The organism is Streptomyces sp. NPDC101227 (assembly GCF_044767545.1).
GTDB lineage: Bacteria > Actinomycetota > Actinomycetes > Streptomycetales > Streptomycetaceae > Streptomyces.
In genome coordinates this window covers 1-56250 of sequence record NZ_JBIWOD010000003.1, presented here as the reverse complement: position 1 = coordinate 56250, position 56250 = coordinate 1, and the positions used below count along the sequence as shown (strand labels likewise).

The 56250-nt window shown below is 72.3% G+C and carries 49 protein-coding genes and 3 tRNA genes (1 of these 52 only partly in view); 22 read left to right on the top strand and 30 right to left on the bottom strand.

The annotated features are described in order from the left end of the window. The 4 genes from ACIRPT_RS07155 to ACIRPT_RS07140 all read right to left on the bottom strand — a co-directional run. Positions 1-584: the 5' portion of an SRPBCC family protein gene (locus tag ACIRPT_RS07155; RefSeq protein WP_403823549.1), read on the bottom strand. Its footprint begins 10 nt before the window's first position; the window shows 584 of its 594 coding nt (coding positions 1-584); the start codon lies at positions 582-584; its stop codon lies off the left edge, out of view. A 53-nt stretch (positions 585-637) separates the two neighbouring features. Beyond that, the gene (locus ACIRPT_RS07150) at positions 638-1255 is read right to left on the bottom strand and encodes a TetR/AcrR family transcriptional regulator (protein ID WP_403823546.1); all 618 of its coding nucleotides are present in this window, start codon (positions 1253-1255) and stop codon (positions 638-640) included. 162 nt (positions 1256-1417) lie between these two features. Then, a complete protein-coding gene (locus ACIRPT_RS07145) occupies positions 1418-2278 on the bottom strand; it encodes a spermidine synthase (RefSeq protein ID WP_403823543.1) in 861 nt (286 codons plus the stop codon). A gap of 155 nt (positions 2279-2433) precedes the next feature. Beyond that, complete coding sequence (locus ACIRPT_RS07140) at positions 2434-2805, bottom strand: chaplin (RefSeq protein ID WP_403506122.1); 372 nt, start codon at positions 2803-2805, stop codon at positions 2434-2436. 265 nt (positions 2806-3070) lie between these two features. Between ACIRPT_RS07140 and ACIRPT_RS07135 the strand changes: the two genes are divergently transcribed. Continuing rightward, positions 3071-4174, top strand: a complete 1104-nt coding sequence (locus ACIRPT_RS07135) for a hypothetical protein (RefSeq protein WP_403823540.1) — start codon at positions 3071-3073, stop codon at positions 4172-4174. Positions 4175-4236: 62 nt separating this feature from the next. Beyond that, positions 4237-5565: a glycosyltransferase gene (locus tag ACIRPT_RS07130; RefSeq protein ID WP_403823537.1), complete on the top strand. Its 1329-nt coding sequence runs from the start codon at positions 4237-4239 to the stop codon at positions 5563-5565. A gap of 22 nt (positions 5566-5587) precedes the next feature. Here ACIRPT_RS07130 and ACIRPT_RS07125 read toward each other — a convergent pair whose 3' ends face one another. Then, the gene (locus ACIRPT_RS07125) at positions 5588-6019 is read right to left on the bottom strand and encodes a hypothetical protein (protein ID WP_403506115.1); all 432 of its coding nucleotides are present in this window, start codon (positions 6017-6019) and stop codon (positions 5588-5590) included. Between the two features lie 246 nt (positions 6020-6265). Here ACIRPT_RS07125 and ACIRPT_RS07120 point away from each other — a divergent pair, with 246 nt between their 5' ends. Beyond that, on the top strand, positions 6266-7672 hold the full coding sequence (locus tag ACIRPT_RS07120) for a tetratricopeptide repeat protein (protein WP_403823534.1): 1407 nt from the start codon (positions 6266-6268) through the stop codon (positions 7670-7672). 190 nt (positions 7673-7862) lie between these two features. Here ACIRPT_RS07120 and ACIRPT_RS07115 read toward each other — a convergent pair whose 3' ends face one another. Next, positions 7863-8456 (bottom strand): histidine phosphatase family protein, encoded by a 594-nt coding sequence (locus ACIRPT_RS07115; protein WP_403823532.1) that lies wholly within the window; start codon positions 8454-8456, stop codon positions 7863-7865. 286 nt (positions 8457-8742) lie between these two features. Between ACIRPT_RS07115 and ACIRPT_RS07110 the strand changes: the two genes are divergently transcribed. From ACIRPT_RS07110 to ACIRPT_RS07085, 6 genes are all read left to right on the top strand, one after another. Next, complete coding sequence (locus ACIRPT_RS07110; protein ID WP_403823529.1) at positions 8743-10047, top strand: hypothetical protein; 1305 nt, start codon at positions 8743-8745, stop codon at positions 10045-10047. Further along, positions 10038-11591, top strand: coding sequence for a hypothetical protein (locus ACIRPT_RS07105; protein ID WP_403823526.1), 1554 nt, complete (start codon positions 10038-10040; stop codon positions 11589-11591). Before ACIRPT_RS07110 ends, ACIRPT_RS07105 begins: the two co-directional genes overlap by 10 nt. Continuing rightward, positions 11588-12967, top strand: coding sequence for an AAA domain-containing protein (locus tag ACIRPT_RS07100; RefSeq protein WP_403823524.1), 1380 nt, complete (start codon positions 11588-11590; stop codon positions 12965-12967). Before ACIRPT_RS07105 ends, ACIRPT_RS07100 begins: the two co-directional genes overlap by 4 nt. A gap of 251 nt (positions 12968-13218) precedes the next feature. Further along, on the top strand, positions 13219-13602 hold the full coding sequence (locus ACIRPT_RS07095; RefSeq protein ID WP_403823521.1) for a hypothetical protein: 384 nt from the start codon (positions 13219-13221) through the stop codon (positions 13600-13602). 257 nt (positions 13603-13859) lie between these two features. Next, positions 13860-14462 carry a bifunctional DNA primase/polymerase gene (locus ACIRPT_RS07090; protein ID WP_403823518.1) on the top strand — a complete coding sequence of 201 codons (603 nt, stop codon included), beginning with the start codon at positions 13860-13862 and terminating at the stop codon, positions 14460-14462. Between the two features lie 56 nt (positions 14463-14518). Beyond that, a tRNA-Lys gene (locus ACIRPT_RS07085) sits at positions 14519-14592 on the top strand. A gap of 74 nt (positions 14593-14666) precedes the next feature. Here the strand turns inward: ACIRPT_RS07085 and ACIRPT_RS07080 are convergent. Next, the gene (locus tag ACIRPT_RS07080) at positions 14667-15911 is read right to left on the bottom strand and encodes a M6 family metalloprotease domain-containing protein (RefSeq protein ID WP_403823516.1); all 1245 of its coding nucleotides are present in this window, start codon (positions 15909-15911) and stop codon (positions 14667-14669) included. Between the two features lie 362 nt (positions 15912-16273). On the opposite strand from ACIRPT_RS07080, the gene ACIRPT_RS07075 reads away from it, so the two are divergent. After that, positions 16274-18076: a putative bifunctional diguanylate cyclase/phosphodiesterase gene (locus ACIRPT_RS07075; RefSeq protein WP_403823513.1), complete on the top strand. Its 1803-nt coding sequence runs from the start codon at positions 16274-16276 to the stop codon at positions 18074-18076. Positions 18077-18095: 19 nt separating this feature from the next. Here ACIRPT_RS07075 and ACIRPT_RS07070 read toward each other — a convergent pair whose 3' ends face one another. The 3 genes from ACIRPT_RS07070 to ACIRPT_RS07060 form a co-directional block, all read right to left on the bottom strand. Further along, a complete protein-coding gene (locus tag ACIRPT_RS07070; RefSeq protein WP_403823510.1) occupies positions 18096-19211 on the bottom strand; it encodes an LLM class flavin-dependent oxidoreductase in 1116 nt (371 codons plus the stop codon). A gap of 108 nt (positions 19212-19319) precedes the next feature. Next, positions 19320-20045, bottom strand: a complete 726-nt coding sequence (locus ACIRPT_RS07065) for a decarboxylase (RefSeq protein WP_403823507.1) — start codon at positions 20043-20045, stop codon at positions 19320-19322. Between the two features lie 126 nt (positions 20046-20171). After that, entirely contained in the window at positions 20172-21083 is a 912-nt protein-coding gene (locus ACIRPT_RS07060; RefSeq protein WP_403823504.1) for a decarboxylase, read from the bottom strand. A 205-nt stretch (positions 21084-21288) separates the two neighbouring features. Here ACIRPT_RS07060 and ACIRPT_RS07055 point away from each other — a divergent pair, with 205 nt between their 5' ends. Next, a complete protein-coding gene (locus ACIRPT_RS07055; RefSeq protein WP_403823501.1) occupies positions 21289-22254 on the top strand; it encodes a D-2-hydroxyacid dehydrogenase in 966 nt (321 codons plus the stop codon). A 209-nt stretch (positions 22255-22463) separates the two neighbouring features. After that, positions 22464-23900 carry an amidase gene (locus tag ACIRPT_RS07050; RefSeq protein WP_403823498.1) on the top strand — a complete coding sequence of 479 codons (1437 nt, stop codon included), beginning with the start codon at positions 22464-22466 and terminating at the stop codon, positions 23898-23900. A gap of 382 nt (positions 23901-24282) precedes the next feature. On the opposite strand, the gene ACIRPT_RS07045 is transcribed toward ACIRPT_RS07050, so the two are convergent. Beyond that, positions 24283-24783, bottom strand: a complete 501-nt coding sequence (locus tag ACIRPT_RS07045) for a DUF3830 family protein (protein ID WP_403506071.1) — start codon at positions 24781-24783, stop codon at positions 24283-24285. Between the two features lie 140 nt (positions 24784-24923). Here ACIRPT_RS07045 and ehuB point away from each other — a divergent pair, with 140 nt between their 5' ends. From ehuB to ACIRPT_RS07015, 6 genes are all read left to right on the top strand, one after another. Further along, positions 24924-25856, top strand: a complete 933-nt coding sequence (gene ehuB, locus ACIRPT_RS07040; protein ID WP_403506068.1) for an ectoine/hydroxyectoine ABC transporter substrate-binding protein EhuB — start codon at positions 24924-24926, stop codon at positions 25854-25856. Beyond that, on the top strand, positions 25853-26632 hold the full coding sequence (gene ehuC / locus ACIRPT_RS07035; RefSeq protein ID WP_403823494.1) for an ectoine/hydroxyectoine ABC transporter permease subunit EhuC: 780 nt from the start codon (positions 25853-25855) through the stop codon (positions 26630-26632). The genes ehuB and ehuC overlap by 4 nt, the downstream gene beginning before the upstream one ends. Next, positions 26632-27282, top strand: coding sequence for an ectoine/hydroxyectoine ABC transporter permease subunit EhuD (gene ehuD, locus ACIRPT_RS07030; RefSeq protein ID WP_403823491.1), 651 nt, complete (start codon positions 26632-26634; stop codon positions 27280-27282). Before ehuC ends, ehuD begins: the two co-directional genes overlap by 1 nt. A 112-nt stretch (positions 27283-27394) precedes the next feature. After that, positions 27395-28150 carry an ectoine/hydroxyectoine ABC transporter ATP-binding protein EhuA gene (gene ehuA / locus ACIRPT_RS07025; RefSeq protein ID WP_403506854.1) on the top strand — a complete coding sequence of 252 codons (756 nt, stop codon included), beginning with the start codon at positions 27395-27397 and terminating at the stop codon, positions 28148-28150. Between the two features lie 431 nt (positions 28151-28581). Then, on the top strand, positions 28582-29340 hold the full coding sequence (locus tag ACIRPT_RS07020) for an IclR family transcriptional regulator (protein WP_403823488.1): 759 nt from the start codon (positions 28582-28584) through the stop codon (positions 29338-29340). 97 nt (positions 29341-29437) lie between these two features. Then, positions 29438-29511 (top strand) — tRNA-Lys (locus ACIRPT_RS07015). Between the two features lie 50 nt (positions 29512-29561). Here ACIRPT_RS07015 and ACIRPT_RS07010 read toward each other — a convergent pair. From ACIRPT_RS07010 to ACIRPT_RS06995, 4 genes are all read right to left on the bottom strand, one after another. Beyond that, complete coding sequence (locus ACIRPT_RS07010; RefSeq protein WP_403823485.1) at positions 29562-31340, bottom strand: AMP-binding protein; 1779 nt, start codon at positions 31338-31340, stop codon at positions 29562-29564. A 118-nt stretch (positions 31341-31458) separates the two neighbouring features. Then, positions 31459-32052, bottom strand: a complete 594-nt coding sequence (locus ACIRPT_RS07005) for a lytic polysaccharide monooxygenase (protein ID WP_403823482.1) — start codon at positions 32050-32052, stop codon at positions 31459-31461. A gap of 245 nt (positions 32053-32297) precedes the next feature. Next, entirely contained in the window at positions 32298-33545 is a 1248-nt protein-coding gene (locus tag ACIRPT_RS07000) for a hypothetical protein (protein ID WP_403823479.1), read from the bottom strand. Further along, positions 33545-33964, bottom strand: coding sequence for an SsgA family sporulation/cell division regulator (locus tag ACIRPT_RS06995; protein WP_403823476.1), 420 nt, complete (start codon positions 33962-33964; stop codon positions 33545-33547). The genes ACIRPT_RS07000 and ACIRPT_RS06995 overlap by 1 nt, the downstream gene beginning before the upstream one ends. Positions 33965-34600: 636 nt before the next feature. On the opposite strand from ACIRPT_RS06995, the gene ACIRPT_RS06990 reads away from it, so the two are divergent. Then, positions 34601-34674: transfer RNA gene (locus ACIRPT_RS06990), tRNA-Lys, on the top strand. Between the two features lie 281 nt (positions 34675-34955). Here the strand turns inward: ACIRPT_RS06990 and ACIRPT_RS06985 are convergent. Further along, complete coding sequence (locus ACIRPT_RS06985; RefSeq protein WP_403823474.1) at positions 34956-35633, bottom strand: hypothetical protein; 678 nt, start codon at positions 35631-35633, stop codon at positions 34956-34958. 325 nt (positions 35634-35958) lie between these two features. On the opposite strand from ACIRPT_RS06985, the gene ACIRPT_RS06980 reads away from it, so the two are divergent. Together ACIRPT_RS06980 and ACIRPT_RS06975 are read left to right on the top strand one after the other, a co-directional pair. Beyond that, positions 35959-37947 (top strand): glycosyltransferase family 2 protein, encoded by a 1989-nt coding sequence (locus ACIRPT_RS06980; protein WP_403823471.1) that lies wholly within the window; start codon positions 35959-35961, stop codon positions 37945-37947. Further along, positions 37944-39890 (top strand): galactose oxidase-like domain-containing protein, encoded by a 1947-nt coding sequence (locus ACIRPT_RS06975; protein WP_403823469.1) that lies wholly within the window; start codon positions 37944-37946, stop codon positions 39888-39890. The genes ACIRPT_RS06980 and ACIRPT_RS06975 overlap by 4 nt, the downstream gene beginning before the upstream one ends. 68 nt (positions 39891-39958) lie before the next feature. On the opposite strand, the gene ACIRPT_RS06970 is transcribed toward ACIRPT_RS06975, so the two are convergent. The 14 genes from ACIRPT_RS06970 to ACIRPT_RS06905 form a co-directional block, all read right to left on the bottom strand. Further along, complete coding sequence (locus tag ACIRPT_RS06970; protein WP_403823466.1) at positions 39959-41077, bottom strand: glycoside hydrolase family 6 protein; 1119 nt, start codon at positions 41075-41077, stop codon at positions 39959-39961. Positions 41078-41267: 190 nt separating this feature from the next. Beyond that, positions 41268-42050, bottom strand: a complete 783-nt coding sequence (locus ACIRPT_RS06965) for a sortase domain-bontaining protein (protein WP_403823463.1) — start codon at positions 42048-42050, stop codon at positions 41268-41270. Continuing rightward, the gene (locus ACIRPT_RS06960) at positions 42040-42663 is read right to left on the bottom strand and encodes a hypothetical protein (protein WP_403823460.1); all 624 of its coding nucleotides are present in this window, start codon (positions 42661-42663) and stop codon (positions 42040-42042) included. Before ACIRPT_RS06960 ends, ACIRPT_RS06965 begins: the two co-directional genes overlap by 11 nt. A 115-nt stretch (positions 42664-42778) precedes the next feature. Beyond that, entirely contained in the window at positions 42779-43558 is a 780-nt protein-coding gene (locus ACIRPT_RS06955; RefSeq protein ID WP_403510841.1) for an HAD-IIA family hydrolase, read from the bottom strand. Positions 43559-43719: 161 nt separating this feature from the next. Continuing rightward, positions 43720-45249, bottom strand: a complete 1530-nt coding sequence (locus ACIRPT_RS06950; protein WP_403823457.1) for an alkaline phosphatase family protein — start codon at positions 45247-45249, stop codon at positions 43720-43722. Between the two features lie 116 nt (positions 45250-45365). Then, on the bottom strand, positions 45366-46430 hold the full coding sequence (locus ACIRPT_RS06945) for a 2-aminoethylphosphonate ABC transporter substrate-binding protein (RefSeq protein WP_403823454.1): 1065 nt from the start codon (positions 46428-46430) through the stop codon (positions 45366-45368). Positions 46431-46594: 164 nt separating this feature from the next. Continuing rightward, positions 46595-47392 (bottom strand): ABC transporter permease, encoded by a 798-nt coding sequence (locus ACIRPT_RS06940; protein ID WP_403823451.1) that lies wholly within the window; start codon positions 47390-47392, stop codon positions 46595-46597. Further along, positions 47379-48308 carry a 2-aminoethylphosphonate ABC transporter permease subunit gene (locus tag ACIRPT_RS06935; protein ID WP_403823448.1) on the bottom strand — a complete coding sequence of 310 codons (930 nt, stop codon included), beginning with the start codon at positions 48306-48308 and terminating at the stop codon, positions 47379-47381. The genes ACIRPT_RS06940 and ACIRPT_RS06935 overlap by 14 nt, the downstream gene beginning before the upstream one ends. After that, positions 48301-49476: an ABC transporter ATP-binding protein gene (locus ACIRPT_RS06930; protein WP_403823446.1), complete on the bottom strand. Its 1176-nt coding sequence runs from the start codon at positions 49474-49476 to the stop codon at positions 48301-48303. Before ACIRPT_RS06930 ends, ACIRPT_RS06935 begins: the two co-directional genes overlap by 8 nt. A gap of 1 nt (position 49477) precedes the next feature. Next, positions 49478-50182 (bottom strand): phosphonatase-like hydrolase, encoded by a 705-nt coding sequence (locus tag ACIRPT_RS06925; RefSeq protein WP_403824599.1) that lies wholly within the window; start codon positions 50180-50182, stop codon positions 49478-49480. Between the two features lie 68 nt (positions 50183-50250). Further along, positions 50251-51372 carry a TIGR03364 family FAD-dependent oxidoreductase gene (locus ACIRPT_RS06920; RefSeq protein WP_403823443.1) on the bottom strand — a complete coding sequence of 374 codons (1122 nt, stop codon included), beginning with the start codon at positions 51370-51372 and terminating at the stop codon, positions 50251-50253. A gap of 161 nt (positions 51373-51533) precedes the next feature. Beyond that, positions 51534-52304, bottom strand: a complete 771-nt coding sequence (locus tag ACIRPT_RS06915; RefSeq protein WP_403823440.1) for a GntR family transcriptional regulator — start codon at positions 52302-52304, stop codon at positions 51534-51536. Between the two features lie 25 nt (positions 52305-52329). Beyond that, positions 52330-53292, bottom strand: a complete 963-nt coding sequence (locus tag ACIRPT_RS06910) for a hypothetical protein (protein ID WP_403823437.1) — start codon at positions 53290-53292, stop codon at positions 52330-52332. A 361-nt stretch (positions 53293-53653) separates the two neighbouring features. After that, complete coding sequence (locus ACIRPT_RS06905; protein WP_403823434.1) at positions 53654-54793, bottom strand: ROK family protein; 1140 nt, start codon at positions 54791-54793, stop codon at positions 53654-53656. Between the two features lie 83 nt (positions 54794-54876). Here ACIRPT_RS06905 and ACIRPT_RS06900 point away from each other — a divergent pair, with 83 nt between their 5' ends. Beyond that, positions 54877-55992 (top strand): Gfo/Idh/MocA family oxidoreductase, encoded by a 1116-nt coding sequence (locus tag ACIRPT_RS06900; RefSeq protein WP_403824596.1) that lies wholly within the window; start codon positions 54877-54879, stop codon positions 55990-55992. The last annotated feature ends 258 nt before the right edge of the window (positions 55993-56250 follow it).

Below are 56250 nucleotides of genomic sequence, written 5' to 3'. Positions count from 1 at the left end.
CGTCGGTCGCCGCACTCGGGGCCGTCCGCCGCGACGTCCACCGCGACGTCTGCCGCCGCGTCGGGCAGGGGTGACTCCAGATGGCGCTTGAGGCGTCCCAGCGTGGTGCCGATGTGGGCGTTGTTGGTGCCGATGCGGTCGGAGACGCCGGTGATCAGGATGGCGAACGGAATGAACCAGAGCGGCACCCGCAGCCAGTTCGTCTCGGTGACCGTGCAGCCCTCCGCCGCGGGCGCGATGTCGTACTGCCAGCGGGATATGGGGATGCGGAGCGGCGCCGTCACCTCGTAGGCGAAGCACCGGCCCGGATCGGCGTCCGTGATACGGCAGTTGGTGACCCAGCGGCGGGGGCCGTTGCGGTTGTGCCCGCGGAAGCGGGCGCCCACCGCCGGGGCCGTGGCACCGCCCAGCCAGCGGGCCCGGTGGGCCTCTTCGGCGAGACGGGTCATGACGGGCGGATCGCTGATGACGCGGTACGCCTCGTCCGGGGTCGCCCTGATGGTCACCGTGCCGGTGGCCGCCGGGTCCGGGAACCGCGGTAGGCGCGGCAGGAGCGAAAGACGTGACGGGCGCGGCACGGTCATCGAACCCCCTCGACTCATGTAATCAGCGATTACATCAGCGCACGAAGAGGCGGTCAAGACCCCTGGGAGTCAGGGGTGTTGGCGATCCCCGTGCCGAAGGTGTCCAGGACCTGCTCGACCAGCCGCTCCGCCCCGTCCGGCGGCAGATACCCGTCGACGATCATCTGCGACAGCCCATAGACCACCGCCTGCCCCGCCAGACCCACGATCGCGGGATCGCCCGGACGCAGCACACCGGCCTTCTGGTCGGCGACGATGATGTCGGTGAGGAACCGCTCGATGCCGGACAGGCGCTGGTGCAGCTCGTCGGGCTGACGCTCGCCGAACACCCTGCTCTTGATCAGCTCGAAGCGGCGCGGGTGACGGATCGCGAAGCGGACGAATCCGAGGCCGAAGGCGCGCATCGCGGACCCCTCGGCCTCCGCGAGCATCCCGAGCTGCCATTCCCCGAAGTCGGCCAGGATGCGGTCGGCGACCGCGGTCAGCAGCGCTTGGCGGTCGGCGAAATGCCGGAAGGGCGCTCCCGGCGACACCCCTGCCCGGCGCGCGACTTCACGTACGGTCACCTGCTCCATCCCGCGCTCGTCCAGGAGCTCGAGCGCCGCCGCGGTGAGCGCCGCGGGGAGGTCGCCATGGTGATAACCAGCGCGTTCGGTGGTCTTGCCCGTCATGTACGCAGTGCTACCACACGCGGGCGCGCGGCCGCCCGGCGCACCGGAACGGCCCCTGCCGGGCCGATGGCGGGCCGGTCCGAACGTCCGTGCCGCCGGCCGGCCATCGAGGGGACGGAGGGGACGACGGAACGGCACCCCGCGGCGCCGGCCGACGGCCCGTCAGTCGAAGGCCGCGGCGGGCGGGGCCGGTGACGCCACCGCCGTGGCGTCGGTGACCGGCGCGGCGCCGCCGGTGAAGTCCAGCAGTGCCCGGCCGTGTTCGACCCGCCCCGCGTGCGGGTCGCCGGCCGCCCGCCGGGTCAGCTCGGCGACCGGCAGCGCACGGTCGGAGGCGAGCAGTACGGCGTTGCCGAACCGCTTGCCCCGCAGTACGGCCGGGTCGGCGGTCAGGCACAGCTCGGGGAAGACCGTACGGACGGTGGCGATCTGGCCGCGCAGAAAGCGCAGCGGCGGCCCGTCGGCGAGGTTGGCCGCATAGCAGCCGCCGGGCCGCAGCACCCGGCGCACCTCCCCCACGAACTCGGCGCTGGTCAGATGCGCGGGCGTGCGGGCCCCGCCGAAGACATCCGCGATGACCAGGTCGGCCCAGCCGTCCGGGATCTTCGCCAGCCCCGCGCGGGCGTCCCCGCCGCGCACCCGGATGCGCCAGCCGCTCTCCAGCGGGAGCCGGCTGCGGACGAGCCGGATGAGCGGGGCGTCGATCTCGACGACCTGCTGGGTCGAGCGGGGGCGGGTCGCGGCGACATAGCGCGCCATGGTCAGCGCGCCGCCGCCGAGATGGACGGCCTGGAGCGGCTTGCCGGGCGGCGCGGCGAGATCGGCGATGTGGCCGAGGCGGCGCTGGTAGGAGAACTCCAGATACGCGGGATCGTCGAGGTCCACATGCGACTGCGGGGCGCCGTCGATCAGCAGCGTCCAGCCGCGCGGCCGGTCCCAGTCGGGGCGCAGCTCCGCGACCCCGCCGTCCACCGCCTCGGTGACGGACTCCGGGCCGTTGCGCCCGCGCCTGCTCTTTGCCATGCCACAAGTATCGGGCGGGCGGCCCGCCGCCGGGCGTCCGGCCCCCGCCCGCAGGGAGAGCGCAGCGGCGGGGCACCCGGGACGGAGATCCCGGATGACCCGCCACAGCACACCGTGACCCGAGCCGGCCCGATGCCTTCCGGGCCGGGCTCAGGTCACTTGTTGACGCAGATGTTCCGGAAGGCGGGGCTCAGCAGCTGGAAGACGCCGACCGAGTTTCCGCACACATTGATCGGAATGTCGATCGGCACCTGGACGACATTGCCGCTGAGGACACCTGGGGAACCCTTGGCGTAACCGATGGCCGTCGCTCCCCGGCGGCCATGGTGGCCGCCGCTGCGACCGTAGTGGTTGGCCATTCGGGCCTGGTGGCCCATTCGGGCCTGGACGACGTAGCTTTCCTGGTGACCGTTGCGAGCCTTGCGAGCGTGGCTGCCATCGCAGTGCGCAGCGGAGATTCCCGCGCTGCCCAGCACCATGGCGCAGCTGGCCGTGGCCATGACGGCGGTCTTGACGAACCGCTTCATCACCTTTCTCCTTTCAGTTCGCTAATGGGGCATGGGTCACAACGAGCGAATTACGTCAGGGATGCGGCCGTTCGCTCTTTCGGGAAAACGTTCGCCCGTCCGGGCCTTTACTTGCGGTTCCGCAGGCCGCGGTATTCCGCTGTTCGGCACAGCCGGGCCGGCACCCGGCGTGCCTGCCGCGATTTCCAACATGATTTCTGTCAGAGTGCTCTCCTGTTTGACTGATTGAAGTCCGGCGAGAGCACTTGAATCGGGAGAGGATGGCATGCGGAAGTCGATGGACCGCAGCGGGCGCGGCACCGTATGCGCTCTGGCGGCTTTGGCATTGCCGACCGTGCTGTCCGCTGTGTTGTCTTCGGCGGCGGCCCCGCCGCCCACCGAGGAATCCGCCCGAATTCCGTTCGCCGCGCGCTATCACGCAACACAGCACGGCGGCATCACGCGCGCCGCCAACTCCTCGGTCACCTGCGGTCCGCCGAGCGCCCGCGCCGCCGAACGGTGCGCGGCGGTCCAGGAGGGCGGCGCCGGCGCCAACGGCCGCTACCGGATGACCTATATCGACGTCGACGCGGACGCCCGCACGGACAACTCCAGCCGCGCGGAGCTCCAGCTCCCGCCCGGCTCACACGTCAGCTACGCCCGGCTGTACTGGGGCGGCAATCTGCGGGCCGGCGAGCAGAAGCGGCCCGGGGACAGCGGGCGGGTACTGCTCGCCGCGCCCGGCGGCCCGTACAAAGAGGTGCGCGCCGACACCTTGACCGGCCACCGCACCACCACCAGGACGGACGGTTTCCAGGCGTCGGCGGATGTCACCGGGGCGGTGCGGGAGGGCGGCGCCGGCTCTTACACGGTGGGCCAGGTCAATGCGGCGCGGGGCAATTCCGCGGCCGGCGGCTGGGGCGGCTGGACGCTGGTCGTCGCGTACGAGAATGCCCGGGAACCGCTGCGCAGGCTTGCGCTGTGGGACGGATTTCAACCGCTGAACGCAAACCGCCGCGCCCTTTCGGTGAACCTGAAAGGACTACGGATTCCACCGAATGCACGCGGCAGCGCGGGAGTGCTGGCATACAACGGCGACCGCGGCATCGGAAATGACTCGCTCTCCGCAGCGGCCGACGATAAGACCCCGATTGCGCTCTGGGATGCCGCCAACCCGGCTAATGATGTGATGAATTCCACCATCGCCGATTTCGGCCGGGACACTCCCCGGCGGCCCGCTTATCGCAATACCCTCGGATTTGATTCCGACGTATTCGACCTCAAGTCCGCACTGCGGTCCGGCGGCGACCGTCTCGCTTTCCGGTTCACCACCCAGGACGCGGGATATCTGCTCGGCGCGCTCTTCGTCCAGGCCGACACCGGGCGCTGACCGTCGCCCGGAAATTCCCGCGGAGATTTCTGTCAGCTCGGATATCAGGGGAGCAGTACGCGATGAAGGTCCTGCATGTCATCACCGGCTTGGAGGCGGGCGGCGCCGAGCAGCAGCTGCGGCTGATGCTGCGGCGGCTGCCGGCCCGGTGCGAGGTCGTCACGCTCACCGGGTCCGGCCCGGTCGCCGACGGCATCCGGGCCGACGGCACCCCCGTCATCCACCTGGGCATGACCGGCAACCGCGACCTGCGGGCGCTGCCCCGCCTCACCCGCCTCATCCGCGACGGCGGCTACGACCTGGTGCACACCCACCTCTACCGTGCCTGCGTCTACGGCCGGATCGCCGCCCGGCTGGCCGGCGTACGGGCGGTGGTCGCCACCGAGCACTCGCTGGGGGACGCGGTGATCGAGGGCCGCCGGCTGACCCGCGGCGTGCGCACCCTCTACCGGGCCACCGAGCGGCTCGGCTCGGCCACCGTCGCCGTCTCGGACACCGTCGCCGCCCGGCTGCGCCGCTGGGGCGTACCGGAGCCGCGTATCCATGTGGTGCCCAACGCCATCGAGGCGCACCGCTTCCGCCACGATCCGATCGTCCGCTCCGCCGTCCGCACCCGGCTCGGTATCCCCGTCGATGCGTTCGTGGTCGGCGGCGTGGGCCGCCTCGTCCCGGCCAAGCGGTTCGAGGTCCTGGTCCGGGCGGTCACCCAGCTCTCCGGCGTGCATCTGCTGTTGGCGGGTGAGGGGCCCGAGCGCGAGATGCTGCGGAAGACGGCCGAGCAGTTCGGGTCGGGCGACCGGATCCATCTGCTGGGCGCGGTGGGGCGCGCGGACCGCGCCCGCGCGGCCGCCGGGGCGCCGGCCAACGAGCCGGACAAGGTGCCGGACAAGGTGCCGGACATTCCCGGGCTGCTGGCGGCGATGGATGTCTTCGTGTCGCCCTCCCAGGACGAGGCGTTCGGGCTGGCCGTCCTGGAGGCGCTCGCCGCCGGGCTGCATGTGCTGTACGGAAGCTGCCCGGCCATCGACGAACTGCCCGCCGAGCAGACTCCCGGCGCCCGCCGCATCAGCCCCGTCGTCTATGAACTCGCCACCGCGCTGAGGGAGTTGCGGCGCAGCGGACCGGGCCGGCTGCCGGTCCCTCCGGTGGTGGGGCGCTATGACATCGCGCGCAGCGCCGAGTCGCTGATGTCCGTGTACGAGGCGGCCCTCGCCGCCGCACCGGGCCGGCGGACACCCCGGCAGCCGGCCCCCCTGGTGCAGCTGCCCGCGCCGGAAGCCCCCGCGCCGCGCGCACCCGAACCGGAGCCGGCCCCGCCGCAGGTCTCCCTGCCCGAACCGTCCCGGTCGCCCGCGCCGTCCCCGGGCGGCCACTCCCTCTCGAAGCGGTGAGCCGGGGCACGCCCGGCCGGACTCACTGACAGCGGTCGACGGCCTCGATGGTGCGGGCCGCCTCGCCGAGCGCCGCGCGCAGGACGACGGGGTCCGTGGCGTCGGCGTACGCGCCCTCCGGGGGCACCAGCCAGCCGGTGCCCGAGACCGGCGGCTCCGGGACGACGTCCTCGCCGGGGACCGCCCCCAGCGCGAGCCCGCGTCCGTTCGTCTGGGTACACGCACTGCCCGGTACGTCCCAGCCGTCGGCCGTACCCGGTGGCACCAGGAAGCCGAGGGTGTGACAGGCGCCGTCGTGCAGGACCGGGCCGACGCCGTCCCGCAGCCGCAGGATGTCGACCGCTTCGAGCCCCTGCCGGGCGGGCACCGTCACGAGATCGCAGGGCGCCGCGGCCCCCTGCGGCGCGCTCGGTCCGGATCCGCCCACGCTTCTGCTCACGCCGGTTTCCCACATGGAGAACCCCTCCTCATGCACGCGCCGCGCCCTTTACACCGAGTTCAACGGCTTCGTATGTCAACAGCTACGGCGGCGTAACGCTGCAAAGGATGGCACTTCATGGCGGATCACGGGTGAGATGGGTGGTTTGTTACCAAACGCTGGGTATCGCGCCCCTGGTAGCCGGTACGGTCGTCCCGCCGCACCGCCAGGAAGCGGCACCGCCACAAGATGGCACGGGAAAGGCCACGGAGAGGGTCCGCCATGGCGTCGCCAGCAGCAAAATCAGCGTCGTCCCGCACCGTACCCGCCCGCCCGAACACCGCTTTCCGACAGCTGCGCGGCCGGCTGTCCCCGGGCGAGTTCGCGGCGGCGGTCCGACGGTCCGCCCGTGAGATCGGAGAGCAGGTCTCGTGCGACGCCCGCTATGTGGGCCGCGTCGAGTCCGGGGAGATCCGCTGCCCGAACTACGCCTATGAGCGCGTGTTCCGGCACATGTTTCCCGGGCTGACGCTGCCGGACATGGGCTTCGCGCCACGCGAGACGGTACGCGGACGGGGGGCGCGTACGGCGGTGATCGCCGCGCCCCTGGCAACCGACCCCGACCACCGCGATACCTGTATCCAGATCCCCGAGGAGAGCGACGTGCTGCGTCGCGCGTTCATCACCGGCGGCCCGGCAGCCGCCCTGGGCATCGCCGCCCTGCACCCCACCGAAGCCGTCGCTGCCGTGCCCGGCCAACGGGTACCCGCCGGCCGGGCCGGTGCGGCCGAGGCCACCGCCGTCGAGGAGGCCGTCCGCCGGATCCGTCTGCTGGACGACCGGCACGGCGCGGAGGACATCTACCGCCGCGCCACCCAGCCGCTGCGGGCCGCCTACGAACTGCTGGACTCCGACGTCCAGCGCCGCTCGGTCGCCGACCGGCTGCACAGCGGAGCCGGCGAACTGGCCATCACCGTCGGCTGGTTGGCGCACGACTCCGGCCGCTTCGACGACGCCCGCTCCCACTACGCCGAGGCGCTGGCCACCGCCCGGGTCTGCGGCGACGCGGCCCTGGAGGCGCACGCCTTCTGCAACACCGCCTTCCTGGCCCGCGACGCCGGCCGCCCCCGCGAGGCGGTGCGCGCCGCGCAGGCCGCGCAGCAGGCCGCCCGGCATCTCGCCTCGCCCCGGCTGCTCTCGCTGCTGGCGCTGCGGGAGGCGGGCGGCTGGGCGGTGCTGGGCGACCGTACGAGCTGCGAGCAGGCGCTGACGCGCGCCGAGCGGCTGTTCGCGGCCGGGCCACGGGACAACGACCCCGAATGGATGACCTTTTACGGCGAGGCCGAGCTGGCGGGCCTGGAGGCGCAGTGCTGGGCGGCGCTCGGCGAGGGGGAGCGCGCCGCGGACCTGGCGCGCCGGGCGGTGAGCATGCAGGATCCTCACTTCAGCCGCAATATCGCCCTGTTCACCGCGGAGCTGGCGGGCAATCTGGCCGACAGCGGCGCGCCCGAGGAGGCCGCGATGGCCGGCACCCGGGTCCTGACCCTGCTGGAGCAGGTGCGCTCGGCCCGTATCCGCGCGATGCTCGACCGCACCGCCCGCAAGCTCCAGGGCCACCATGGCATCGCCCCGGTGGCGGACTTCCTGAAGCGGCATGCGGCGTCGGTGGGGGCGGGAGCGGCGCGCTGACCGGCGGGCCTCGCCCTTGAGCGGGCGCTCGGCGCGGAGCTCGCCGAACCCCGGTCGTGGGGCGTGCAGTTCGGCCATCGGCTCCGTGCGCGAGGTGCTGGACCTCGCGCTCGCCGAGCCGATGACCCTGCGGAAGCCGGTGGCAGCGCCCGTCATCTGACCCGCGCCGCCCGGTGCCCTCGGGCGGCCGTCAGCCCAGGTGCCCCGTGTCGTTCCACCGCTCGATCGCCGGTTCCCCGTAGGCCCAGCCGAGCACCGACAGGGAGGTGGGCTCCAGGCGGATACGGGCGCCGAAGGAGATGTCCAGGCCCAGCCAGCGGGCGCCCAGGGCACGCAGGATGTGGCCGTGGGCGAAGAGCAGGACGTCGCGGTCGGCGGAGCGGGCCCAGTCGATGACCTCGTCGGCCCGTGCGGTGACGTCGGCGAGGGTCTCGCCCTCGGGGACGCCGTCGCGCCAGATGAGCCAGTCCGGCCGGGTGGCCTTGATCTCGGCCGGGGTCAGGCCCTCGTACGCGCCGTAGTCGAACTCCATCAGCGCGTCCCAGTCCCGGGCCCGGTCGCCGAAGCCGGCCAGTTCGCAGGTTTCCTTCGCGCGGACGAGGGGGCTGGTGCGGACCTCGACGTCGGGCAGGCCGTTCCAGGGGGCGTGGTGCAGGCGTTCGCCCAGGAGCTTGGCGCCGCGGCGGCCCTCGTCCAGGAGGGGGATGTCGGTGCGTCCGGTGTGCTTGCCGGACAGGGACCACTCCGTCTGCCCGTGCCTGGCCAGGAGTATGCGCGCTGCCATGGTCGTACCTCTCGCCTCTCGCCGAATTGCTCGGTGGTTCGTGGATCGTCGATCGACAACCGTTGACCGTTGATCGTTGTTCGCTGGTCACTGGGGGTTCTCGGCGCGGGCGGCGTTGACCGCGGGACGTGGTTCCATCATCGCGCACGGGTGGTTTTGTCCGTAAACCGGGGACGGCATCGCCGCGGGGGCGGCGGTTCATCGGGCGTTGATCTTCACGGGGCTGCGTCCAAGGCAGGGGCCTCGGCGGGCTCATCAGGCACGGATCTTCGGGGGGTTGCCCCGCATGTCAGTGCCGGATGCGAGACTTTCGCGGGTGAACGTTTCCCGCGACAGTCGACCCGCGGCGGCCGCACCGCCGGCAGGGCAGCAGACGCCGACACCGAGCCTGCGCCGGCGGCTCACCGAGCTGCGCGGCCCCGGTGTGCGGCCCCGTTCGCTCGACGCCCGTGCGCTCGCCGCGCTGGCCGCCAATCCCGGCTGCCGGCGCCGTGCGCTGCTGGACGGCGCGGGGATCGACAAGGGGGCGCTGGCGCAGGCGCTGGGCTCGCCCGCGACCTACGGCCAGTCCCAGTTCGCGATCATGCGTGGCATCACCTTCGAGTCGCGGGTGAAGGCCGACGGCGGCGCCGCCCTGATGCGGCTGCTGCACGAGCGGCTGCGCAGCGAGACCCCGCCGCCGGAGGCCGAGGAGGTCGCCGTCCCCGATCTGTCCGCCGCCGGGCCCGAGGGCCGGGCGGCCCGTACGGCGCTGGCGCTGCGCGAGGCGACCGCGGCCGGGGGCTGGGCGCTGCTCGATCATCCGATGCTGGCCGTCGAGGTGGCCGGATCGCCGGTCTATGTGGAGCCGGATGCGGTGGTGGTGCATCCGGACGGCAGCTGGACGGTCGTGGAGATCAAGTCCTTCCCGATGATCGACGGGGCAGCGGACGCCTCCAAGGTGGGCGAGGCGGCGCGCCAGTCGGCGGTGTATGTGCTCGCGCTCGAGACCGTCGCAGGGCATGTCGCCGCGCGGACCGGGCGCCCGGTGCGGGTGCGCGACCGGGTGCTGCTGGTGTGCCCGAAGGACTTCTCCAACCTTCCCACCGCCGCGGCCGTCGACGTCCGCAAGCAGCTGGCGACGACCCGCCGGCAGCTGACCCGCCTCACCCGCGTCGAGGAGATCGCCGCCGCGCTGCCCCCGGGGACCACCTTCGATCTGCGTCTCGCGGAGGACGGCCGGACGGCGACGAGACCGGCCGAGGAGCTGTCCGAGGCCGTCGAAACGGTCGACGCGGCCTACTCCCCGGAATGCCTGGCCTCCTGCGAGCTGGCGTTCCACTGCCGTAAGCGGTCCCGTCAGCAGGGGGCGGTGGAGGCGCTGGGGCGCGGGGTGCGCGGCGAGCTGGGCGGGCTGCGCACCATCGAGGCGGTCCTCGAGGCGGCCGCCCCCGGGGCCGCGGAGCACACCGAGAGCTCCGACGGTCCCGCCGCGGGCCCCGACGACCCGGCCGTGCTCGCCCTGCGCCGGGCGGCCGCGCTGCGCGCCGAGGCGCTGGCCGCCGCGGCGGAGGCGGCCGCGTTCCGGGCGGAGGTGCGGGCATGTCACTGATCCAGACGCTGGCCCGGATGGAGGCGGTGGCCTCGGGCCGCGCCGCGCCGCTTGCCACGGTGCGCCACCGCCATCTGTCCGAACGGCCGCTGGTGCTCGTCCCGCTGACGACCGCGGGCGAGGCCGGCGCCCCGCTGGGCATGCTGGTCGGCACGGACCGCGAGAAGCCGCAGCTGCTGGCCGTGCCGCAGCCGCGCGACCGCGATCTGCGGTTCCAGTTCCTGGCGGAGCTGGCCGAGTCGGTGCTGCCGTACGTCGACGGCTTCGCGGACGCCGTCGAGTGGGAGGAGCGCAAGGAGACCGATCCGGAGACCGGCAAGCGGGTCCCGGTGCAGGTCGAACTGTGTTCGGACGCCCCGCAGTTGATCGTGCCGAGCGCCGCGGGCATCGACTTCGTACGGCTGCTGGGGCGTTCGATGCGCTTTCGGCGGACGGCCGAACAGGAGCCGGAGACGCCGTTCCCCGCGCCGCCGCATGTCCCGCTGCTGGGCCGCTGGTTCACTCATTTCGGTGAGCGGGCCCGGGTGCCGGGCGCCAGTCTGCTGCTGGCCATGACGGGTCTGCTGAGCGGCCACTGGGCCACCGGGCAGAGCGTGCTGGAGGACCAGCACCTGGGCGCGCTGCTCGCCTGGATCGACCCGCCGCCGGGCGAGTCGGGCCAGGAGGCGGCCGAGCGCGCGGAGACGGGGCGCGACGCGGACGGCCAGCTGCTGTGCCCGCCGGCCGGACCGGCCACGGACCCGGCGTTCGACAACCGGCTGCTCTCCCCCGCGATGGCCCGCTTCGACGCCGGTCTGACCGGCGCCGAGGAGGAGGTCCGCGCCCTGGTGGAGGGCCAGTTGCGGCCGACCTGGGACGCCGTCTGGCGGGGCATCGAGCTGCTGCGCGAGCTGCCGCCGGGCGCGCGGGTCGCCGACCGCTGGAAGCGCGACCGCTGGTCCTACACCACGCACCGCGACCGGGTGCGCGCCGGGGAGCCGCCGCAGCCGAGGCGGGACGACGCCATCACCGCCGCCCAGAAGCTGGCCTCCCGGGAGACCGCGCAGGCCCAGCTGGACGCCCAGGAAGCCCTGGACGATCCGCTGGTGATGGCGGGACGGCGACTGTCCGGCGAGGCGCTGTGCGGCACGGTCCGGCATGTCGAGATGGCGTTCTCCGAGGGCAGGCGGCCGATGCCGCGCCCGCTGGTGACGCTGGTCACCGAGGACCGCCCGCAGCTGTCCGAGAACGCCAAGCTCTACCGGCCGCTGCCCGACGGGCGGAACCAGCCCGCCGAGTTCGTCTCCTACGTGGCCGGTGAGCGCGGCGCCCTGGTGGTGCGGCTGACGGGCGGGATGGGGCGCGGCAAGGAGCCGGAGCCCGGTTCGGTGCCGGAGGTGGACGAGACGGTTTTCTGGACGTTGTTCGAGCATTCCCCGCGCGGCGGCCCGGAGTTGCCCGATCCCGAGGACACCCCCTGGACGCACGGCGGGCCGCCGGCGGCCGCCGCCGCGGGGGCGCCCGCGGACGCCCCCGATCCCGTGACCCCGGAGGACTTCCTGTGACCCGGCCCGACGGGGGTGCCTCCCTGTTCCTCGAGAACTCGGGGGCACGGCCCTTCGACCCCGCGGCCGCGGCCGCCGCCGCGACGGACGCGATCCTGCGCGACACGCTGCACGGCACCCGGCGCGGGGTGGTCGTCGACTCCCCGCCCGGCGCGGGCAAGTCCACCCTGGTGGTCCGCGCGGCCCGCGAACTGGCCGCCGCGGGGCGCCCGTTGATGGTCGTCGCGCAGACCAACGCCCAGGTGGACGACCTCGTCCTCCGCCTGGCCGACAAGGACCCCGGGCTACCCGTCGGCCGCCTCCACAGCAGCGACCCCAACGCCTTCGACCCGGCGCTGGCCGAGCTCCCCTCGGTGCGTACGTCCGCGAAGGTCGCGGACCTGGCGGGCATGGACATCGTCGTCTCGACGGCCGCCAAGTGGGCCTACACCAAGGTCGAGACGCCCTGGCAGCACGCCATCGTGGACGAGGCGTACCAGATGCGCTCCGATGCGCTGCTGAGCGTCGCCGGGCTCTTCGAGCGGGCCCTGTTCGTCGGCGACCCGGGACAGCTGGACCCGTTCAGCGTGGTGGGCGCCGACCAGTGGGCGGGGCTGGCGTACGACCCGTCCTCCAGCGCCGTCGCCACGCTGCTGGCCCACAACCCCGATCTGCCGCAGCACCGCCTGCCGGTCTCCTGGCGGCTGCCCGCGTCCGCCGCGCCCCTGGTTTCCGATGCGTTCTACCCGTACACCCCCTTCCGCAGCGGCACGGACCACGGCGACCGCCGCCTGGCCTTCGGGGTGGCCGGGGACGGCTCGGGGGTGGACCGGGTCCTGGACGAGGCCGCCGAGTCCGGCTGGGGGCTGCTGGAGCTGCCCGCCCGCCGTACGCCCCGCACGGATCCGGAGGCGGTGCGCGCGGTGGCGCTGGTGGCGCGCCGGCTGCTCGACCGCGGTGGCGCCGCGACCAGCGAGAACTCCCCCGGCCCGGTGCCGCTGACGGCCGAGCGGATCGCGGTCGGTACGGCCCATCGCGACCAGGCGGCGGCGGTCCGCGCCGCGCTCGCCGACCTGGGCGTGCACGGCGTCACGGTGGACACCGCGAACCGTCTCCAGGGCCGCGAGTTCGACGTCACGGTCGTCCTGCACCCGCTCTCCGGCCGCCCCGATGCCACCGCCTTCCATCTGGAGACCGGCCGGCTGTGCGTCCTCGCCTCCCGTCATCGCCACGCCTGCATCGTGGTGTGCCGGGAGGGCGTCGCCGAGCTGCTGGACGAGCACCCCTCGACCGAGCCGGTGCAGCTGGGCGTCACGGTCAAGTTCCCGGACGGCTGGGAGGCGAATCACGCGGTGCTGGCACATCTGTCGGAGCACCGGGTGCCCTGGAAGCCGTGACCCGCACACCGGCCACCCGCCCGGCATACGACGACCACCCCCACCACACCACCGGAGGGGCCATCGGATCCAGTCCGGGCGGCTGGGAAGCGAATCACGCCGTGCCGGCACATCTGTCGGAGCACCGGGTGCGCCGGAGACCGTAGGGGGGCGGGGCGGGCCGCTCGGGCAGCCGTAGCCGATCCGGCCCTATGGCGTACTTGCGCGGGGCGGGACAATGGAATGCGGCACACGATCCTGGAGGTACGTACATGTCCCAGCCGCGTTCGGCTTCCGACCGCCGCGCCGAGGCGCCGGCACCCCGGCGCAGGAGGCCCGCGTCGCTGATCTTCGAGCCGCCCGAGGCGGTCGCCGACCCCGAGCACTTCTTCGACCTGGAGTCGATGGAGGACCCGCACGAGCTGCTGCGCCGCTCCACGGAGCTGGCGCTGGCCTTCCGCGTGGCGGCCGACCGCGCCACGGAGTACCAGGCGATGGCGGCCGCCCAGCTGGCCGACCCCCGGCGGTTCGACCGGATGCCGCTGCCCGCGCTCGCCGAGCAGGCGGACTGGTCCGAGGACTATGCGCAGAAGATGATCGAGTTCGGCCGCGGTCTGCTGCGGGACGGCGGCACGCACATCGGCGACGCCGACTGAGCGCCGGCCGGCATGTCTCGCACGCACCGCTCGTCACACCGGCCCCAGAACGGCTCATAGTTCATGATCATGAGCCCCTGGCATATGCAAAGCGGGCAAGATACTCGTCCGCTCACCGCCCTGTCCCGGTTTCCCGCAATCCACAGCACCGGAACGCGGGAAATGGGTAGACCTGTCCCCATGAGCGAGCGAAGCGAGCGAATCATCAGGAGGTGCGCGCCTCGCGAATGCGGGGCCGAGCGGAGCGAGGTGTCGGCATGAGCGACTGGCTGCCCGACACTCCCCGGACCCTTACGTTCCCGACAGCGGCGTACGTCACCCTCGCCGGCGCCGACTGGCTCGCCTCCGCCAGCCCTCATCCGGACACGGTCCAGACCCTGTGGGCCACCCAGCCCGCCGCCCCCAGCGTGCTGCCGTGCGGCACCGTCTTCGACGTGATCAACGCCCCCGCGCTGTTCGGACGCCGCATGGTGGACCGTTTATGGTCCGCGGGCCCCGGCTCGGGACCGGTGGCGGCGCACCGCGGCCGCATCCTGCTGTTCACCGCCCCCGGGACCGCGCAGCGGCTGCCGTCGCTGCTCGGCTGGGAGGAATGGGCGCGCGCCGTGCCGCCGCTGCTGTGCCACGGCAGCGGGGACGCGGTGACGGTTCCGCCGCTGCACCCCTCGCACGCCTCCGCCGCCGCGGACGCCGCCGCCCCGGCCGCTTCGCGGTGGCTGGTCGCCCCGGACGTCCGCGCCCCCTGGCTGCCCGGCCCCGACGTGCTGCTGTGGGCCTGCGTCCGGGCGGCCCGCTGGGCGGCCGAGGAGGAGCGCGAAGCCGCACCTCAGGGGCCGGTTCCGGCGCTCACCCCGGGCTGAGGGAAACCGATTTTTGCCCTCCCCGGACCGGATGCTAATGTTTCCTCCGTCAGCAGGCGCCGCTAGCTCAGTTGGTTAGAGCAGCTGACTCTTAATCAGCGGGTCCGGGGTTCGAGTCCCTGGCGGCGCACAGACGGTCGAAGGCCCTCACCTCGGTGGGGGCCTTCGACATGGGCGGACGCCGTGGCCGGGTGCCGGTGCCGTTCAGTCGCGGGCCACTTTGACCGTCCAGTCGCCCTCCGCGCCGCGCCCCTCGACCTGGATCCGTACGCCGTCGTCCACGTCGTGAAGGCTCTCCCCCACCCCCAGCGGTGCGTCCGCGAGCGGCGGGTAGACGGAGGTACCCCAGCAGGCCGCGGTGCCCGGGTGCCCGTCCAGTACGTGTACCGGGCCCGCCCCGGAGGCCGTATCGCCCTGCACGCGGTAGACCAGGACGCCCTGGCTGCATACGGAACGGTCGTTGCCGACGGCGCCGCGGGCCTCGATGGCGAGCGCGCTCTCCGGGCCCGTGCGGACCACCAGCAGCCGCGGGCGGCGGTCATCGCCCGGCTCCAGGGGGGCGGACAGGGTCCGCAGCGAGTGCAGCGACGGCGCACGGGTCAGCGGGGTGCAGTCGACCTGGCTGTCGCCGAGCCAGCCGAGCTTCCACTTGTGCCAGGCGAAGGGGTCGGGCGCCAGGCCGAACTGGCTGCCCATGAGGTCCCAGTCGCCGACGTAGGTGTCCCAGTCACCCTTGCCGTTGCCCGGCCGGTGGTAGAGGTCCGGCAGGTCGAAGACGTGGCCGGTCTCGTGGGCGAGGACATTGCGGTCCGGCGGGCTCTTTTCGAAGACGGTCACGAAGCGGCGCAGATCGGTGTGGTCGGCGTGCATCGGCTCATCCAGATTGACGACCTTGGTGGCGTCCGAGTCGACGCCCGGGGCGTCCGGGTCCGCGACGAAATAGACCAGGTCGTAGCGGCTGAAGTCCACCGAGGAGTCCGCGGCGGCGACCGCGTCGCGCAGATACGCCAACCGGCGCCCGGAGTCCCAGTCGCGCTGTATTCCGTACGCCGAGGACCGGTGCGGCATCTGCACCCACTTGCCGTGGAGGTGCGAACGCAGCCGGAACTTGCCGTACGAGGCGCGGTCGAAGAAGCGGGATGTGGCCGGGAAGTAGTCCTTGGACAGCTCGCCCGGTCGGGCTATGGGCCGCGAGTCCGGGAAGGACAGGAAGATCATCACGGCGTCGAGGGAGCCCGCGGGGCGGGGGTAGGCGCCGTTCCAGCTGTCCAGGCCCTCGGAGTGGTGGGCGTCGGTGCGTCCCAGCGCGCAGGCGGCGGCCGCCTCGGAGGCGGTGGCGGGCCCCGCGATGATGGAGGTCGCGATCAGCGCGCTCAGCGAAGTCGCGACGGCGGCGAGGCGCCGAAGGCGACGGCGCTCCACCCCGTCGGGTGTCCGGTCGCGCACCACATCGACCTCCAGGGACGGAATCGGAAGACGCCACCCACCCTGTGCCGTTTGCCGGCCGTTCGTCCTGTTCGGAAGCCCAGACGAGTGACCGGGCGGGGTTCCGCCGCCCCGTAACGGAAAGTGACAAACGACCAAGCGTGCAAGCAGCACGAACAGAGTCGTTCAGAAATGGCTGAAGTTCCGTCATGCGTGCCGGTGATCGTCGCTGCGTCGCTGGATCGGCCGTTGCACCAGCCTCTATGATCGCCACACTTTCCAGCGCGAGAAGCACCCTCCATCACGAGACAAGCGCCATGCGGGAGCGAGCAGTGAGCGGACACCCCGACAGCACGGGCCGCACGCGCGGAGCGACGCTGCCGAACGTGACGGAACGTGACGGCCAGACCAAAGGATCCGGCGGTACGCGCCATAGCCCCCTCGGCCGCTGCGACGACACCGCCGCCGCGCTCGCCGACTATCGCGCCGCCTTCCACGCAGCCCGCCTCCCGATGGCCGTCCTCAACCGCGACGGCCTGGTCCTCGCCGCCAACCCCGCCTTCGGCGAACTGGTCGGCGCCGACCCGGAAGAGCTGGTCGCCGCGACCGCCGCGGACCTCACCGACCTCGGGGCGGATCCGCTGGTGTGGACCGCCTACCGCGAGGTGCTGTGCGGCCGCAGCGACCGGATGCGCTGCACCCGCCGTCTCAAACACCGCGACGGGCACTCCGTCTGGGTGGAGGTGACGGTCGAGCCGCAGGTGGGTGAGGACCGGGTGCTGCTGTCGGTGGCGGACATCAGCGACCGGCACGATCTGCTGGCCCGGCTGCGGCATCTGCAGATGCACGATCCGGTGACCCGCCTCCCCAACCGCGCGCTCTTCTTCGAACGGCTCTCCGTCGCCCTGGAGGCGGCCGCCTTCGAGCCGGCCGGCACCGGGCGGATCGGGCTGTGCTACCTCGACCTGGACGGCTTCAAGGCCGTCAACGACACCCTCGGGCACCGGGTCGGGGACCGGCTGCTGAGCGCGGTCGCCCAGCGGCTGACCCGCTGCGCGGAGACCGTCGGCGACCGCGGTCCGGGCCACGGCGGGCATCTGGTGGCCCGGCTGGGGGGCGATGAATTCGCCCTTCTGGTGGAGGACTCCACCGGCACCGAACAGCTGGCCGAGCTGGCCCGGTGCGTGCTGGACGCGCTACAGCGGCCGTTCGACCTGGCCGGGCAGCGGCTGTCGGTCTCGGCGAGCATCGGCGTCGTCGAACGGGCCGCCGCCGGCACCACCGCCACCGGCCTGATGCAGGCCGCGGACACCACGCTGTTCTGGGCCAAGGAGGACGGCAAGGCCCGCTGGACGCTCTTCGACCCGGAACGCAACGCCCACCGCATGACCCGCCAGGCGCTGTCCAGCACGCTCCGCCCGGCCGTCGACCGCGGCGAATTCACCCTGGAGTACCAGCCTCTGGTCGGCCTGGGTGACGGCCGGGCGCAGGGCGTCGAGGCGCTGGTGCGCTGGCGGCATCCGCAGTTCGGGATGCTGTCGCCGAATCGGTTCATCGCACTGGCGGAGGAGAACGGCGCGATCGTCGAACTGGGCCGCTGGGTCCTGGAGCGGGCCTGCCACCAGGCGCGCGCCTGGCAGCTGGCGCACCCCGGCGGCGAGCCGCTGTTCGTCAGCGTCAATGTGGCCGTACGTCAGGTGTGGGACTCCGACCTGGTCGCGGACGTGGCCGGGATCCTGGCCGAGACGGGCCTGCCGCCGCATCTGCTCCAGCTGGAGCTGACCGAGTCCGCGGTGATGGGCTCGGCAGGGCGGCCCCTGCAGGCCCTTCAGGCGCTCAGCGACATGGGCGTACGGATCGCCATCGACGACTTCGGCACCGGCTACTCCAACCTCGCCTACCTCAGCCGGCTCCCGGTCTCCGTCCTCAAGCTGGACGGCTCCTTCGTCCACGGCTTCCGCTCCCGGGAGCATCCCAACCCGGCCGACGAAATGATCGTCGAGGCGCTCGTCGCGCTCGCCCACCGCCTCGGCCTGACCGTCACCGCCGAATGCGTGGAAAGCGCCGAACAGGCGGAGCGGCTGCGGCGGATCGGCTGCGACACCGGGCAGGGCTGGCTCTACTCCCGGCCGGTGGCCCCGGACCGGGTGGAGGCCCTCCTGGACGCGGGGCGGCGGCCGGGGAACTGAGCGCGGCGGCGGGCCCGGCTCATCCCTGCGGCAGCCCGTACGCGTCCGCTATCAGCTCGTACGACCTCAGCCTGGCCGCGCTGCCGTGCGCATTGGCGGTGATCATCAGCTCGTCCGCGCCGGTGCGCTTGGCGAGGTCGTCGAGGCCCTGGCGGACGGTGTCGGGGGTGCCGTGGATGACGTTGCCGAGCCAGCCGTCGACGAAGTCGCGCTCCCGGTCGCTGAAGTCGTGGGCCGCGGCCTCCTCGGGGGTGGGGACCAGCCCCGGGCGGCCCGTGCGGAGGCGGATCATCGACAGGGCGCCGGTCATGACCTGACGGCGGGCCTCCCGCTCGTCCTCGGTGGCCAGGGCCGAGACGCCGATGAGGGCGTACGGCTCGGCGAGCACCTCGGAGGGACGGAAGGAGGAGCGGTAGAGGTCGAGCGCGGGCACGGTGTTGGCCGCGGAGAAGTGGTGCGCGAAGGCGAACGGCAGGCCGAGCGCGCCGGCGAGCTGGGCGCTGAAGCCGGAGGAGCCGAGCAGCCACAGCGGCGGGCGGTGCGGGGACTGCACGCCGCCGGGCGAGGTGGCCTGCACCGGGCCGGGGACGGCGTGGATCTTGGCGTACGGGTGGCCGTCGGGGAAGGAGCCGTCCAGGAAACGGGTCAACTCCAGCAGCTGCTGGGGGAAATCATCGGCACCCTCGTGCAGCCGCTCGGTCCGCCGGAGGGCGGCCGCGGTGGCGCCGTCCGTGCCCGGCGCGCGGCCCAGGCCCAGGTCTACACGGCCGGGGGCCATCGCCTCCAGGGTGCCGAACTGCTCGGCGATGACCAGCGGCGCGTGGTTGGGGAGCATGACGCCGCCGGAGCCGAGCCGTATGCAGGAGGTGTGCGCGGCGAGGTGGGCGAGCAGCACGGCGGGCGAGGAGGACGCGACGCCGGGCATGGAGTGGTGCTCGGCGACCCAGTAGCGGTGGAAGCCGCGGCGCTCTGCCGTACGGGCGATGTCGACGGCGGTGCGTACGGCGCCGGTGGCGGTGTTGCCGGCGCCGACGGTCACCAGGTCGAGTACGGACAGGGGGACGGGAGCGGTACCCCGGGCGGTCCCCCGGATGCCGTCATCGTTGCCCCGGGTGCGGTCCACTTCGCTGCTCACGGTGGTGGGTCCTCCTCGCGTCGTGCTGGTCTGCGAGGGGGTCAACCGGAGAGCTTCTCCGATTATTCCGGCGCCGCGCCGGCGGTTCCGGTACGGCGATCGGTACGGCTAGGAATGCGCGGCCCGCGCGAAGAGCGTGCCCAGCGGCGGGCAGGAGAGCTCGCGGTCGATCAGGCGCAGCCCTTCCCAGACCGTGACCTGATTGGCGGTGAGGACCGGCTTGCCCAGCTCGGCTTCGAGGTCGGGCAGATACGCCGCGGTGTGCAGGGCGGTGTCCGGCAGCAGCACCGCCTCGGCATCGGGATGGTCGCCGGCCCGCGCGAGCGCCAGCACCTCCGCGCGGCCCCAGGTGCCGACCTCGGCGGCGGTGATGATGCCGCTGCCGCGGGTCGAGACGACCTCCGTACCGGCGGATTTCAGGAACGCGCGGAAGTGCTCGGCCACGTCCTCGGGGTAGGTGGCGGCGATCGCGACCCGGTGCGCGCCGAGCGCCTGGACGGCGTGCGCGAAGGCGAAGGACGTACTGGAGGCGGGCAGGCCGGCCGTGGCCGACAGCTCCCGGACCTGTTCGTGGGCGCCCTCCCAGCCGAAGACGAAGCTGGCGCTCGTACAGGCCCAGACGACGGCTTCGGCGCCGCGCTCCTTGAGGTCGTCGACGCCGGCCGCGAGCCGGGCGGCGGTGCCCATCTCCAGGAGCGCGTCGACCCGGTGGGCGTCCTCGCCGATGTCGGTGTGGACGAGCGGGAGCCGGACCGCGCCGCCGAGCAGCGCTTCCAGCCGGGGGTAGTCGTCCTCCGCGGAGTGGCCCGGGTAGAGAAAGCCGACCGATGCCATGCAGGTCCCTCTTTCGTGTGAGGCGGTGGGTGCGGATGTCCGGAGGGGGCCGCCGGCGGTGGGACCGCCGGCAGCGCGGGGCGGGTACGGGGATACGGGGAATCCGGGGAAGGAGCCGGGCCCGGCTCACACCGGGGGCTGGGGTCCGGGATCCTCGGGCAGGAAGGGCGGCGGCTCCACGCCGTCGCCCACCTCCCCGTCAAGAGGCGTGGCCGGTACGGCGAACGCGGCCTCGGGGGTCCCCCCTGGCCTGCTCTCCGGCACGCCGGCCCCCGCCCCGGTCATCGCGGCGGGGCCGCGCCGCGCCACCGGGTCGAGCAGCGCCTGATACGGGCCTACCGCGTACGCGCCGATGGCGCGCAGCGCGGCCCACATCGTGACCTGGTTGGCGGACAGGACGGGCATCCGCAGTTCGGCCTCCAGCTGCGGGATGACGTCGTAGGTCGGCAGGTTCGTGCAGCTGATGAACAGCGCATCGGCCGCGCCGACCACCGCCGTACGGGCCATGTCGACGACGTCGCGGTAGGGAACCTTCCAGATGTGCCGGGTCAGCCCCAGGTAGGCGCGGCCGGTGACCGTGATGCCCGCCTCGCCGAGATAGTCCTCCAGGGAGTCGGTGACCGATTTGGTGTACGGGGTCACCACCGCGATGCGCCGCGCGTCGATCTCGCGCAGCGCTTCGAGGAGTGCGCCCGATGTGGTGAGGGAAGGAATCTCCCCCGCCTGGGCCATGGCGGCACACATGGCCCGCTCGCCCGCCACACCCCCGACGAAGCTGCCGGAGGTGCAGGCATAGGAGATGACCTGCGGGGAGACCGCGCACAGTGCCTGCACGGCGGCCTGCAGGGTTTCGTGCTCGCTGACCATACGGGCCAGATCGAGGCTGACCTCGACGGGCACGAAAGGAGTCCGGGTGAGGTGGAGGGACACATCGTCGGGAACCCATCGCCACAGCTCACGGTCGAGCGCGAAGTCGAAGGGTGCGACGACGCCCACGCCGAGCTGCGGCTGTGGGCCTCCGAGAAAAGAGACGTCCATGAAGGCCCCTAGAAACGAAGGGGTGGAATGGCCAGGCCAGTGGCCGGGGGAAGTAGTACAGCCGGTGCGTGCCGGGACGTCGGGACAGAGCCGTTGTTGACACGGTAGATACGACTTCTTAGCGTGGTCAATCCTCCCATCTCAGGCATCTGTCGGCGCCCTTTTCCTTGATACTGGGCACACGTTTCAGAACGGTTTCTGGCCTATGTCCGAAAGCACCGTCCTTGTCCTTGGTTCCGACCCGCCGCCGAAGCTGGACCGCCTGACCGGCCGGACCCGGGTGATCTATACCGACGAGGCCTCACTGTCCGGCCTACTCCCCTCCGCCGATGTGCTGTTGGCCTGGGACTTCACCTCCGACGCGATCCGCCGGGCCTGGCCGGAAAAGGGCCCCAAACCCGGGTGGGTGCACACCGCCAGCGCCGGCGTGGACCGGCTGCTGTGCCCGGCACTGATCGCCGACGACACGCTGGTGACCAACGCGCGCGGCGTCTTCGAGCAGCCGATCGCCGAGTACGTCGCCGGCCTGGTGATCGCCATGGCCAAAGATTTCTACGGAAGTTGGGAGCTGCAGCGGCAGCGACGCTGGCAGCACCGCGAAACCATCCGGGTGGCGGGCACCCGGGCGGTCGTGGTGGGCTCCGGCCCGATCGGCCGGGCCATCGGCAGCACCCTGATGGCACTGGGTGTCAAGGTCGATCTGGTCGGCCGCCGGGCGCGCCCGGACGATCCCGAATTCGGCCTCGTCCACCCGGGTGAGGCGCTGAACGGCCTGCTGCCCCACGCCGATTGGGTGGTCTGCGCGGCGCCCCTGACCGAGTCCTCCCGCGGGATGTTCGGCAAGGAGGCCTTCTCCCTGATGCCGCCGCGGGCGCGGTTCATCAACATCGGGCGCGGCCCCCTGGTCGTCGAGGACGATCTGGTGGCGGCGCTGCGCGGCTGGCGGATCGCGGCCGCCGCGCTGGACGTCTTCGAGCAGGAGCCGCTGACCACCGACAGCCCCCTGTGGGACGTCCCGCACCTGATCGTCTCGCCCCACATGAGCGGGGACACGCTGGGCTGGCGGGACGCGCTCGCCGAGCAGTTCCAGGACAACTTCGACCTGTGGTCGGCCGGCCGGCCGCTCAGCAACGTCGTCGACAAACGCCTGGGGTACGTACCGGTGCACTGAACCCTGCGTTGTCCCCTCCCCCTCGTCGGCGGGTGGAGGTTCCCGACGCACGCCGCTCGTCGGCCCGGCGAGCGATCGAGTCCCCTACGCGAACGACACCGGCGGGGTGGAGACCGGCCGGGACCGCAGTGACGTACCGCTGACGGCGCGGCCGTCGGTTCCGCCCCGCCCGCCGCCTCGCCCCGGGGCGGCCAACGCTCGGAGGACGCATGACGAACGGACCGACCCCCATCCACCTCGCCGACCTCACCGCCGCACAGCTCACCGCCGGGTACGCGGCCGGCGAGTTCTCCCCCGTCGAGGCGACCCGGGCCGTCCTGGAGCGCGCCGAGGCCGCCCATGCCCGCACGAACTGCTTCACCCGGATCGCCGCCGACGAGGCGCTGGCCGAGGCCGGGGAGTCGGCGGAGCGCTGGCGGTCGGGGATGCCCGCGGGTCCGGTGGACGGGGTGCCGGTCACCGTCAAGGACGTGCTGCTGACCCGTGGTGCGCCGACGCTGCGCGGTTCGCGGACGGTGCGCGAGGAGGGCGCGGTGTGGGACGAGGACGCGCCGTCGGTGGCCCGGCTGCGGGAGTCCGGCGCGGTGTTCGTGGGCAAGACGACCACCCCGGAGTTCGGCTGGAAGGGTGTCACCGACAGCCCGCGGCACGGGGTGACGGGCAATCCCTACGACCCGGAGCGCACCGCGGGCGGCTCCAGCGGCGGCAGCGCGGCGGCGGTGGCGCTGGGCGCGGGGCCGCTGAGCCTGGGGACGGACGGCGGCGGCTCGGTCCGGATCCCGGCCTCCTTCTGCGGGATCTTCGCCCTCAAGGCCACCTACGGGCGGGTCCCGCACTACCCGGCAAGCCCCTTCGGGACGCTGGCGCATGTCGGGCCGATGACCCGGGACGCGGCGGACGCGGCGCTGATGATGGACGTGGTCTGCGGGCCGGACTGGCGGGACTGGTCGCAGCTGGGGCCGGTGGCCGGGTCCTTCCGCGCGGCGCTGGACGAGCCGATCTCGGGGCTGCGGGTGGCGTTCAGCCCGTCGCTGGGCTGGGATGTGCCGGTGGCCGCGGAGGTGGCGACGGCGGTCCGTACCGCCGTCGGGACGCTCGCCGGGCTGGGCGCGGTGGTCGAGGAGATCGACCCGGGCATCGCGGACCCGGTGGCGGCGTTCCACACGCTGTGGTTCAGCGGGGCGGCGCGGGTCGTACAGCACCTGGACGACGCCGAGCGCGAGCTGCTCGACCCGGGGCTGCGGGAGATCTGCGAGCAGGGCGCGCGCTCCAGCGCGCTGGACTACCTGGCGGCGGTCGACACGCGGATGGCACTCGGTCAGGCGATGGGGCGCTTCCACAGCGCGTACGACCTGCTGGTGACGCCGACCGAGCCGATCACGGCATTCGAGGCGGGCGTGGAGGTGCCGAAGGGATCCGGCCATGCCCGCTGGACCGGCTGGACGCCGTTCACCTATCCGTTCAACATGACGCAGCAGCCCGCCGCGACCCTGCCCTGTGGGGTGGACCGCGACGGACTGCCGATCGGCGTGCAGCTGGTGGGGGCGCGACACGCGGACGCACTGGTCCTGCGCGCCGCGCACGCGCTCTACGAGGCGGGGGCCGCCAGGATCCCCGCGCCCCCTGCCCTGAGCTCTGCGCCGTAGGCGGCGGCTCGTCGATCATGCGGTGAACGAACGGTCGAGCGGGGCGCCGGCCGGTTGCGGGTTCATCGGTCGATCACGTGATTCGCCGGCCGGTCACGTGGCTCATCGGTCGGTCACGTGGTTCGCCGGTTGATCGCGTGGTTCATCGGTTGATCGCGTGGTGCACCACGCGATCCTGTGGTGCACCACGCGATCACCTGACGTACCGGCTGACCCCGTGGTGCCCCGGCCGGTCCCAAGGTGACTCTGCCGACCCCGTGGTGCCCCATTTCGATCGTGTGGCGCACCACGGGAATACCGCCCCGGCCCCGCCGCGTTGAGGCCCGCAAGGGGCGCCCGCATCCCCTACGGGATCCGTTCGCCCCACCCCTAAGGGCCCGCCCTACGCCCGGCGGAAGTTGAGGGTCTCGCCCAGGGCGCCGGCCCGCCACAGGTCCTGGCAGGCGTCCGCCATCCGGTCCAGGCCGTCGACGACCGCGCCCCAGACGATGCCCGGCACCCAGCCCGCGTCGCCGTTGATCAGCAGGTTGTTGCGCTCGTAGAAGAGCGCGAGATCCACGACGGTGGCGCGGCCCTGGTGTTTGGCTTCCTGCTCGTAGCCGTAGGAAGCGGTGCCCAATTGGGTCTCGCTGAAGGTGAAGTAGCACAGATCGCCGGGGATCGGGGTGATCGTGGGGTTCTCCAGCGGCGGCTCCTGTGGAGCGAAGGGCGGGACGAGGGCGTAGATCTCGTTCCGGGCGTACTTGGCGTGGTAGACGTCGCCGCCGAGCGGGAGCGCGTCCCAGACGGCGTTACAGGTGATCGGCGCGCGGTCGTCGAGCAACTTGGCCGTGCAGCTGACGCCGCGCTTGTCCAGGGAGACTTCGATGAAGCGATCGGTCATGCCCAGATCGTAGGGGGGCAATACCGGCCAACGGAACAACTCTCGCCGCTCGTATCAGCAGTACTTGTATTGCCCTCGCTTACATCAAGGGCCGGAAACGATCGGCATATGTTCGAAGGGTTTCGGGTAGTCGCGCGCCCATGGCTCCACCACACGGGAAGACCTCAAAAACCGAAGAACAATCAACAGGCGGCATCCGTCGCCGCTCGCTGCTCGCGGGGGTAGCGGCGCTCGGCGCAGCGGGTGCGATAGGAGCGACCAGTGCCTGCAGTCGGGTGTCGACGGCCGAGGCCAAGGACGGCGGACACCTGCTGGAACGGCTGAAGGCCAAGGGCTCGGTGACGCTGGGCCTGGCGGGCGAGCAGCCGTACGGCTACATCGGCCGGGACGGCAAGATGACCGGCTCGGCGCCCACGATCGCCCGGGTGATCTTCAAACGGCTCGGTGTGCCCAAGGTCGAGCCCTTTCCGACCGATTTCGGCTCGCTGATCGTCGGGCTGAATTCCCAGCAGTTCGATGTGGTCGCGGCCGGGATGTACATCAATCCGGAGCGCTGCGCAAAGGTCATTTTCGCCGACCCCGAATATCAGATGCTGGACGCGTTCATCGTCCGCAAGGGCAATCCGCTCAAGCTCCACTCCTACAAGGACATCGCCCGGACCGGGGCAAAGATGGCGACGGGCGTCGGCTATGCCGAAATCGGCTATGGCGAGGAAGCCGGCGTCAAGAACATCACCACGCTGCCGGACCAGCTGGCGGGTCTGCTCGCCGTCGAGCAGGGCCGGGTGGATGTCTTCGTCGGTACGGCCGTGACCGTGCGGAACGTCGTTCGGGACTCGAAGACCACCAAGGCCGAGGCGACCGGCGAGGTCACCCCGTATGTGAAGGGCAAGCCGGTCATCGACGTCGGCGGCTTCGCGTTCCGCACCCCGGAGACGAATCTGCGCGATGCGTTCAACCGCGAGCTGCACAAGATGAAGAAGTCCGGCGAACTCCTGGAGCTCATGCGGCCCTTCGGTTTCACGAAGGATCAGATGACCACGATCACCGCCAAGGAGAAGTGCCGGCCATGAGCGATATCAGCTGGGGTTTGTGGGAACTCCTCCTCAACGGCGTCTGGGTCACCGTCCAGTTGACGGTTTACAGCGCGGCACTCGGCGTGGTGGTGGCCTTCGGGATCGGCATGGCGCGCACCCACCGGCTGCGGACCGTGCGTTTCCTGTCCGGCGCCTATTTCGAGATCTTCCGCGGCACCTCCGCGCTGATCTTCATGTTCTGGGTGTTCTTCGTGCTGCCGATGGGCTTCGGCTGGCAGCTCGTCCCGATGTGGGCCGCGGTCCTGACGCTGGGCCTGACCTACGGCGCGTACGGCTCGGAAATCGTCCGCGGCGCCATCGCGGCGGTCTCCCCCGGTCAGCGCGAGGCGGGCATCGCGCTCAGCTTCTCGCCCGGTCAGCAGCTGCGGAAGATCATCCTGCCGCAGGCCTGGCCGGAAATGGTGCCGCCGTTCAACAACCTGCTGATCGAGCTGCTCAAGGGCACCGCGCTGGTGTCGATTTTGGGCGTGCCCGACATCGCCTTCGGCGCCCAGCTGGTGCGCAACGCGACCACACAGAGCGCTCCCGTCTACACGATCATCCTGGTCATGTACTTCGTACTGGCCTTTGTGCTGACGCGGGGGATGCGTGTGGTGGAGCGGCACGCCAAGGCGGGCATCGGCCAGGCCCCGCCCAAACGGGGCGGTCTGACATCGAGGTTGAGCATCGGCAAGCAGTCGAGCCCGATCGGCCCGGTGGCTCGTACGGCTACCAGCCCGACGATCGGTGCCGCGACGGAAGGTGATGTGTGATGACGTTCGACTGGTCCGCGGTCGGCGACTTCATGCCGGCGTTCTGGCGGGGCTTCGTGGTCACCCTCGAGGTGCTGGCGCTCGGCTCGCTGATGGCCTTCGCGCTCGGTCTCGTATGGGCACTGGCACAGCGCTCCTCCCTCAAGGTGGTGCGCTGGCCGGTGATCGCGATCACCGAGTTCGTCCGCAACACCCCGCTGCTGGTGCAGCTGTTCTTCCTGTACTTCGTCATGCCCGAGTGGGGCATCACGCTCACCGCCATGGTCACCGGTGTGCTCGGACTGGGCCTGCACTACTCGACGTACACCGCCGAGGTCTACCGCGCCGGCATCGACGGCGTACCCGCCGGGCAGTGGGAGGCGGCAACCGCGCTGAGCCTGCCGCGCAGCCGTACCTGGATCGCGGTGATCCTGCCGCAGGCGATCCGCCGGGTCGTCCCGGCACTGGGCAACTACGTCATCGCGATGCTGAAGGACTCGCCGATGCTCTTCGCGATCGGTGTGCTGGAAATGCTGGGCGAGGCACGGCAGTTCTCCTCCCAGACCTTCCAGACCGTCGAGCCCTACACCGTCGTCGGTATCGCCTTCATCCTCATCGCCTACCCCGCTTCTCTTCTCCTGCGAGCCCTGGAGCGTCGTCTTGTCCGCTGACAGCACTTCCCACACACCCAAGAACACCGCGAACGGACAGGACGTTGCGTCCGGCGCCACCTCCGGGGCCGCCTCCGGCGAGAGCGCGAACCCGGCGGTCGACGGCAGCGAACTGATCCGCTTCGACAAGGTCACCAAGCGCTTCGGTTCACACACCGTCCTCGACTCGCTGGACATGAAGGTCTACTCCGGCAAGCACGTCACGCTGATCGGCCCTTCGGGCTCCGGCAAGACGACGATCCTGCGGCTGATGATGACGCTGCTGAAGCCGGACGAGGGCACCATCACGCTCAACGGCGAATACCTCACCCACGAGAAGAAGGGTGACAAGCTCGTCCCGGCGAGCGACAAGCACAGCCGCCAGATCCGCAAGAACATCGGCATGGTCTTCCAGCAGTTCAACCTCTTCCCCAATATGAAGGTGCTGCGGAACATCACCGAGGCGCCGGTACACGTCCTGGGGCTGGACAAGGACGCCGCGGAGGAGCGGGCCCGCGAACTGCTGGACCTGGTGGGCCTGACCGAGCACCTCGACAAGTACCCCACCCAGCTCTCCGGCGGCCAGCAGCAGCGCGTCGCCATCGCCCGGGCACTGGCGATGCGGCCGCAGGTGCTGCTGCTGGACGAGGTCACCTCCGCGCTCGACCCGGAACTGGTGGCCGGCGTGCTGGACGTCCTGCGGGACATCGCGCACACCACGGACATCACGATGCTCTGCGTCACGCACGAGATGAACTTCGCCCGGGACATCTCCGACTGCGTGATGATGTTCGACGCCGGCCGGGTCATCGAGTTCGGCCCGCCGGAGCAGATCTTCACGGACCCGGAGCACGAGCGGACCCGGGAGTTCTTGAGCGCGGTGCTGTAGCGCGTCGCTGTACGGAGGTGTCGTACGGAGGCGCTGAGCGAGCGGCGGGGAGTGCGCGTCCATGACGGATGGGATGGCTGGTACTCGCGTGACACCTGCGACCGCAGCCCTCGCCATTGCCACCGATGCGCCCCCGGCGCACGCCCAAGCGCCTCCTTGTGCGCCCCCCGTGCCACGCGAAACGGAGCCCGGCCCTCTCCAAAGGGCCGGGCTTCGGCACGTTTTGGGAGACCCACCCGGCGCACCGGCGGCCTCATACCATTCCATTGGCATATGCCAGGGAAACTCTCCCCTGCACAGACGCGTAAACGGCATCGTCTTTCGGTCAAGACCCCCTCCATCGAGGGCCGTTGACCGCTATCGTGATACGAGCCCCGTTGTCCGCCAACGAGGTGACGACGCAAGCGGTAACAACCTGCTAGGGGGACACCGTGGCGCTGAAGCCCGAGCCGACCGCGCCGTTCCATTCGGTGCAATACGCCCTTCGCGTGCTCGAAACCATCTCCAAGCACGCCGGCGGCGTGACCGACGCCCAGATCGCCCGCGAAACGGGCCTGCCCACGGGCCACCTCGCCCACATGCTGTCGATGCTGCGGCGCGAGGGCTATGTGGAGCAGGTCTCGGACGGTGCGTATGTCGTCGGTGAATCGCTGCTCCTGCTGGGCTCCGGCGGCGACCGGCACCACGCCCTGCGGGACAAGCTGCAGGTCACCCTCGACGAGCTGCGCGACACGGTGGGTGCGGCGGTCTACATCAGCCGGTACATCGACGGCGAGGTCAAGATCCTGCACTACGCCGACGGGCCGCTGGCGCCGAAGGTCAACGAGTGGGCCGAATTCCGCCGCACCGCCCACGCCAGTGCGGTGGGCAAGTGTCTGCTCGCGCAGCTCGACCACGATGGCCGGAAAGACCACCTCTCGCGCCACAAGACCGCCCGGCTCACATCCCGGACGATCACCAACGAGAAGGTGCTCTTCCACAAGCTCGACAGCCAGCCGCCGACGGTCCCGGTGCTCGACCTCCAGGAGTACGCCGTCGGGACGGTCTGCGCGGCCGTACCGATCACGGCCGGTTCGGCGGTCGGCTGCCTCGCACTGTCCATGCCGCTGGAGCACGCCCACCGTCTGCGCCAGGCCGCCGATGCCCTCAACCGCAAGGCCGCTCCGGTCCTGCTGTCGCTGGCGATCTGAGCGGGGTGCGGGGCGGCCGGTCCCGGCTCTCCCTCGTGCCGCGCGGGCGTGGTCGGAAGCACCCCTTCGGACCAGGTAGTATTTCTTTCGTCAGCGCGCGCCGCTAGCTCAGTTGGTTAGAGCAGCTGACTCTTAATCAGCGGGTCCGGGGTTCGAGTCCCTGGCGGCGCACCTGTGAAGTGGGCGTTCCCGGTTTTCCGGGGACGCCCACTTCGGCGTTCTCACCTCTCCAGCAGATGGTCGCGACCGTGATCGCGGTAGTGGGCCAGCAGCGCGGCGTGGTCCTCGTCGGTGAAGCGGCGGTACGCGCTCCCGGCCGGGGCGGCCGGTCCCGGAGCCTCCGTGGGGCCCGTCCCCATCGGCGTCCACCAGACCGGTTCGGGACAGCGGAATCCGGCCCGGCGCAGGGCGACCCGGTGCACCTTGTTGGTCGCGGTCACCGGGAGCGCGGCCACGGTCCGTACGAAGCGGGGCGCCATCTTCGTCCCGAGATCGGGCTGGGCCGCGAGGAAGGCCACGAAGTCCTCCGGGTCGAATGCCGCGCCGTCCCGTACCGCCAGGGTTGCCATGACCTGGTCGCCGGCGACCGGATCGGGCACGGCGTACACGGCGACGCCGGCGGCCGGGGGGTAGCGGGCGAGGATGTTCTCGATCATCGCGGCGGCGAGATTCTCGCTGTCGACCCGCAGCCGGTCGTCGGTACGGCCCGCGAAGTGGAAGAACCCCTCGGTGTCGCGGAAGAAGAGGTCGCCGGTCCAGTACCAGCCCGCGCCGGTCCCCCCGCCGGGGGCGCCGCGGGTGCGTGCGGCGGTGGCCTCGGTGTTGCGCCAGTAGCCCTCGAAGGAGCTGCGGCCGCGGTTGACCAGTTCGCCTATGGACTCCTCGCCGTTCAGCAGCCGGCCGTCGGCGTCGAAGCGGGCGCGGGGCAGCTCGGCGCCGGTTTCCGGGTCGACGACGGCGAGATCTTCGCCGGGGGCGGGCCGCCCGATGGCGCCGGGCGGGGTGTCCGGTGAGCGCTGGAGTGCGGCGCCGCCCTCGGAGGAGCCGTACCCCTCTATCAGGCGCACGCCGAACCGGTCGCCGAAGCGCGCGGCGTCGACCGTTCCCGCCTCGGTGCCGAATCCCGTGCGCAGCGGGTTGTCGCGGTCGTCGGGGGCGGGCGGGGTGGCGAGCAGATACTGCACGGCGCGGCCGACGTAGGTGAAGTATGTGGCGCCGTAGCGGCGGACATCCGGGAGGAAGGCGGAGGCCGAAAAGCGACGGCGCAGCGCGACGGCCGCGCCGCCGGCCAGCGCCGGTGCCCAGCCGGCGATCACGGCGTTCCCGTGGAACATCGGCATGCAGAGGTAGTGCACATCGTCCGGCCGCACGCCGAAGTACCCGACGAGCGAGTGCCCGGCCGCCGCCAGCCGACCCTGGGTGCAGATGGCCGCCTTGGGAGCGCCGGTGGAGCCGGAGGTGAAGTAGAGGAGCAGCCGGGAGGCGGGGGTGGGGGCGCAGCGGCGGGTGATCTCGTCGGGGTGGGCGTTCTCGTAGGGCGTGAGCAGCTCGCGGTAGGCCAGGTCGTCCACGACGAGGACGCGTTCGGGCGGGATCGGCAGTTCCAGGCCCGCCAGCAGCGGCAGATGGGTGCGTTCGGTGATCAGCAGGGCGCAGTCGGTGTGGGCGATGTCGCGGGCGAGCTCGGGGCCGCGGCGGGTGGGGTTGATGCCGGCGACGGCGGCCCCGGCGAGCGCGGCGGCGGCGAGCCACAGTGGGTACTCGGGCACGTTGTCGAGCAGCACCGCGATGTGCGGCTCGGCCCCGGGCGGCAGCAGCTCCCGCAGCAGCGCCGCCCGCGTGGCCGCCCCGGCGGCCGCCTCATGGTGGGTGAGCGCGACCGCGCCGGACTTCACGGCGGTGCGGTGGTCGCCCCACTGTGCCCGTACGAGCTCCGCGACGGTCGGGGGGCCGCCGGGCGCGGCGGGGGTGTTCCGGTCGCTGGTGCGGTGGGCTGCCATGGCGCCGGAGGGTAGCTGACGTCACGTCAGATGTGGAGGCTTCCGTGGCCCGTGGGGACGGCGGACGCGCCGGGGGCCTCCCCGGGGGGGGAAGGCGGGGAGGCCCGGCGGTCCGGGTTCAGGAGAGGTCGACGTCCGAGCAGGCGTAGAAGGCGTTGCCCGTGTCGGCGATGTTCCAGACGCCCAGGATGATGTGGCGCCCCGACTTCTGGGTGGGCACGGTGCCCTGGTGCTGGACCGTTTCGCCCGGTCGCGCGCCGCCCATCGGGACGGTCATGAACGGTTCGGGTTCGAGGTCGGCGCGGGTGAGCGGCTTGGTCGGGTCGTAGCCGTCCTTGGTGATGAAGTATTCGAAGTCCGTGGTGGAGTGGCGGGCGGTCAGCCGCCAGGTGAAGGTGTAGCCCTGGCCGGGGGTGAGTTTGGTGCCGGGCCACTTTCCGCCGCGAGGGTCGTCGAGTTCGGCGAAGTTGTCGTGCCCGCCGGAGCAGATCTTTCCGTCGGCGGGCCCGGCGGCCGGGAAGCCCTTGGGCGCCTCGACGCTCTGCGGTTCGTACTGAATCGCGCCGCAGTCCTTGACGGTTCCGTTGGCGCAGAGCGCCTGACGGCTGGGAGGTGCATCGCTGTAGCCGTGGCTGGAGGCGCTGCCGGTCGCGAGGAAGGAGACACCGAGGACGCCGAGGCCGATCACGGCAGCACTGATCCGTTTGCGCATGCTTCGCTCCTGAAGAACGTGGGGGGAGTTCCATGAGCCGACGATGTGCGGTCTAGACCAAACGGCAGACTAATCAGGGAGGTTGGGCATGTCCAGACCAATGACAAGGACAGCTGCTTCCCCGGCCGCATCTGCTTCCCCCACTGCACGGACAGGGCCCGGCCCCACGTCGCGACGGCGATGCCCCGCCGCCGGGGCGCGTCCCGGCGGCAGGGGGGCGCCCTCAAGGGAGTTACGCCGTGAAGTCAGGCCGCCGCCGACAAGGAGGTCGTTGCGGGGTCGGCAGCGGCGTGGACCAGGGAGGTGTAGGCGCGGCGGAGGGCGATCAGGGATTCCTGGGCCTCGCGGTAGGTGGCGGCGTCGGGACCGCCGCGGTGGGCGAGGGTGCGCACCGGGGCGCAGTGCCGCTCCATCGCGTTCAGCCAGGCGCGCTGGGGTGCGGGAAGGTGGCGGCGCAGGAGCTGGCGCCGGCCGTCGCCCGGCCGGCGGCCGCCGACGCCGAGGACCGCGTCGGCGGCCTGGAGGACGGGTGGCTCCAGGGCGCCCTGTTCGGCGAGGGCACCGAGGACCGCGCGCTGTTGCGGGGTCGTCGGCGCGGCGGCCAGTGCCGCGGCCTCGGAACGGAGTTGGGCGCGCAGGGCGAGCTGGACCCGGACCAGCCGGCGCAGGGCCGTCGGGGTGGAGGAGTCGTCGGGGGCGCGGCCCGCGAGGGTCTCGGCGAGCCGGAAGAGCCAGATGCCGTGGGCCTCCAGGCGGGTCGCGGCCAGCATCAGGCGGTCGAGGCGGCTGAGCGGCTGGCCCTGCGGGGCCCAGCGGACGATGGGTACGAGCGCTTCCGTGCGGGCCAGTTGGTCGATGGGGATGTGCTTGCGGGGTTTGCGTTCGGGGGCCCAGTTGCGCAGCGCGAGGGTGGGCAGCGCGACGAACTGGTCGTGATCGATGCGATGAGCGACCGCCGCCCACAGGTCGAGGAACGCCTCGTCGGCGATCCGGCGGGCGGCCGGGGCCTGGGGGTCGAGGCCGTTCCAGCCGCAGGAGACAGCGATCACCGCGACCCGCATCGCCGCGGCCTCCGCATTGCGTGGCGAGAGGCGGGAGACGCGTTGCCGTAGGGCGCTCAACTCGTCGGCGCGGTGGGCGCTTCCCACGACGGCGATGGCGGCCTCTTGGCACGGGGCGGCGGCCGCGGCATGGGCCATGGCGTCCAGCCGGGTCCAGGTTCCGATCATGGAACGGACCGGGGGCCGCTCGGGAAGGAAGCCGTGCGCACGGGCCTCGTGCGGCGCCGGCCCGCACGGGGAAGGGGCCGGAGACGGAGACGACGAGGGGGGCGGCGGGGAGGGCGCGGCGCCCGGGTCCGCACCGGGGCCGGTCGCTGCGTCCGCGGGGCGGCACAGCGGGGTGCGCGGCGCGGGCGGCAGACCGAGGCGGGGGCCGGCGGGGGCGGCCGGCGTCATCTCGTCGAACTGTGTGGTGGTCGGCGTCGTCGTCATCAGCGCTTTCCCGCGAGGAGCCGGGCCAGATGGGTATCCATGTCGAGGTATTCGTTCTCCCGGCCGGGCGGCACGATGGCCGCCGTCTGCTCCAGCCATGCGGTCAGCTCCGTTGCACGTACCGACAGCTCGCAGACGCTGTCGTCGGTGGACAGTTCGATGTGGATACGGCGCTGCCCGCCCGGGTCCCGGAACGGCCACACCCGTACATCCCCTTCTCCGGTCTCGTCGCGCAGGCCGCCCAGCAGCAGATCGCGGGCGAACAGCCAGGTGGCGACCGACCGGCCGCGGGTTATGAAGTCGACCTCGACCTCATAGGGACGGTCACTGCGGTAGCTGAACCGGCCGGCCACCGGGACCGCGTCGTGCGGTCCTATGAGGAGCTGCATCTCAAGGGTGCGCTTGGCTGTCGACACCACGACGATCAACCTTTCCGAGGAGGGGCGAGTCCCGGGAGACCCGATTCCGGGGCGCGCGTCCTGGCAGACGACGACGCGCGCGGTGGGGTTGCTGGAGGTGGGGCAGGAGTGACGGACGCCATCCGGGGGCGGCGTTTGGCGAGGGCGTGGAAGAGCGAGGCACGGGGACGTTCCGTGTGTTGCGGAACATTTCGGACCAGTGATTGCGCCGGAAGTGGGCGTGGCGCCGACCTCCGAGGGGCGCGGCCGGACCGCGTCCCGGCAGCCGCTTCCGCGGCCGTCTGTGGCACTTCCCGGCGCTGCCATCACCAGCTCCCTCCGGCTTCGTTCGGGCGTTCCGTAGCGCTCTCGCCCGGGCCGGGGGCCACTCGCCCCGGCGTCGGCCTCAGCCTCTCAACGGGCGGTTCATGGCGCATGTTGGCGGACAAGCGGCGACGCAAGGCCACGGACCCGATCTCCACCGGCCCATTCGGGCGGCCCGCTGGCCGGAGGCCCCGGGATGACGGGACTGCCGGCCGGGCAGGAACGAGGGATGGCCGCGCGAGTGACGCGGGTCACATGGATCGTGCGTGTGGGTGGTTCGGACGTGGGTACGGGGCACCCCCGAAGTTCGTGTAAAGTTCTTCAGGTCAGCGCGCGCCGCTAGCTCAGTTGGTTAGAGCAGCTGACTCTTAATCAGCGGGTCCGGGGTTCGAGTCCCTGGCGGCGCACGTAGCACAAAGGCCCCTCGCCGAGCGAGGGGCCTTTGTCGTGCGCCCTCAGTCCCTGACGAACACCGCGGCGACGAGTGGCGCGAGGGCGCCGGCGAGGGCCGTCCACGGACGCCGGCCGCCGTCGGCCGGGAGCAGCAGCGCGCCCATGGCGGCCACCGTGAGGACCGTACCGAGGAGTATACGGAGCCCGCCTTCCGTGCCGACGAGCAGCGGCGCGGCACATTTGTGCGATGCCGCGGCGAGGTGGAGGGGGACGTCGCCCGCCTCGGTGCGCAGCGTCAGGCACGGATAGCGGGCGGGGCCGCGCTCTCGCGCTTCGGGGCGTTCGAGCGGGGTTCGACGTGCTCCGCCGCGCCGGTCACGGTGGCCCGCAGGGCGACCCAGTCGCCGTCGCTGCCGGGAGGGGGCGCGACGGCCGCCCCCATGAGGAGCGACGGCACACCGAGGAGCGCCCAGACGAAGACGAAGGGGAACACCCCGCCCGGCTGGGTACGGCCGGGCAGCTGCGCCTCGACGGTCGACCGGTCCCCGGCTCCCACCGCTCCCAGCCGCGGCCGATCGGGTGGGTAACCGACGAAGAAGGTCTCCCCCACGTCCGCGACGCCCTTGTCGGCCTCCGCACGGAAGGTCGCGGGGACGCCCCTGCCCCCGTCGGGCGACGGCAGCCGGACGGTGTAGTCGGCCTGGGACGCGGCCCGGCGGCCGCTTCCGGCGCGCTCCACGTTGCCGACGGCGACCACCGGCAGCTCCTTGATCACATAGCCCGCGCCGGCTATCCGGCCCGCGGTGGCGCCGCGATCGGGTTCGGCGGTCCCCAGGGCGAGGAGCGGGACGGGGGTGACGGGGACGGCTACGGCGGTGGCGATGATCCCCGCCGGGTCTCGCGATGTTCCTTGCCGGCGGCAGACAGGCCGCCGCCGACAGGCGGACCGGTGCCGGCCGGTGCCGGACTTCATCAACGCAAGATCATGGCTTTACCGGGCAGGGGGTGACGACGGCCGAAATCGATCGGACGTTCCTTGTCTCGCCCTACCGTGGCATGGACGACGCCTGAGGGGGCGTGGTGCGGTGGATGCGCCGGAGCGCGGCCACGCCGGAGTCAGGCCCCAACACCCCATAGGGAACGGGCAGTTCGGGTGCGCCGTGCAACCACCACCCAGTCGTCGCCGTCTCACCGGGCGGGGGCCGACTGAGTGAGCCCGAGTCGGTCGACGGGGACCGAGGACCCGGGCCATCAGCTAGTGGCACGCAAGCCGGTGTTGCGTGCGGGGGGATGGACTCATGACATCGCCGCCTGACGGCGCCCGTAAGGCGTATCCGTACGACCCGCTGCCTGCCCAGGGGCAGCGGTCCGTGCACGACCGGATGACGCCCTACGACCCGTCCGCGACGACCCGGCTGCGCGTACCCCGCCAGCACCGGCAGCAGCGGCTGACGCCACGCGCACCGCTGCCGCGCTACGACTACGAGCACCACAGCCGGCTGGCCGGGCCACTCACCCAGCCCGACCCGGACAAGCCGTACCGGGTCCGCTACCGCTCCCTCCTCGCCGACGAGCCGCACCGCATCCGGGCGGCCCTGCTGCTGGGCGCCGCGCCCCTGCTCTCCCTCGGCCTGCTGGTCTGGCTGCTGCAGCCCGCCCACTGGACCCAACGCGTCAGCCCCGCCCATGAATTCATGCCGGTTCTGGACGTCGTCATGCTCGTCTCCATCGGGCTGATAGAGCTCTTCCGGTGCCTCAACGTGCTCTCCAACGCGCACGCCACCCTCGTCGCCCGCGACCCGGTCCCGGTCGTGCCCGAGCACGGCACCCGCGTCGCCTTCCTCACCACCTTCGTCCCCGGCAAGGAGCCGCTGGCGATGGTGACGAAGACGCTGGAGGCGGCGGTCAGGGTGCGCCACCGGGGGCCGCTGGACGTCTGGCTGCTGGACGAGGGCGACGACCCCGAGGTCAGGGAGGTCTGCCGGCGGCTGGGCGTCCACCACTTCACCCGCAAGGGCACGGCCGAGTGGAACCGGCCCAAGGGCCCGTACCGCGCCCGGACCAAGCACGGCAACTACAACGCCTGGCTGGCCGCCCACGGCGACGACTACGACTTCTTCGCCTCCGTCGACACCGACCACGTCCCGCTGCCCAACTACCTGGAGCGGATGCTGGGCTTCTTCCGCGACCCGGACGTCGCCTTCGTCATCGGCCCGCAGGTGTACGGGAATTACGACAGGTTCGTCACCAAGGCCGCCGAGTCGCAGCAGTTCCTCTTCCATGCGCTGATCCAGCGGGCCGGCAACCGCTACGGCGCGCCGATGTTCGTCGGCACGTCCAATGCCGTACGCATCAGCGCGCTCCGCCAGATAGGCGGGCTGTACGACTCGATCACCGAGGACATGGCGACCGGGTTCGAATTGCACCGGCACCGCAATCCGGGTACGGGCCGCAAATGGCGCTCGGTCTACACGCCGGACGTGCTCGCCGTCGGCGAGGGACCGACGGCCTGGACGGACTACTTCACCCAGCAGCTGCGCTGGTCGCGCGGGACGTACGAGACGATCCTCAAGCAGTTCTGGAAGGCGCCGTTCACGCTGCCGCCCGGCCGGTTCTTCCACTACACCATGATGGTGATCTTCTATCCGATGTCGGCGCTGAACTGGATTCTGGCGGCGCTCAGTTGTGCGCTGTTCCTGGGGCTGGGCGCCTCGGGCGTCCAGATCGATCCCTCGGTGTGGATGATGCTCTACGGCAATGCCTCGGCGCTGGGGATCGGCCTGTACGTCTGGAACCGGCGGCACAATGTCTCGCCGCACGAGCCGCAGGGGTCGGGCGGGATCGCCGGGATGGTGATGTCCGCGCTGTCCGCGCCGGTCTATGCCCGGGCCCTGCTCGATGCCGTACTGCGGCGCAAGAGCCGGTTCGTGGTGACGCCGAAGGGCGATGCGTCCAGTCCGGACACGCTGTTCGGGACGTTCCGGGTGCATCTGTTCTTTCTCGTGGTCTTCGGGGGGTTGCTGGGTGCCTCGTTCGTCCTGGGGCACAGCCATCCGGCGATGACCACGTGGGCCACGCTGGCGCTGCTGATCACGGCCGCACCGATCGTCGCCTGGCGGGCCTCCGTCCACGGGGCGAGGCGCAGGAGGCGGGCGGTGGCCACCGCCGGTGCCGCTCCGGGCCCGGCGGACCGGCCCGTTCCGGCCGTTTCCCCGGCCGCCTCTCCGGCCGCCTCTCCGGCCGCCGACCAGACCAGGCAGATCGCCCTTGGGGGACGTCAGACATGAAGTACCGTCCGAGCCGCCGCGTCCGCAGAGTGGCGATAGCGACAGCGGTGGTGCTGGCGCTGGCCGGGATGAACGGCCCGGCGCTCTACGACTTCGCCTCCGAGCGGTACCACCAGTACGAGATCAACAAGCCCGAGTACAAGGCGGCGAACGGCCACTGGGACGTCGTCGACGTCCCGGACGCCTACCGCATCAACACGATCCATGCGGCCCTGCTGCACACCGGGAAGGTGCTGCTGGTCGCCGGTTCGGGCAACAACGCCGCCAACTTCCGGGCCAAATCGTTCCGTACCGTCCTGTGGGATCCGGAGAGGAACACCTTCAAGAACATCGACACCCCCAAGGACCTCTTCTGTTCCGGGCACACCCAGCTCCCGGACGGCAAGCTCCTGGTGGCGGGCGGCACCCGGCGCTACGAAAAGCTGGGCGGCGACGTGAAGAAGGCCGGCGGCCTCATGATCGTCTACAACGAGAATCCGGAGGGGCCCCGTACCTTCCCGGCCGGCACACGCTTCACCGGCAACCAGAACGGCAAGACCTTCGCGTCCAAGGACCCGGTCGTGGTGCCGCGGGCGAAGAAGACCAAGGACCCGGTGACCGGCAAGGTGACCGTGACGCACAGCGAGGCCCGGGTCTACGTCGAGGCGCTCAAGGACGGCCGCGCGTACTCCACCGGCGCCCAGGACCACTACCGCATCCGCGGCCTGACCGGCGTCGACGCGCACAATCTCTACGGCATCGCGCAGAAGCTGTCCTTCGACAAGAAGGACTTCCAGGGGATCAGGGACTCGTTCGAGTTCGATCCGGTGGCCGAGCGCTATGTACCCGTGGACCCGATGAACGAGGCCCGCTGGTATCCGACGCTGACCGGCCTCCAGAACGGCAAGGTCCTCGCGGTCTCCGGGCTGGACGACATCGGGCAGGTCGTCCCCGGCAAGAACGAGATCTACGACCCGCGGACGAAGAAGTGGACGTACCTCCCCGGGCGGCGCTTCTTCCCCACCTATCCGGCCCTCTTTCTCACCGACCGAGGACGGATCTTCTACACCGGCTCCAACGCGGGCTACGGCCCCGACAACCTCGGCCGCACCCCGGGCATCTGGGATCCGACGTCGAACGGCTTCCGGGCCGTACCCGGGATGAGCGACCCGGACATCCTCGAGACGTCGATGTCCGTGCTGCTGCCACCCGCCCAGAAACAGCGGTACATGGTGCTCGGCGGGGGCGGGGTCGGCGAGGACCCCCGGTCGACCGCGAAGACGCGGATCGTGGATCTGCACGAGCCCAGCCCGCGCTTCAGGGACGGCCCCGACCTCTACGCGAAGGCCCGCTACCCCAGCAGCGTGATCCTGCCGGACGACTCGGTGCTGACCACCAACGGCTCGGGCGACTACCGCGGACGCAGCGAATCCAACGTCCTCAAGGCGGAGCTGTACGACCCACGGGCCAACACCGCGCACCGGGTGGCCGATCCGCTGGTGGGCCGCAACTACCACTCCGGTGCGCTGCTGCTGCCGGACGGCCGGGTGATGACCTTCGGGTCCGACTCGCTCTTCGCCGACAAGGACAACACCAGGCCCGGCGTCTTCCAGCAGCAGATCGACCTCTACAGGCCGCCGTACCTCTTCCGGCATGCGCGGCCCGAGCTGAGGGATCCCGGGCCGAAGACGGTGGCGCTGGGCGGGCGGGTGACGTACGGGACGAAGCGGGGCGCCGCGATCACCAGGATGCGGCTGCTGCGGCCGGGGTCGTTCACCCATGTCACCAACGTCGAACAGCGCTCCATCGCCCTGGACTTCACGAAGACGGCGAGCGGGGTGACGGTCACCCTGCCCAAGGACCCGTCGCTGGTGCCGCCCGGCTGGTACATGCTCCATGCGGTCGACGGCCACGGGACGCCGTCGAAGGCGGTGTGGGTGAGGGTGCCGCCGGCGGGGGGCTAGCGGATCGCCACTGTCCCCCTCCCCCTCCCCCCGCCCCACCCCTCCCCCGTCTGCATCGCCCTCCCGTCCTACTCCTTCGCGTTGCGGGCCAGTTGCAGGGCGTACTCCGGCCACCACTCGCCCGCCTCGGGGCCGCCCTTGCAGGTGCCGTCCGACTCGCCCGGCCGCTTGATCCATAGATAGGCGGCCGTCTGCGGGTCGCCGGTCCTGGTCGTGGGCGGCGTCCCGAGCGCCCGGCCGGGCGGGTTGCACCAGTTCTCCGGGGCGTCGCCGCCGGGTGCGGGGCCGTTGCCGTTGCGGCCGGTGTCGATGACGAAGCGCTTGCCGCCGACCATCGGGGCCAGCCGCTTGCCGTACGCCGTGTTCTCGGCCGTGGTCTGGTAGTTGGAGATGTTCAGCGCGAATCCGTCGGCCCGGTCGATGCCGGCCCGCTTCAGCGGCTCGACCATCCGGCCCGGGTCCTTGATCCAGTGCGGATTGCCGGCATCCAGATAGACCTTGGTGTGCGCCAGCCCCTTGAGCTTGCCGACCGCCTCCGCGAGCAGGGCGTAACGCTCCTCGTGGAACTGCGCCGGCGTGCACCCGTCCGCGAGATGCGGCAGCGCATCGGGCTCCAGGATGACGGTGGTGGCGCGGTCGCCGATGCCCTTGAGCACACCGCCCAGCCAGCGCCGGTACGCATTGCCGTCCGCGGCGCCGCCCCGGGAGTAGCTGCCGCAGTCGCGGTGCGGGATGTTGTAGAGGACGAGCAGCGCCTCCCGGCCGGCCGCGGCGGCCGCCTCGGTGAAGCCGCGCGCCTGGCCCTCCGGATCGTCGACGCCTATCCACTCGGCCACCGGCTGCGCCGCGATCCGCTGGATGAGCCGGGCGTCGTCGGACCTGCCGTCCTTGGCGAGGGCTCGGACCTGGCGGGCGGCCGTGCCGTCCGGATTGACCCAGAACGGGGCGATGGACCGCGGGCGTTGGGTGGGACGGGGTGGCAGGCCGTCCCCACTCGTGTCCTGACCGTCGGGGGATGAGGAACAGCCGGTGAGCAGGGGCAGGGCCGCGAGCAGGAGAAGAAGCAGCGGAAGGAGAAGGAGGCGAACGCCGGCGAGAGGGGGTGGGAGAAGGTGGGGCCGTAAGAGGCGTGGGGCGTCGGGCGGTGCGCCGGCTGCCGCCCCTCGAAGACTTCCGTTGCCGTCCATCGACTCCCCCCTCGGAGCACGGAACCCGGCCGGCGGGACCTCGCCTGCCGCAGCCATCGTGGCACATGGCCCGCGAGCCCAACTCGGCCTGTGGATAACCTCCGGAGCGCTGAGTGCCGCCCGCGCCGACTCCGCCAACTCCACCGGCTCCGGCCCCTGACTCCACCGATTCCGTCGAGACCCCGGCCCGTCAGCCGTGTACCGGCGGCGCCTCCCGAAATCCCGTCAGGTAGGCCGAGACCACCACCCGCGCCCCGTGCCCGCGCCGTACGGGATCGACGGTGCCGCCCCAGGCGATCAGCCGCAGCTCGGACCGGCCTTCCTCTCGGATGCCGTACGCCTCCCCGGCGTCGAACGGGTCGCGGTCGTAGTGCCGGACGTCCTCGACGGTGAACTGTGCGGTGCTGCCGTCCGAGCGCCGCACGTCCACCCGCTCCCCCGGTTCGATGCCGGTCAGCCCGGAGAACACGGCGCGGCGGGTGTCCGTGTGGGCAGCGGAATCGGCGTCGGAACCGGCATCGGCCTCGGCCGCGGTGCCCGCTTCGAGGCGGCCGACCAGCAGCGCCGCGCCCGGGGCGCCCGGGGCGGGGCCGCCGGCATACCAGCCGACGAGGTCCGCGGCGGTGTACGGGGGCGGGCCGACGTCGCCTTGTGCGTCGCGGCCGCGCGCGACGATCCCGGCGCGTACGCCGAGGGCCGGGATGGCGATCCGGGTGGGCCGGACGGTGGCGGAGGCGAGGACCGGGTCGTGGACGCGCGGGGAGGCCGGGCCCAGTGGGCGCCCGACGGCGGCGACGTCCCCCGTGGCCGGCGGCCGCTCGGGGGCGCCGGCCGGCACGCCCCGTCCCCAGAACCACCACCCCAGCAACAGCAGCGCGAGGGCCACGCCGGTCAGCAGCCGGCCGTGGCCCGCGCGGGCGGCGGCCGTGCCCGGCGCCGCCTCCCCTCCCTCCCCTCCCTCGTCAGTTCGCATCCCCGCTGCCCCCGCCTTCCCGTTCACGCCGGAGGCGCAGCCGTAGCCGCAGCAGCTGCCCCGCGACCACCAGCAGCGCGCCCCCGGCCAGGACCAGGCCGACGGCCGAGGTGCTGCTCAGTTCGCGGTTGGCGTCGGCCTGTTCGGAGGGGGTCGCCCGGGGGGCGCGGTGGTCGCCTCCGGCGCCGTCGTCGGCCGGTACGGGCCGGTGGGAGGCCGCCATGGCGACCCGCACCGTCCCGGTGACGAGGGCGCCGGACGACGCCCGTCCGGCCGCCGCCCGGCCGGCGGCCGCCGGGCAGGTGACGGTGACGGGGTAGGTCCCGGGCGCGGCCTCACGACGGATCCGGGCGCTGCCGGCCAGAGCGTGGCCGTCCTCTTCGGCGCTCCGGGCCAGCGGCACCGTACCGGCGAACACCGACGACTCGGCGGTGGCCCGTGCGGCATCACAGCCGGCGAGGTGGAGGGTGACCGCGGTGTCGGGGGCGGCCGCGGCGGGGGTGACGGAGACGGTTGCGGTCCCGGCGCCGCGGTCGTCGGCGGCGTACGCGGATGCCGTCGTCACCACGCACGCCGCGACGGCGGCGCAGAGAGTCAGTTGCGGTGAGCCCATGGTGAACCTCCGAATACTTCGAAGGTCCGCCCGCGCGAGGCAGTCCGCATCCGGTGCGGCCCGGCACTGCACCGTTCCGGTGAGTGCCGGGGCGTGTCCCGCCGCGGCGGGCCGGTCAGACCAGCTCGACCAGGTCCGCGATGGAGTCGACGACCCGGGAGGGCCGGAACGGGTGCCGCTCGACCTCCTCGGGGCGGGTCAGCCCGGTCAGCACCAGGAAGGTCTCCATCCCCGCCTCCAGACCGGCCAGCACATCGGTGTCCATCCGGTCGCCGATCATGGCGGAGGTCTCGGAGTGCGCGCCGATGACGTTCAGCCCGTGCCGCATCATCAGCGGATTGGGCTTGCCGACGAAGTACGGCTCGACGCCCGTCGCCTTGGTGATCAACGCGGCGACCGATCCCGTCGCGGGCAGCGCCCCCTGGGGCGAGGGGCCCGTCTCGTCGGGGTTGGTGGCGATGAACCGGGCGCCGTCGTTGATCAGCCGGATCGCCTTGGTCAGCGCCTCGAAGGAGTACGTTCGCGTCTCGCCCAACACCACGTAATCAGGGGCGTGGTCGGTCAGGATGTAGCCGATGTCGTGCAGGGCGGTGGTCAGGCCCGCCTCCCCGATGACGTATGCGCTGCCGCCGGGCCGCTGTTCTTCGAGGAACTTCGCGGTGGCCAGCGCGGACGTCCAGATCGACTCCCAGGGCACGTCGAGGCCGATCCGGCTCAGCCGGGCGTGCAGGTCACGCGGCGTGTAGATGGAGTTGTTGGTCAGGACGAGGAAGGGCTTGCCCGATTCGCGCAGCCGCTTGATGAAGGCCTCCGCCCCGGGGACCGGGACTCCCTCGTGCATCAGGACGCCGTCCATGTCGGTGAGCCATGACTCGATCGGCTTGCGCTCTGCCACTGCCGGACTCCTGCCGTACGTGTAGACCCGATTCGCCCGCCGCCCACCGCGGGTCACCCGGGTGACCCGCGGTTCGTACATGCGGCCGACGTGCCCACCCTAAGTCAGGGGGCACGGCACTGCTCCTGCCGGCCATGGGGGAATCAGGGGCGGGGTCGGGGTCAGGATCCGGGCCGTCCCGTCGTGAGCTTGACCCCGTCGATCGCCCAGTACCAGTTGTTGCCGCCGATGTAGTGGAAGTGGAACCGGGCGTCGCGTGCCCCGGCCGGGACCGTGAGTGCGAGCGTCTCGGTCCGGGCGAGGGCGTCGGCGGTGTAGGTCTTGACGGGGGTTACGGGGCCGCCGTCGTAGGAGACCAGGACCTCGGCCTTCTGGGCGCCCTCCTGGCGGTAGTGGGTGGTGTAGGTGAGGGTGGCCGTGGTGGCGCCGTCGAGCGGCCAGGCCGGGGTGCTGAGGGTGGAGTCGAAGGTGCCGGTGACGGCCTTGTCGGACCACTCGTCGCCGTCGGCGACCGCGAAGACGCCGCGGGCGCGGACGTTGGACTCGCGCTCCTGGCCGGGGGCGGTCTTGGTCCAGAACTCGTCGGTCGTGAAGGACCAGCCGCGCCATTCGGTGACGCCTCCGCCGCCCATGGTGCGGTTGTCGACCGACCAGCCGGCGGGCGGGGTGTGGGTGAAGCCCAGTACGGAACCGCCCACCCCGGTCTCGTCCACGGCGGTGCCCAGTTCCGGGCGCAGGGTGTCGAAGTCGTCGGCGGCGGAGGCCTGGAGGGGGCGGCCGTCCAGGCGCCAGGCGGGGTCGGCGGGGACGCCCAGGTGGTGCAGCGCGGTGGCGGCGATGTCGACGATTTTGACGTCGTGGCGGAGGGTGCCGGCGGGGAGGCCGGTTCCGGTGGCGAGGACGAAGGTCTGGCGTTCGTCCCAGGTGGCGCCGCCGTGGCCGCCGGGGTCGGTGTGGCCGTGGTCGGCGGTGATGAGGACGAGCCAGTCCTCGGCGGCGCGGGCTGGGCGGGACGCGAGGGCCGAGAGCAGTTCACCGACCTGGGCGTCGACGGTGTGGAGGGCGTCCAGGTAGGCCTGGGAGGCGGCGCCCGAGGAGTGGCCCGCGTGGTCGACGTTGTCGAGCTGGACGAAGACCGCGTCGGAGTCGCCGTCCTTCAGCTGGGCCACGGCGCGGGCGGTGGTGCCCTTGTCGTACTCCGCCTCGGGGGTGGCGATGCGGGTGTCGACCTCGGCGGAGAAGATCCGGTCGGGGATGGGGGCCCAGGAGGCGATGGCGTAGGTGCGCAGCGCCGGGCGGGCTCGCTCGATACGGGTGAGGAAGTCGGGGTAGGTGGTGTAGTCGGCGCCGGTGAAACTGTTGTCCTTGACGCCGTGTTTGTCGGGCCAGACGCCGGTGATGATCGTCGACCAGCCGGGGGCGGATTCCGTACGGGCCATGGGGCTGGCGTAGAGGCTGGTGGGGGCGGTGACGCCGGCGGCCATGAGGCCGTCGAGGGTGGGGGTGTCGGCGTCCTTGACGCGGTCCAGGCGGCCGGCTCCGTCCAGGCCGATGACCAGGACCTTGGGGGTGGCCGAGAGCCGGGCGGCGGCTCGGGACAGGCCGACGAGGGGCCCGGTGGCGAGGGCGGCGAGCGCCAGGCCGCCGGTGGCGCCGGTGAGCCAGGCCCTGCGGGATATCGCTGACGACATGGGAGTCCTCTGGGTATGGGGTGGGGAGGGCCGCGCTGTTCGTGCGATGGCGCGCCAACTCCCCGGAGCAAAACGGGGAGTTGGCGCGTACGGGCTTCCGGGGCCTGCGGGAGCGGTCAGCTGCCGGTGGCCGTCTTCCAGGCGGTGACGTAGGTGTCGAGGTTCTTGTCGATGTCGCTCCAGTCGGGCCGGAAGACCTCGACCCCGTCCATGATCTTGGCGAGGGCGGTGGCGTTGGCGTCGGTGGCCTTGATGTCCGTGCGGGAGGCGAAGCCGCCGCCGATCGCGGAGACCTCCTTCTGGACGTCCTCGGACAGCAGATAGTCCAGGAACTTCTTGGCGTTGGCGCTGTGCGGGGCGTTCTTGACCAGGCCCGCGGCGTAGGGGAGGGCGAAGGTGGAGGGCTTTCCACCGGGCTTCGCCGCGGGGAAGAAGATGCCCTGGTCGGGCATCGACTTCATGTTGGCGTAGTTCATCTGGACGTCGCCGTTGGCGACCAGGAGTTCGCCCTTGTCGGTCTTGGGGGCGAGCTGGCCGGTGGAGGAGGACGGGCCGACGTTGTTGGCCTGGAGCTTCTTGAGGAACGCCATGGCGGGGCCCTGGCCGCCGAAGTCGTGCATGGCCTTGATGAGGACGGCGGTGCCGTCGCCGGCGACACCGGGGGTGGAGTACTGGAGCTTGTCCTTGAACTTGCCGTCCGCCAGATCGGCCCAGGTCCGGGGCGCCTTCTTCAGCTCCTTCTTGTTGTAGATGAAGCAGAAGTAGTTGTTGACGACGGAGGTCCACTTGCCGTTCGGGTCCTTGTCGGCGGCGGCGACCCGGTCCGAGCCCTTGGGGCGGTAGGCGTCCAGCAGGCCCTTGCCGTCGGCCTGCTGGATGAAGGGCGGGAGGGTGACGACGATGTCGGCCTTGGTGTTGGCGCGTTCGCGGGCCAGGCGCTGGACGGCGGCTCCGGAGCCGGACTCGACGTAGTTGACCTTGATGCCGGTCTTCTTCTCGAAGTCCTTGAAGACCTTGTCGTAGAAGCCGTCGCCCTTCTCGCTCTTGAGGCCGTCGGCGCTGTAGACGGTGATCTCCTTGGCGTTGGGGTCGGCGGCGGAGGCGCCGCAGGCGGTGAGGGCGGCGGAGAGGGAGAGGGTGCCGAGGCAGGCGGTGAGCGGCATGCGGAGGGGGCGGGACATGTCGGTGCAACTCCTCAGACGTTCATGGGGTTCAAAAGGGTGGAAGGGGACGGAAGCGGGAGCGCTGGGGGACGGAGGGGGACGGAAGCGGGAGGGCGAGGGGCGGAAGCGGGCCGGCGGCTGGAGGCAGGAGGCAGGAGGCAGGAGGCCCAGCTGTAGGCGGCCTAGCGGTAGGAGGCCCTGGTGCGGATGCGGGAGACGGCGAGAAGGACGAGAAGGGTGGTGGCCATCAAGGCCACGGCCAGCGCGGCGCCGGTGAAGAGCGAGCCGCGGTCGGTGGCGGCGAAGATCTGGACCGGGAGGGGCACCCAGTCCGGGGGGTAGATCATCATCGTGGCGCTCAGCTCTCCCATGGAGAGGGCGAAGCACAGGCCCGCGGCAGCGGTCAGCGACGGCAGGAGAAGGGGGAGCTTGACCCGCCACAGGACGTAGGCGGGGCGGGCGCCGAGGCCGGCGGCGCTCTGTTCGTAGGCGGGGTCGAGGCGGGCGAGGGCGGCCGTGACGGACTGGTAGGCGAACGCGGTGACCAGGACCGTGTGGGCGGTGATCACGATCTCTGGGGTGCCGTTGAGAAGGAACGGGGGCCGGGAGAAGGCGACGAGGAGGGAGAGGCCGACCACGACGGAGGGGACGGCCACGGGGAGGAGGAACAGCGCGTCGAGGAGACGGCGCGCGCGGCGGCCGAGTTTCTCCGCCGCGAGGGCGGCCCAGGTGCCGACGGTGAGGGCGGCCGCGCTGGCGGCCAGCGCGGTCAGGACGCTGGTGGTCAGGGCGCTCACCGAGTCCCCCCGCGCGATGTCCTGATAGTGCGTGAGCGTCGCGCCGGAGGGGAGGGCACCGCTCCAGCTGGTGGCGAAGGACGCGGCGACGATGACCAGCAGCGGCAGTGCGAAGACGGGGATGAAGAGGAGGAAGAAGAGGGTGTGGACGGCCCGGCGGGCGGTCTTGCTATGCACCAGCACGACGCGGCTCACCTCCTGAGCGGGAGCCGGTCCGCAGGCCCGTACGGGCTGCCACGGTCCGGTAGAGGGCGTAGAGGGCGACGGACAGGGCGATGTTGACGACGGCGACGACGCAGGCGCCGGTGTAGTCGCCGTCGAGGATGGCCTTGGTGTAGACGAGCATCGGCAGCGTCACGACGTCCTTGGCGCCGGTGAACAGCACGATGCCGAACTCGTTGAGGCACAGGACGAGGACGAGCGCGCCGCCCGCGGCCAGCGAGGGCAGCGCCTCGGGCAGGATCACCTTCCGCACGATCGCCCACGGCCGGGCGCCCAGTGACGAGGCGGCCTCCAGCTGGCCGGTCTCCACCTGCGAGAAGGCGGCCAGCAGGGGCCGCATCACAAACGGGGTGAAGTAGGTGACCTCGGCCAGGAGTACGCCCCAGGGGGTGTGCAGAAAGTTCAGGGGGCCGGCTGCGGCTCCCGTGGCGTCCGTCCACAGGCCGTTGGCCACGCCCATGGTGCCGTAGAGGAACAGCAGGGCGAGGGTGACCAGGAAGGAGGGGAAGGCGAGGAAGATGTCGATGAAGCGGGCGAGGGCCTTGCCGCCGGGGAACGGCACAAAGGCGATCACCAGGGCGAGCACCAGGCCGAGGAGCAGAGCACCGAGGGTCGCACCGACGGCTATCAGGACGGTGTTGGTGAGGGCCTCGCGGAAGGACGCCTCGGCGAGGACGGCGGTGTAGGGGGCGAGGGAGTGGCCGCCCTCGTCGGGGGTGAAGGACTGCCACACCACCAGGGAGAGGGGGTAGAGGAAGGCCAGCCCAAGGGCGGTGAGGGGCGGGAGGGCCCAGAGGGCCGCATGGGTGCGGGGAGGCCGCGCCGGTTCGGCGGCCGTCGCCGGGGCCGCCGCCGGACCGGCCGGTGCGCTAGCCATCCTGGCCTCCGTCGGCGCCGATCCCCGCGGGGACGAGGACGGCGTCCTCGGGGGCGAAGTGCAGTGCGATGCGCTCCCCCAGGGCCGGGGTCTCGCGAAGTTCCCGCAGGTCGGCGGTGATGCGGTGGCCGTCGACGTCCGCGTACAGGCGGTGCGTCGAGCCGCGCCACTGCACCTCGGTGATCGTGCCGCGGAGCGTGTTGCCGGCCTTGTCCGGGCTCTCGCCGAGTCCGACGAGATGGGGGCGTACGCACAAGGTGGCGGCGGCGCCCGCGGCCACGCCGTCCACGGGCACGGTCAGCCTGCGGCCGGCGAAGTGGACGCCGTCGCCGGCGACCGTGACCGGCAGCAGATTGGCGGTGCCGACGAACGACGCGGTGAATTCGGTGCGCGGGCGCCGGTAGAGCTGCTGGGGGGTGCCGCAGTCGCGCAGCCTGGCCTGGTCCAGCACGGCGATCCGGTCGGCCAGCGTCAGCGCCTCGACCTGGTCATGGGTGACGTAGAGGATGGTGACGTCCGGCAGCTCCCGGTGCAGACGGGCGAGTTCGGCGAGCATGCCGGAGCGGAGCTGGGCGTCGAGGGCGGAGAGCGGTTCGTCCAGGAGCAGGACACCGGGGCGGATGGCCAGCGCGCGGGCGATGGCGACGCGCTGCTGCTGGCCGCCGGACAGCTCCCGGGGGTGCCGGCCTGCGTAGGCGGCCATGCCGGTCATCTCCAGCGCCTCGGCGACCCGTCCGGCGATCTCGGCGCGCGGCACCTTCTGCGCCTTGAGGCCGAAGGCGACGTTCTCGGCGACCTTCATGTGCGGGAACAGCGCGTACTGCTGGACGACCATGCCGATACCGCGCTTGTACGGCGGCAGCCCGGTGACGTCCCGGCCGCCGATCAGCACCCGCCCGGAGGCCGGCCGGACGAATCCGGCGACCGTCCGCAGCGCGGTGGTCTTGCCGGAGCCGGACGGGCCGAGCAGGGCCATCACCTCGCCCGGTTCGACGGTCAGGGAGAAGGAGTCCAGGACGGTGTTCCCGCCGCCGTCTCCGCCGTCTCCGCCGTCCCCGCCGGCCCTGCGGGCCCTGCCGTTGGTGCCGTTCTTGCCGTTCTTGCCGTTCTTGCCGTAGACGACGGACACGTTGTCGAAGCGGATCCCGGCCTCCGGAGCGGCGGCCATGTCAGATCACCCCTGCCAGGGAGGGCAGTTCGGCGACCGAGCCGAGGACGTGGGTGGCGCCCGCCTCGGTCAGCCGCGCCCTGTCGTGCGCCCCGGTGAGTACCCCGGCCACGATCCCGGCGCCCGCCCGCCGCCCGGTGAGCATGTCGTACGCGGTGTCGCCGGCGACCGCGATCTGCCGTACGTCATCGGCGGCGCCGGTGCGCAGCAGCGCGGCCAGCACCATGTCGGGGTAGGGGCGCCCCCGGCCGCCCGCGTCGGCCGGGCACAGCGTCAGGCCGACGAGGTCGCACCAGCCGAGCGCGTCGAGGATGGCGTCCTGGGTGACGCGGGCGAAACCGGTGGTGAGCACGACGGTGCGGCCCGCTTCCTGGAGGGCCTCGATCGCCTCGCGGGCACCGGGCACCGGCGCGATCAGCCCGCCGTCCACCAGCTCCCCGTATGCCTCCTCGAAGGCCTCGTTGGCGCGCTGGGCCGCGTCCTCGTCGCCGAACAGGTGCCGGAAGACGGAGATCTTGGACTCGCCCATGGTGGCGCGGACATAGGCCAGCTTTTCGGCGTGGTCGGCGCTGCCCGGCTCGACGCCCAGGCGCTGCGCCGCCGCGTCGAAGGCACGCTCGACGAGGCCGCCGTCGGCGACGGTGGTGCCGGCCATGTCGAGCACCACCAGGGAGATCTTCTCGTTCAGTGGAGGGTTCTCGTTCACTGCGGTCTTCTCGTTCACTGCGGTCTTCTCGTTCACTTCGGTCCGCTCGCTCGGATCGTTCAACTCGTTCACCAGCCCAGGTCGTTCGCCGTGGTCTCGGCGATCGCCGGGGAGCAGGTCATGCCGCGTCCGCCGGGGCCGGTGACCAGCCAGACGCCGTCCCGTGCCCGCTGGCGGTGGACCACCCGGGTGGTGTCGGTGCACTGCGCGTACACCCCGGCCCAGCGGTGGCGGATGCGCGGCAGTGGGCGGCCGAGGATCGATTCGACAACGCCGGTCAGGTGCTCGTACGGCTCCTCGACGGTGTCGAAGGCGAACGGCGCCTCGTACTCATGGGTGTCGCCGATGGTCAGTCCGCCGTCGGCGCGCTGCACCATCAGCAGCTGCATCTTGTGCGCGGCGGCGGTCGGCGCCTGGGCCTGGCCGGCGTTGAGCGCGTCCAGGGCGTCGCTGCGGTACGCCGGGTAGTAACGGAAGCTGTCGGCGTCGGCGACGGAGGTGGTCAGCGGCTCGCCGAGCGGGTCGGTCTGCATCATCTGGAGGCGTACGCGGCGCACCGGCAGGTCCGGGATCAGCTCGCGGACCAGGCCGCCGAGCCAGGCGCCGGTGCACAGGATGACGGCGTCGCCGTGGTGGGTGTCGCCGTGGTCGTCGCGTACCGCGCGCTCGCCCACCACCTCGCGGACCTCGCGGCCGCCCAGGTAGGTGTACCGGCCGGACTCCAGCAGCGCGGCCTTCAGGGCGCGTTGGGCGGAGCGCGGTTCGACGGCGCCGTCCCGCTCGCACCACAGGGCGCCGGCGAACTCGCCGCGCAGTGCGGGGTTGATCTCGCGGGCCTCGTCGGCGGAGAGCAGTTCGTAGCCGCGGGCGGCGGCGTCGGGGCGGCGGGTGGCGGCCTCGGCGACGGCCCTCTCCGCCGCGTTCTTGACGACGGTCAGCGAGCCGATAGCACGGAAGCCCAGCTCGGGGACCCGGGCGCCGATGCCCTCCCAGAGTTCGCGGGCCCGCAGCGCGGTGTCCAGCTCCGCGCCGCCGGCCCGGCCGCTGACCCAGATCTGCCCGAAGTTACGCACCGAGGCGCCGCGGGCCTCGGCCTCCCGCTCGATGTGCAGGACTTCATGACCTCGTTCGACCGCGTGCCAGGCGTGCATGGTCCCCAGCACCCCGGCTCCGACAACTATGACTCGCATGCCCCAGACGGTCGTGGCGGGCGGTGACCCGTCGGGGGACGTTCAGCGACGTGACGGTGAACAAGGGCTCAAGTTTGGCCTAGACCCGTTATCTTTTCGTGACATTGAGGGGGTCCGGGGGCGCGGCCCTTCCCCTGGCTCCGCCCTCGCCCCCGTGCGCCTCAGCCCGGCGCCGGCGTCCCCAGATGCGTGGTGAACGAGAACCGGTCCCCCCGGAAGAGCGAGCGCACCCGCTCCAGCGGGCGGCCTTCGGTATCCCGGGACAGCCGGTGGATCAGCAGCATGGGCAGCGCACCCGGCGTGCCGATCAGGAGCGCCTCGCGCGGGGTGGCCAGAACGGTCTCCAGCCGTTCGTCCGCGTCGCCGAAGCCGATGCCGAGCCGGTCGTGGAGGTAGGCGTAGAAGGAGGAGTCGGGGATAAAGTCGGTGTCCAGGTCCGGGACCCGGTCGGCCGCGACATAGGTGCTCTCCAGGCCGACCCGCTCATCGTCGGCGAGCAGCACCCGCTCCATGTGCCATACGGAATCTCCCACTTGGAGCCCGAGGTCCTCGGCGAGCGGCGCCGGGCACAGGAAGCGGTCCAGGCCGACGAGATGACGGCCGGGCGCGCGACCCTGGCGGCGTACGCCCTCGGTGTAGCTGGCCAGCGAGAGGGGCTGCTCCATCTTGGGGCCCGCGACGACCGTGCCGCGCCCCAGGCGGCGCAGCCGCCCCTCCAGGATCAGCTCGCGCAGGGCCTGGCGCAGGGTCTCGCGGGACACCTCGAAGCGCAGCGCCAGATCCCGCTCCGCCGGGAGCGGCTCGCCCTCCCCCAACTCCGTGAGCAGCGCGGCGATTTCGACCTTCGCCGCGTAGTACTTGGGGATGCGTCCGTGCTCGGGGACGCCGGACCGGATGGGTGCGCCAGGTTCCTGGCCGTACTCGTACTCCACCTCGTGATCCTCGCATCACGAAAGATCAGCGGCGCAGGCGGCGGGCCCCGGCCAGCAGCAGGGCACCGGCGGCGAACAGCCCGCCGGCCGCCACGGCGAGCGACCGCACCGGTCCTTGGGCGGTGGCGGCGAGCTCCCGCGGCCCGGTGGGGGCCGGGGACGCGGCGCGGTCCGGGGGCGCGGCGGCCTCCGGGGAGGCGGGTGCGGCGGAGGCGTCCGCCTGGACGGCGAAGCGGTAGTCGCCGGACTGGCCGATCCATTCGCCGTCGCTGCCGCGGCGCTGGACGGTGGTGACGTTGGCGGTGACCGGGCCCGGGGCGGTGCCGGCGGCGAACCGCAACCGGATCGGGACGGTCACCGTCCCGTTGGCCGGTACCGCCAGCCCGCCACCGGAGGCGCGCCCCCGCTCCCCGCCGCCCGGCCCACCGGCCCCGGCGCTCCCGGGGGCCGTCGCGGACTCGTCAGACTTGGCGGACTTGGCAGACTTGGCGGACTTGGCGAACACCCCGATCTGCTCCTCGTGATCGGTGGCCTCGAAGGGGACCGGGCGCCAGTCGCCGCCGGCCGGGTCGCGGTACTCCAGCCGGATCCGCTCCGGCCGCAGGCCATGGCGGGCGGCGGTCAGGACGACGATGGGGTGGACGTCCTCGCAGACCGCGTCGGTCGTGTTGCGCAGTTCCAGCTGCCAGGTCCCCCAGTCGCCGCCCGCCGGGTAGGCGGCCGGGCCCCCGCGGACCCGGGAGTCGATGGGGAAGCTCGGGCTGTCCGGGCGGCCGCAGGAGACGGTGGGGACGGGGCCGTGCGGCAGCCCCCGCCCCGGCGCCCGGCCGTCGGCCGGCTGGGCGGCGGCGAGGGCGGCGGCGGCGGTGGTGCCCAGTACGCCGGAGAGCAGGCCGGCCACGAGGGCGGTACGGGCCGTGCGGTGCGCCGTAGCGGAGAGGAGCGTCCGGCGTACGGTGCGCGGACGGCGTGCGCCGGGCGGATGCATGGCGTTCCTCCGCTGCTCGAAGGGCTCGGGGCCACGGGCCGTCGAGGGGCTCGGGTGCGCGAGGGGACCGGGTGCGCGAGGGGACCGGGGCCGGGATCCTCACAGGACCCTGCCATGCCCGCCCCGCGGCACCGGACGAGCGCGACGGCGGATGCGCCCGACCGGCCGACGGATCCCGCCTTATCAGCTGACTTTCCGTCGATCGCGGTTGGCCGCCATCCGGCGGACCTGAGGAGCGGGCATCGGCGGCGGCCCCCGGAAGGACTTCAGGGGCGCCCCGCCCGCGGATTCCGGTGAGCGGCGGATGCCCGTGAGAGGCGGATGCCCGTGAGAGGCGGATGCCCGTAAGCGGACACCCCCGCTACGGGAGGTCCCGGCTCGCCGCGAGGGCGGGGTGCCGCGGCCCGAACAGCGGCGCCAGCACCAGCTGCGCCGCCCCGTCCGCGACCGTCCGCGCGCCGCCCCGGGCGAGCGCGACCGGCACCGCGGCCCCGGCACCGCCCCGGGTACGGGCCTGCTCCCCGAGAACCTGCGCCACGCCCGCGGCGAACCCCTCGGGGTTTTCCCATACGGTGCGCCCGCCGAGCAGCACCCGGTCGACGTCGAGCAGTTCCACCAGATTGGCCGCGCCCACACCCAGCACCCGCGCCGCCTCCACCAGGTCGCCGCGCGCCACCGCCGCCAGGCACAGCGCCTCCACGCAGCCGCGCTTACCGCACCCGCAAACCGGGCCGTCCAACTGCACCACCTGGTGACCGAACTCCCCGGCCCCGGTGCGCGTCCCGCGGTACAGCCCGCCGCCCAGCACCAGCCCGGCACCCAGCCCGGTCCCCAGATGCAGATACGCGAACGACCCGGCGCCCTCCGGTATCCCCTGTGCCAGGCCGAGGGCGGCCGCGTTGGTGTCCTTGTCGAGCACAACGGGCAGGCCGAGCCGTTCGGCGAGCGCGTCCCGCAGGGGAAAGCCGTCCCACTGGGGCGCGCCGGTGACCCGGTGCAGCACCCCGGCGGTGTGGTCCAGCGGGCCGGGGCAGGCGACGCCCACCCCCAGGACAAGCGGGTCGCCGGCCCCGGCCCGCAGCGCGGCCACCTCCCGTTCGGCGTCGGTCAGCACCTGCTCGGCACCCGCCTCGAAGGCGAGCGGGGCGCGGCGCACGGCGACCGGTTCGCCCGCGAGGTCGGCGAGCACGGCGGTGAGCTCATCGCGGTCCAGGTGGAGGCCGATGGCGTGCCGGGCCCCGGGGACCAGCCGCAGGACCGTACGGGGCTTACCGCCGGTGGAGGCGCGGTGGCCCGCCTCGCCCGCCAGGCCGTCGTCCCGCAGCCGCGCGGTGATCTTGCTGACGGCCTGCGGGGTCAGCCCCGTGGCCGCGGCAAGCTCCAGGCGGCTCACGCCCTGCTCCCCCGCCGCCCGCAGCAGCCCGAGCACCAGCGCGGCGTTGTGCCCGCGCAGCGCGGGGAGGTTGGCGCCCGGGTGGCCGGCCGATTCATTACGCGTCACCCACCCATTGTCCCCAGCACTTGCGCTTTGGCAACAGCGTTGCTTAAGTGGAAACCATGAGCGAGTTGAGCGAAATGAGTGAGATGAGCGAGCCGCGCGCCGCCGGGGACCCCCACGGCACCCCCCACCCCCCGCTCCGCGTCGGCCTCATCGGCTACGGCCTGGCCGGCTCGGTCTTCCACGCCCCACTGATCGCCGCCACCGACGGCCTGGTCCTCGACACCGTCTCGACCGCCAACCCCCAGCGGCAGGCGCAGGCCCGCGCCGAGCACCCGCAGGTCCGTACGGTCGACAGCCCCGACGCCGTCCTCGACCGCGCCGCCGACCTCGACCTGATCGTCCTGGCGAGCCCGAACAAGACGCATGTCCCGCTCGCCACCGCCGCCCTGAAGGCCGGGCTGCCGGTGGTCGTCGACAAGCCGCTCGCCGCGACCGCCGCCGAGGCCGAAGAGCTCGCCGCGCTCGCCGCCGACCGCGGCCTGCTGCTCTCGGTCTTCCAGAACCGCCGCTGGGACAACGACTTCCGCACCGTCCGCAAGCTCATCGAGGACGGCGCGCTCGGCGACGTCCGGCGCTTCGAGTCCCGCTTCGAACGCTGGCGGCCGCAGCCCAAGGGCGGTTGGCGCGAGTCCGGCGACCCGGCGGAGATCGGCGGACTGCTCTACGACCTCGGCAGCCACCTCGTCGACCAGGCGCTGACCCTCTTCGGCCCGGTCGTCTCCGTATACGCCGAGTCCGACGTCCGACGTCCGGGCGCGGAGGCCGACGACGACACGTTCATCGCGCTCACCCACGCCGACGGCGTCCGCTCCCACCTGTGGGTGAGCGCCACCACCCCGCTGCTGGGCCCCCGTTTCCGGGTGCTGGGCAGCGAGGCGGGCTACACGAAGCACGGCCTGGACCCCCAGGAGGCCGCGCTGCGCGAGGGCCTGCGGCCCGGCACCGAGGGCACGGAATGGGGCGTGGAGCCGAAGTCCGCCTGGGGCCGCCTCGGCGCCGGGGCGTCCCCGCGGTCCGGAGGCGGCGACCCCGTACCAACGCTGCCCGGCGACTACCCCGCGTACTACGCCGCGATCGCGCGCGCCCTGCGCGAGGGCGGTGACCCGCCGGTCACCGCCCTTGAGGCTGCGGCCGCGCTACGGGTGCTGGAGACGGCCAAGCGCTCCGCGGCGGAGGGCCGTTCGCTGCGCTTGGCCTGAGCCGTTGTTTTTGGCTTTCCCGCCGTGGGGGTTTGCCGCCGTTGCGCCTGCCCCTCCGCTGCGCTTTGCCTGAGCCGTTGTTTTTGGCTGCCCCGCCGTGGGGGTTTGCCGCCGTTGCGCCTGCCCCTCCGCTGCGCTTTGCCTGAGCCGATGTTTTTGGCTTTCCCGCCGTGGGGGTTTGCCGCCGTTGCGCCTGCGGCGGGCTGGTGCCGCTTGCGCGGGGCTGTTCGGCTGCGGGACCGGGCCTCCGGACTCCGT

Coding starts and splice junctions, on each gene's coding strand:
- ACIRPT_RS07150 (WP_403823546.1), bottom strand. CDS start 1,255: ATGACGGGCAAGACCACCGAACGCGCTGGTTATCACCATGGCGACCTC.
- ACIRPT_RS07145 (WP_403823543.1), bottom strand. CDS start 2,278: ATGGCAAAGAGCAGGCGCGGGCGCAACGGCCCGGAGTCCGTCACCGAG.
- ACIRPT_RS07140 (WP_403506122.1), bottom strand. CDS start 2,805: ATGAAGCGGTTCGTCAAGACCGCCGTCATGGCCACGGCCAGCTGCGCC.
- ACIRPT_RS07135 (WP_403823540.1), top strand. CDS start 3,071: ATGCGGAAGTCGATGGACCGCAGCGGGCGCGGCACCGTATGCGCTCTG.
- ACIRPT_RS07130 (WP_403823537.1), top strand. CDS start 4,237: ATGAAGGTCCTGCATGTCATCACCGGCTTGGAGGCGGGCGGCGCCGAG.
- ACIRPT_RS07125 (WP_403506115.1), bottom strand. CDS start 6,019: ATGTGGGAAACCGGCGTGAGCAGAAGCGTGGGCGGATCCGGACCGAGC.
- ACIRPT_RS07120 (WP_403823534.1), top strand. CDS start 6,266: ATGGCGTCGCCAGCAGCAAAATCAGCGTCGTCCCGCACCGTACCCGCC.
- ACIRPT_RS07115 (WP_403823532.1), bottom strand. CDS start 8,456: ATGGCAGCGCGCATACTCCTGGCCAGGCACGGGCAGACGGAGTGGTCC.
- ACIRPT_RS07110 (WP_403823529.1), top strand. CDS start 8,743: ATGTCAGTGCCGGATGCGAGACTTTCGCGGGTGAACGTTTCCCGCGAC.
- ACIRPT_RS07105 (WP_403823526.1), top strand. CDS start 10,038: ATGTCACTGATCCAGACGCTGGCCCGGATGGAGGCGGTGGCCTCGGGC.
- ACIRPT_RS07095 (WP_403823521.1), top strand. CDS start 13,219: ATGTCCCAGCCGCGTTCGGCTTCCGACCGCCGCGCCGAGGCGCCGGCA.
- ACIRPT_RS07090 (WP_403823518.1), top strand. CDS start 13,860: ATGAGCGACTGGCTGCCCGACACTCCCCGGACCCTTACGTTCCCGACA.
- ACIRPT_RS07065 (WP_403823507.1), bottom strand. CDS start 20,045: ATGGCATCGGTCGGCTTTCTCTACCCGGGCCACTCCGCGGAGGACGAC.
- ACIRPT_RS07060 (WP_403823504.1), bottom strand. CDS start 21,083: ATGGACGTCTCTTTTCTCGGAGGCCCACAGCCGCAGCTCGGCGTGGGC.
- ACIRPT_RS07055 (WP_403823501.1), top strand. CDS start 21,289: ATGTCCGAAAGCACCGTCCTTGTCCTTGGTTCCGACCCGCCGCCGAAG.
- ACIRPT_RS07050 (WP_403823498.1), top strand. CDS start 22,464: ATGACGAACGGACCGACCCCCATCCACCTCGCCGACCTCACCGCCGCA.
- ACIRPT_RS07045 (WP_403506071.1), bottom strand. CDS start 24,783: ATGACCGATCGCTTCATCGAAGTCTCCCTGGACAAGCGCGGCGTCAGC.
- ehuB (WP_403506068.1), top strand. CDS start 24,924: ATGGCTCCACCACACGGGAAGACCTCAAAAACCGAAGAACAATCAACA.
- ehuC (WP_403823494.1), top strand. CDS start 25,853: ATGAGCGATATCAGCTGGGGTTTGTGGGAACTCCTCCTCAACGGCGTC.
- ehuD (WP_403823491.1), top strand. CDS start 26,632: ATGACGTTCGACTGGTCCGCGGTCGGCGACTTCATGCCGGCGTTCTGG.
- ACIRPT_RS07010 (WP_403823485.1), bottom strand. CDS start 31,340: ATGGCAGCCCACCGCACCAGCGACCGGAACACCCCCGCCGCGCCCGGC.
- ACIRPT_RS07005 (WP_403823482.1), bottom strand. CDS start 32,052: ATGCGCAAACGGATCAGTGCTGCCGTGATCGGCCTCGGCGTCCTCGGT.
- ACIRPT_RS07000 (WP_403823479.1), bottom strand. CDS start 33,545: ATGACGACGACGCCGACCACCACACAGTTCGACGAGATGACGCCGGCC.
- ACIRPT_RS06985 (WP_403823474.1), bottom strand. CDS start 35,633: ATGAAGTCCGGCACCGGCCGGCACCGGTCCGCCTGTCGGCGGCGGCCT.
- ACIRPT_RS06980 (WP_403823471.1), top strand. CDS start 35,959: ATGACATCGCCGCCTGACGGCGCCCGTAAGGCGTATCCGTACGACCCG.
- ACIRPT_RS06975 (WP_403823469.1), top strand. CDS start 37,944: ATGAAGTACCGTCCGAGCCGCCGCGTCCGCAGAGTGGCGATAGCGACA.
- ACIRPT_RS06970 (WP_403823466.1), bottom strand. CDS start 41,077: ATGGACGGCAACGGAAGTCTTCGAGGGGCGGCAGCCGGCGCACCGCCC.
- ACIRPT_RS06965 (WP_403823463.1), bottom strand. CDS start 42,050: ATGCGAACTGACGAGGGAGGGGAGGGAGGGGAGGCGGCGCCGGGCACG.
- ACIRPT_RS06960 (WP_403823460.1), bottom strand. CDS start 42,663: ATGGGCTCACCGCAACTGACTCTCTGCGCCGCCGTCGCGGCGTGCGTG.
- ACIRPT_RS06950 (WP_403823457.1), bottom strand. CDS start 45,249: ATGTCGTCAGCGATATCCCGCAGGGCCTGGCTCACCGGCGCCACCGGC.
- ACIRPT_RS06945 (WP_403823454.1), bottom strand. CDS start 46,430: ATGTCCCGCCCCCTCCGCATGCCGCTCACCGCCTGCCTCGGCACCCTC.
- ACIRPT_RS06935 (WP_403823448.1), bottom strand. CDS start 48,308: ATGGCTAGCGCACCGGCCGGTCCGGCGGCGGCCCCGGCGACGGCCGCC.
- ACIRPT_RS06930 (WP_403823446.1), bottom strand. CDS start 49,476: ATGGCCGCCGCTCCGGAGGCCGGGATCCGCTTCGACAACGTGTCCGTC.
- ACIRPT_RS06920 (WP_403823443.1), bottom strand. CDS start 51,372: ATGCGAGTCATAGTTGTCGGAGCCGGGGTGCTGGGGACCATGCACGCC.
- ACIRPT_RS06910 (WP_403823437.1), bottom strand. CDS start 53,292: ATGCATCCGCCCGGCGCACGCCGTCCGCGCACCGTACGCCGGACGCTC.
- ACIRPT_RS06900 (WP_403824596.1), top strand. CDS start 54,877: ATGAGCGAGCCGCGCGCCGCCGGGGACCCCCACGGCACCCCCCACCCC.